General features: G+C 39.2%; 36 protein-coding genes and 1 other RNA gene (1 of these 37 only partly in view). 9 read left to right on the top strand and 28 right to left on the bottom strand.

Annotated features, from left to right (window positions below; translation table 11 throughout):
* From CLW00_RS09820 to CLW00_RS09775, 10 genes are all read right to left on the bottom strand, one after another.
* A protein-coding gene (locus CLW00_RS09820) for a fasciclin domain-containing protein (RefSeq protein ID WP_106133510.1) crosses the window boundary here: on the bottom strand, positions 1 to 492 show its 5' portion. Its footprint begins 51 nt before the window's first position; only the first 492 of its 543 coding nucleotides appear in the window; the start codon lies at positions 490 to 492; its stop codon lies off the left edge, out of view.
* Between the two features lie 248 nt (positions 493 to 740).
* Complete coding sequence (locus tag CLW00_RS09815) at positions 741 to 1,601, bottom strand: type IX secretion system membrane protein PorP/SprF (protein WP_106133509.1); 861 nt, start codon at positions 1,599 to 1,601, stop codon at positions 741 to 743.
* Between the two features lie 111 nt (positions 1,602 to 1,712).
* Positions 1,713 to 2,912, bottom strand: coding sequence for an alpha/beta hydrolase family protein (locus CLW00_RS09810; RefSeq protein WP_106133508.1), 1,200 nt, complete (start codon positions 2,910 to 2,912; stop codon positions 1,713 to 1,715).
* A gap of 401 nt (positions 2,913 to 3,313) precedes the next feature.
* Entirely contained in the window at positions 3,314 to 4,228 is a 915-nt protein-coding gene (locus tag CLW00_RS09805; protein WP_106133507.1) for a carbohydrate kinase family protein, read from the bottom strand.
* Positions 4,221 to 5,561, bottom strand: a complete 1,341-nt coding sequence (locus CLW00_RS09800) for a sugar porter family MFS transporter (RefSeq protein ID WP_106133506.1) — start codon at positions 5,559 to 5,561, stop codon at positions 4,221 to 4,223. The genes CLW00_RS09805 and CLW00_RS09800 overlap by 8 nt, the downstream gene beginning before the upstream one ends.
* Before the next feature lie 484 nt (positions 5,562 to 6,045).
* Entirely contained in the window at positions 6,046 to 7,530 is a 1,485-nt protein-coding gene (locus tag CLW00_RS09795) for a glycoside hydrolase family 32 protein (RefSeq protein ID WP_106133505.1), read from the bottom strand.
* A gap of 5 nt (positions 7,531 to 7,535) precedes the next feature.
* Positions 7,536 to 9,674 carry a glycoside hydrolase family 97 protein gene (locus CLW00_RS09790; RefSeq protein ID WP_106133504.1) on the bottom strand — a complete coding sequence of 713 codons (2,139 nt, stop codon included), beginning with the start codon at positions 9,672 to 9,674 and terminating at the stop codon, positions 7,536 to 7,538.
* Positions 9,675 to 9,773: 99 nt separating this feature from the next.
* Positions 9,774 to 12,032, bottom strand: a complete 2,259-nt coding sequence (locus CLW00_RS09785) for a hypothetical protein (RefSeq protein WP_106133503.1) — start codon at positions 12,030 to 12,032, stop codon at positions 9,774 to 9,776.
* Positions 12,033 to 12,108: 76 nt separating this feature from the next.
* Complete coding sequence (locus tag CLW00_RS09780) at positions 12,109 to 14,802, bottom strand: cation-translocating P-type ATPase (protein ID WP_106133502.1); 2,694 nt, start codon at positions 14,800 to 14,802, stop codon at positions 12,109 to 12,111.
* 12 nt (positions 14,803 to 14,814) lie between these two features.
* Positions 14,815 to 15,894 (bottom strand): site-2 protease family protein, encoded by a 1,080-nt coding sequence (locus CLW00_RS09775; protein ID WP_106133501.1) that lies wholly within the window; start codon positions 15,892 to 15,894, stop codon positions 14,815 to 14,817.
* A 1,034-nt stretch (positions 15,895 to 16,928) separates the two neighbouring features.
* On the opposite strand from CLW00_RS09775, the gene CLW00_RS09765 reads away from it, so the two are divergent.
* Together CLW00_RS09765 and CLW00_RS09760 are read left to right on the top strand one after the other, a co-directional pair.
* Entirely contained in the window at positions 16,929 to 20,309 is a 3,381-nt protein-coding gene (locus CLW00_RS09765; RefSeq protein WP_106133499.1) for a methylmalonyl-CoA mutase family protein, read from the top strand.
* Between the two features lie 377 nt (positions 20,310 to 20,686).
* Complete coding sequence (locus CLW00_RS09760; protein WP_106133498.1) at positions 20,687 to 20,920, top strand: (2Fe-2S) ferredoxin domain-containing protein; 234 nt, start codon at positions 20,687 to 20,689, stop codon at positions 20,918 to 20,920.
* A gap of 107 nt (positions 20,921 to 21,027) precedes the next feature.
* On the opposite strand, the gene ald is transcribed toward CLW00_RS09760, so the two are convergent.
* Positions 21,028 to 22,146 (bottom strand): alanine dehydrogenase, encoded by a 1,119-nt coding sequence (gene ald / locus CLW00_RS09755; RefSeq protein WP_106133497.1) that lies wholly within the window; start codon positions 22,144 to 22,146, stop codon positions 21,028 to 21,030.
* A gap of 442 nt (positions 22,147 to 22,588) precedes the next feature.
* Between ald and CLW00_RS09750 the strand changes: the two genes are divergently transcribed.
* The gene (locus tag CLW00_RS09750; RefSeq protein WP_106133496.1) at positions 22,589 to 25,003 is read left to right on the top strand and encodes an alpha-ketoacid dehydrogenase subunit alpha/beta; all 2,415 of its coding nucleotides are present in this window, start codon (positions 22,589 to 22,591) and stop codon (positions 25,001 to 25,003) included.
* 54 nt (positions 25,004 to 25,057) lie between these two features.
* Here the strand turns inward: CLW00_RS09750 and CLW00_RS09745 are convergent, their stop codons facing one another.
* Positions 25,058 to 25,738 carry a hypothetical protein gene (locus CLW00_RS09745; RefSeq protein WP_106133495.1) on the bottom strand — a complete coding sequence of 227 codons (681 nt, stop codon included), beginning with the start codon at positions 25,736 to 25,738 and terminating at the stop codon, positions 25,058 to 25,060.
* Between the two features lie 54 nt (positions 25,739 to 25,792).
* Between CLW00_RS09745 and CLW00_RS09740 the strand changes: the two genes are divergently transcribed.
* On the top strand, positions 25,793 to 26,806 hold the full coding sequence (locus tag CLW00_RS09740) for a LuxE/PaaK family acyltransferase (RefSeq protein ID WP_106133494.1): 1,014 nt from the start codon (positions 25,793 to 25,795) through the stop codon (positions 26,804 to 26,806).
* A gap of 189 nt (positions 26,807 to 26,995) precedes the next feature.
* On the opposite strand, the gene CLW00_RS09735 is transcribed toward CLW00_RS09740, so the two are convergent.
* Together CLW00_RS09735 and rnpB are read right to left on the bottom strand one after the other, a co-directional pair.
* A complete protein-coding gene (locus CLW00_RS09735; RefSeq protein WP_106133493.1) occupies positions 26,996 to 28,153 on the bottom strand; it encodes a sigma-54-dependent transcriptional regulator in 1,158 nt (385 codons plus the stop codon).
* 17 nt (positions 28,154 to 28,170) lie between these two features.
* Positions 28,171 to 28,580, bottom strand: an RNA gene (gene rnpB, locus CLW00_RS09730) — RNase P RNA component class A.
* A gap of 217 nt (positions 28,581 to 28,797) precedes the next feature.
* Between rnpB and CLW00_RS09725 the strand changes: the two genes are divergently transcribed.
* The 3 genes from CLW00_RS09725 (at position 28,798) to CLW00_RS09715 (ending at position 32,924) form a co-directional block, all read left to right on the top strand.
* The gene (locus tag CLW00_RS09725; RefSeq protein WP_106133492.1) at positions 28,798 to 31,239 is read left to right on the top strand and encodes a TonB-dependent receptor; all 2,442 of its coding nucleotides are present in this window, start codon (positions 28,798 to 28,800) and stop codon (positions 31,237 to 31,239) included.
* Positions 31,240 to 31,837: 598 nt separating this feature from the next.
* Positions 31,838 to 32,296 carry a PaaI family thioesterase gene (locus tag CLW00_RS09720; RefSeq protein WP_106133491.1) on the top strand — a complete coding sequence of 153 codons (459 nt, stop codon included), beginning with the start codon at positions 31,838 to 31,840 and terminating at the stop codon, positions 32,294 to 32,296.
* A gap of 64 nt (positions 32,297 to 32,360) precedes the next feature.
* Positions 32,361 to 32,924 (top strand): DUF3109 family protein, encoded by a 564-nt coding sequence (locus tag CLW00_RS09715; RefSeq protein WP_106133490.1) that lies wholly within the window; start codon positions 32,361 to 32,363, stop codon positions 32,922 to 32,924.
* 64 nt (positions 32,925 to 32,988) lie between these two features.
* Here CLW00_RS09715 and CLW00_RS09710 read toward each other — a convergent pair whose 3' ends face one another.
* Positions 32,989 to 34,134: an acyltransferase family protein gene (locus tag CLW00_RS09710; RefSeq protein ID WP_106133489.1), complete on the bottom strand. Its 1,146-nt coding sequence runs from the start codon at positions 34,132 to 34,134 to the stop codon at positions 32,989 to 32,991.
* A 360-nt stretch (positions 34,135 to 34,494) separates the two neighbouring features.
* Between CLW00_RS09710 and CLW00_RS09705 the strand changes: the two genes are divergently transcribed.
* The gene (locus CLW00_RS09705) at positions 34,495 to 37,086 is read left to right on the top strand and encodes a family 20 glycosylhydrolase (protein WP_106133488.1); all 2,592 of its coding nucleotides are present in this window, start codon (positions 34,495 to 34,497) and stop codon (positions 37,084 to 37,086) included.
* On the opposite strand, the gene CLW00_RS09700 is transcribed toward CLW00_RS09705, so the two are convergent.
* Positions 37,081 to 37,650 (bottom strand): hypothetical protein, encoded by a 570-nt coding sequence (locus tag CLW00_RS09700; RefSeq protein WP_106133487.1) that lies wholly within the window; start codon positions 37,648 to 37,650, stop codon positions 37,081 to 37,083. The two genes, CLW00_RS09705 and CLW00_RS09700, sit on opposite strands and share 6 nt — an antisense overlap.
* A gap of 101 nt (positions 37,651 to 37,751) precedes the next feature.
* On the opposite strand from CLW00_RS09700, the gene CLW00_RS09695 reads away from it, so the two are divergent.
* Entirely contained in the window at positions 37,752 to 38,480 is a 729-nt protein-coding gene (locus CLW00_RS09695; protein WP_245917218.1) for a hypothetical protein, read from the top strand.
* On the opposite strand, the gene CLW00_RS09690 is transcribed toward CLW00_RS09695, so the two are convergent.
* From CLW00_RS09690 to CLW00_RS09625, 12 genes are all read right to left on the bottom strand, one after another.
* Positions 38,481 to 39,218 carry a sugar isomerase domain-containing protein gene (locus CLW00_RS09690; RefSeq protein WP_106133485.1) on the bottom strand — a complete coding sequence of 246 codons (738 nt, stop codon included), beginning with the start codon at positions 39,216 to 39,218 and terminating at the stop codon, positions 38,481 to 38,483. It lies immediately after the preceding gene.
* Positions 39,219 to 39,220: 2 nt separating this feature from the next.
* Positions 39,221 to 41,356, bottom strand: a complete 2,136-nt coding sequence (locus CLW00_RS09685; RefSeq protein ID WP_106133484.1) for a c-type cytochrome domain-containing protein — start codon at positions 41,354 to 41,356, stop codon at positions 39,221 to 39,223.
* 15 nt (positions 41,357 to 41,371) lie between these two features.
* A complete protein-coding gene (locus CLW00_RS09680; protein ID WP_106133483.1) occupies positions 41,372 to 42,823 on the bottom strand; it encodes a DUF1501 domain-containing protein in 1,452 nt (483 codons plus the stop codon).
* Between the two features lies 1 nt (position 42,824).
* Positions 42,825 to 45,134, bottom strand: a complete 2,310-nt coding sequence (locus CLW00_RS09675) for a PSD1 and planctomycete cytochrome C domain-containing protein (protein ID WP_106133676.1) — start codon at positions 45,132 to 45,134, stop codon at positions 42,825 to 42,827.
* A gap of 156 nt (positions 45,135 to 45,290) precedes the next feature.
* Complete coding sequence (gene accC / locus CLW00_RS09670; RefSeq protein ID WP_106133482.1) at positions 45,291 to 46,640, bottom strand: acetyl-CoA carboxylase biotin carboxylase subunit; 1,350 nt, start codon at positions 46,638 to 46,640, stop codon at positions 45,291 to 45,293.
* 27 nt (positions 46,641 to 46,667) lie between these two features.
* On the bottom strand, positions 46,668 to 47,138 hold the full coding sequence (accB, locus tag CLW00_RS09665; protein ID WP_106133481.1) for an acetyl-CoA carboxylase biotin carboxyl carrier protein: 471 nt from the start codon (positions 47,136 to 47,138) through the stop codon (positions 46,668 to 46,670).
* A 105-nt stretch (positions 47,139 to 47,243) separates the two neighbouring features.
* Positions 47,244 to 47,807, bottom strand: coding sequence for an elongation factor P (efp, locus tag CLW00_RS09660; RefSeq protein ID WP_106133480.1), 564 nt, complete (start codon positions 47,805 to 47,807; stop codon positions 47,244 to 47,246).
* 21 nt (positions 47,808 to 47,828) lie between these two features.
* Positions 47,829 to 48,827 (bottom strand): beta-ketoacyl-ACP synthase III, encoded by a 999-nt coding sequence (locus CLW00_RS09655; protein ID WP_106133479.1) that lies wholly within the window; start codon positions 48,825 to 48,827, stop codon positions 47,829 to 47,831.
* Positions 48,828 to 49,102: 275 nt separating this feature from the next.
* Positions 49,103 to 49,294 carry a 50S ribosomal protein L32 gene (rpmF, locus tag CLW00_RS09650; RefSeq protein ID WP_106133478.1) on the bottom strand — a complete coding sequence of 64 codons (192 nt, stop codon included), beginning with the start codon at positions 49,292 to 49,294 and terminating at the stop codon, positions 49,103 to 49,105.
* Between the two features lie 17 nt (positions 49,295 to 49,311).
* On the bottom strand, positions 49,312 to 49,878 hold the full coding sequence (locus tag CLW00_RS09645) for a YceD family protein (protein WP_106133477.1): 567 nt from the start codon (positions 49,876 to 49,878) through the stop codon (positions 49,312 to 49,314).
* Positions 49,879 to 50,113: 235 nt separating this feature from the next.
* Entirely contained in the window at positions 50,114 to 51,226 is a 1,113-nt protein-coding gene (locus CLW00_RS09640; RefSeq protein WP_106133476.1) for a Fic family protein, read from the bottom strand.
* A gap of 439 nt (positions 51,227 to 51,665) precedes the next feature.
* Positions 51,666 to 57,464 (bottom strand): ATP-binding protein, encoded by a 5,799-nt coding sequence (locus tag CLW00_RS09625; RefSeq protein WP_146131399.1) that lies wholly within the window; start codon positions 57,462 to 57,464, stop codon positions 51,666 to 51,668.
* Positions 57,465 to 57,671 lie beyond the last annotated feature (207 nt).

Raw genomic sequence — 57,671 nt, 5'->3', positions numbered from 1 at the left:
TTCAATATCAGCACCTGTCACAACAGCATCATTGATATAGACTTTACCATCCTTAATGGATACAGTAAGTTCTTGACCCTGAAGCGTGGTGACTACTTGACCATCAGATAAATCAGCCGCCATTATATTCCCTGACACTACATGGTAGGTCAGTACAGAAGTCAATTGATCTTTGTTTTCCGGTTCTAACAAACTATCAACAGTACCCTCTGGCAAGGCAGCAAAAGCTTCGTTTGTAGGCGCGAATACAGTGAATGGACCGTCTCCATTCAATGTCTCAATAAGATCAGCTGCCGATACAGCTGCTACTAGTGTAGTGTGATCTGGGGAACCTCCTGCGATTTCAACAACCGTTGGTGCAGTTTCCTCTACTACTACCTTGTCCAATACCTCAGTTTCTGTTTCTGTTTCAGTTGTTTTGGTATTGCAGCTCATGGCCAACAATGTTGCGCTACATGCAAGGGCAAGGGATAAAATTTTTAAAGTTTTCATTATGTATCTCGTTTTATGGTTTAACAGATACCCAACATCATTTGACCTAATAAGTTTAAATCAATTAGAGAAAATTGATGAAGGGTAAACAGAGAATATACTAAATTTTTTCCTGAATTTATAATCGTGAACTGTTCCTTGTGGTCAACTAAAAAGATTTTGTGGCTCTCCTTACTTTTTAACTGTCTATTATTTTATCTGCTCCATTTGCTATAAGGGCTTATATTAATTTGCTTATGAAATTTTGATTAGAGAAAATATCTAAAGAAAATATCTAAGTTGTTGCTGGGAAGAAGTGGAGATTGGTCATAGGCTGCACCAATTGATAAACCACGGTAAAGTCTTCCTTCCAAGGTTAAAATACTCCTCAATTCATTTACCCTGAGTAAGTATGAGAAATTTACTTTTCTTTCAAAACTTAGAAAAAGTCCAGCATCTATTTCTGTCTTCAGTTCAGTATACAGTAGAACATATGGAGCCACCACAAACTTTTCATTGATTGTAAAATCATAAGATGTATTCACCACAAAAGCTCGCTGCGTGGTGATTATTCCTTCTTCATCTATTTCTTGGGAAATACCAATTGTATTCCTAACGGATGCACCAAGTTTAAATGCCTTCAATTGAAATTGAGCTCCTACATCAATGTCAGGCGAAAGTCGAAATGAACGTCCTGTTTCATTATTTGGTAATTGGTAATTTGACCAATTAATTAAATCCGAATGCAAGGTAAATCTACCACCTAATGTCAAGTTGCTATTTTCCCCAAGCTTAATAATTCTCCCATATCCTCCATGTAAAGAATTCCGGCTGAAAAACGAGTATTTGTCGTTCATATACCCTATGGTGAAGTATGAGTTCTTTGTATCATTCATGCTGAGGTAATCGGCATAAAATGTTGGGCTTTTTTCCCAAATACCTTCATTTTCAGGAATGAATTTAGTCCGGCTATAAAGCAAAAGCCTTTGACTATCATCTCCCATTTCAGGAAGAGATGCAGGGTTGTATAAGAGCATGTCCTGAAAGTATGCACTTGGCCGCATGTTGTACTGTGCCATAGAAAGAGCTGGTATTATGGCGAAAAAGGATAATATTAAAAGTTTTTTCATGTTTTTAATATTTTATGAGAATGTCTTGCTATGGATTTTGTAAGAAACTTAAATATGCTTTAATGGAGCTATCAAAGCATGTTTTTGTGTTCCGTGTGCACTGTGCAATAATTATTTTAGCAAGTTGAATTCGTTTGTGGTATTAAGGATGAAATTTCCTAACTCTGAAGTATGTCCTCCACCCGGATAAGTATAAAATTCTACTTCTCCACCAGCCTCTAGGATACCATTTCTAGCATCTTCGGAATTATAGTAAGGAACAATTTGATCATCATCTCCATGGTGCAAAATTACTTTGCCAACAGGTCTCCAGCCTTCATGATTGGAATTTCGCCTCAAAACGGTTTGGTAAGCGGAATCATTTCCGTTTAAGACATTGGTTCTAAAATGTGACTTAAAAACCAGGGCAGGATCTGAAGAAGGAGTGAGAATGGAGGACATCTGATCAAATACAGGGTAATTGTAAAGTTGATCAGTAGGCCGTTTTAGTTCCGAAAATTTATTGATAGAGTAAACAGCCCAAGAGAAAATGGGCATGATCAAAACTTCCTCCCCAGCTCTGCCCATCTTGTCATTATGAAATCGTTCAAAATTATGGGGCCCCGCCAAATGAGAGCTTCCCAAAACATTAAACTCTGCAGGGTATTGCTCTTGAACAAACCTATGTGTTGATAAACTTGCTGCCCCGCCTTGAGACCAGCCGGCAAGAAAGAGCCTATTGTCGTAAATCATATCTGTTTTGTTCAAAATAAACTCTTTCGCAGCTAACAGCCCGTCCATATTGGAAACAAACATTTCTTCCATATACATGTAAGGGTGATCGGTCCCAATGGTGATTCCATAACCAATATAGTCTGGCATAAAAACCACGAAACCGGCAGAAGCCCATCCAAGACCCATATTTCTTACATCCCTGTTTTTATCAATTTCTCCTTTATAATTGGAGGGAGAAATATCATTGGCTCCCAAAATTTCAGAAGGCAATTCGGTACCATGTGTATACATTAATAGATTTGCAATTTCGACTCCTTTAGGCACAATGATCAAACCTCTGCTATCGATTGGTTTTCCCATATATTGAGTTCTGTAGGTTAGTGCGAAAAAGTCAACATCGTATTTTGCAAGTGTGCTTCCATCCAGTTCATTCATTCTAGATACAACTTCATCTTTGTTTAGGCTTCCCCTCTCTAAAATCTCCACTATGCCCCCACGGTCTTCAGGAGCTAAGATAGCTTCTTCACTTGTGCAACTATATACAACTATTAATATTAATAATCCTATAAAACCTACTGGTATGCCTCGGAATAACATTTAACGTATTTTAGAATCAACATTAAATTAATTAATTCAAAAATATAATAAATAAATCATTGAATAACAAAAATATGAGTTGATAATCAGTGAGATCGGTGGAAAATACTGCTTGGTTTTTTGCAAAAAACCAAGCAGTAAACAATGTATTGATAAAATTAGGGACTATAATTTCTAGGCAATTGAACAGTTTTTTTTAAAAAGTTAAATGGATGTGCACGACACCTTTGATCTCATTCTAAGAATAGCTTGTCCGTGGCAGATGCAATTTCATAGAATAGATGAAATCGGTAAAATTGCCATTGAATACAGATGTAGTTTTGGATATGTATAAAAATAATCCGTTTTATCAGTTAAACAGCATTTCAGCAAACTTTAAATTCAACATATTTTTTTTCTCCCTAAGCCAAGCCTTTCATTACTTTTCCTACCTCCTCCACATCATACTTTGGCGTACCTCCTTTTTTGGTAGCTACAAAAGCACCAAGGGCACAGGCAAAGTCCAGGATTTCCTGGTTGTTTTTGCCATCCAAGTATGACTTGACAAATCCGCTGAGAAAGGCATCTCCGGCTCCTACAGTGTCCTCTACCTGTACTTTGTAGCCTGGATGTTTGAAAATTTTGCCATTTTTATAAATCATGGCTCCCTTACTTCCCAAAGTGACGCAGACCATCTGAATGGGGAAATGCAAGGAGAGGTAGCTGCTTACCGCCTCGGCAATCATAATCATATCCGAGCGGTCCTCTGGCAAAGCCATATGGAAATAATCCGCCACAAGCAGCAATTCGTCTTCGTTGATTTTTAGGATATCGGTATAGCCAAGGATGATCTCAATTTGCTCAAAATCAAAATAGGGGGCTCTTAAGTTGATGTCAAAGATCTTAAGTACAGGACTATGGATCAGGTGGTAGAGGGTGTCCCAACTCGCTTGATTCCGTACCCCCAAACTCCCAAAAATAAACGCATCCGCTTGATTGACTGTCAAAGAATTGGAATCCGTCAAGGCCACATAATCCCATGCCGCGGGGGAATTGATGGTGTACTTGATATTTTCAGGATCTTTATTGTCCACAGTCACCGTACCGGTAGGATGGGTTTCATCCAATTGGATTTCACTGGTATTGAGCCCATATCCTTTTACAAAGTCCAATAACTTATCTCCATATGTATCCTTCCCCAATCGGGAAATCATGTTGACATCCAAACCCAGTTGCATAAGGTGCAAGGCCACATTCATAGGTGCTCCTCCTGGTATTTCATGGTCTGGGAAACAATCCCAGAGCATTTCTCCAAAACATACGACTTTCTTAGACATGTTCTTTCTGTAGTTCTTTTTGAATTTCTTCCAAGGATTTTCCTTTGGTTTCCGGCATCTTGAATGCTACCCATAGCAATTGCAAAACCATCATCAGCGCAAAGAAGGCGAAGATATTTCCTGCACCAAAACTGTTGGCAAAGAAGGGAAACAAATTGGCGATCAAGGCAGCGAATATCCAATGGGTGAAAGAACCCAAGGATTGACCAAAAGCACGAAGTTCGTTGGGGAAAATTTCTGAAATAAACACCCAAATGACTGAGCCTTGGCCTATGGCATGCGAGGCAATAAAGACAAACACAAAATATGGCAACAGTGTATTGCTGACTGCACCGCCAAAATAGCTATAAGCCATCAGCGAAAGGGAAATGATATAGCCGATAGATCCGATATACATCAAAACCTTTCTGCCCAATTTGTCTATCAAATATAAACCGGACATGGTAAAAACGATATTGATAACGCCAATACCTATGGTAGAAAACAAGGCGTCTTCTGTAGCGATACCCGCTGCTTCGAATATCCTCGGCGCAAAATAGATGATGGCATTGATTCCCGACATTTGGTTGAAAAAGGCGATCAGAAAAGCGAAAAAGGTGACTTTTCTAAATCTCGGATGAAATAAGGCCGTCCAGACTACATTGCCCTTGATCTCTTTGCTTTCTTCAATTGCGAGATCAATGGCTTCATCTACCCCTTCCGGGTCTGTTTTGGTGAGGATTTCTCTGGCAGCTTCATAATCCTGTCGTTTGGCAATCAGCCAGCGTGGACTCTTTGGTACTTTAATAATGAGAATACTATAAATCAAGGCAGGGATCGCCTCTACACCCAACATCCATCTCCATGCCTCTGCCAAGTTGGCTGTACCGATCAGGTAGTTGGAAAAATAGGCAACCAAAATACCAAAGACGATATTGAATTGGTAAAGGGCGACTAACTGTCCCCTTCTTTTGGCCGGAGCGATTTCGGAAATGTACATGGGGGCCACAACAGATGAAGCGCCTACTCCAAGACCTCCTATAAACCTGAAAATCATAAAGGTGTTGACGTCATTGGCCAAGGCAGAACCCAATGCGGATACCAAGTAGAAAACGCCAATCCAAACCAAGGAAGCTTTTCTGCCAAATTTATCGGCAGGGATTCCCCCAAACAATGCCCCGATAACGGTACCGTATAAGGCCATGGCGACTGCAAGTCCATGTGTCCAATCACTTAAATTCCAAAGTTGTTGGATATCTCTTTCCGCACCAGAGATGACAGCGGTATCAAATCCAAATAGAAAACCACCCAAAGCGGCGGTGATGGAGAGGAATAAAACGTAGTTTTTGTTCATAGGTAGGGGAAGAAAGAATAATTAGAATCCTGAAATTTAGTAAACAATCTCAAAACTCCTGAAACAGACGTGGTCGATATTCATTGATATTGGATATTAGATAGATATTGAGTTTGAATTCAAATTGTGCTTAGGGAAGAATTGGGGAATGTTTACTGGAAATAAAATGACCAAATTCAAGTTTAATGAATTTGGTCAAGATTATGGAGTACTTTTATGATTTTTTCAGTATTACTGATTAAATGCAAATTTGCACTTTAACAGAATTTTCTAACCAGCTCCATAGGAGCGGTCGATATAATAACCATGGATTTCAATCCAATGACTTTAAGAAATAGTAAAGGTCCAAAGTCACGTAGTGACGAACGATTTAAAGAATTAAAACAAGGTTTGTCCCGCTTTCACTTAGGTTTATTGGCATTTGGTTCACGCGGCGATTGCGGCGGGTTCGCTGCGACCGCTGCGTGAAATATTTACCCTTCATTTACCAAATACTCTTCAAGTAATGCGCTTTTCCACTTCCCAAACCCTGCATTTGAATCTTGCTGTAAGGACTATTGGGGAAAATCAAAGCTGTAAGTGCCAATTCACCGTCATTGATAAAAACCTCAACAGAGGACCTGTCTAGGAATACTCGCAGGTTTTTCACCTGAATGTTTCCCAATGGTGCAGTCTGGGTATTGGTGAAATCAGCGTTGAAACTTGTGATACCTGACAAACCTCTGTCCAATACAACGAACTCACCTGTTTTCTCCAAAATCAGCCTTTCATTCTCCTCATTTTGAAACTCAATCCTGAAATCCTCATCTGTGACAGCAAATTCCAATTCTACCAATTCATGGTTTAAAGAGGCTTCTTGACCTGAAATGCTCTGTGTTTCTGACCTGAGTTTACCAAGTTCTTTGACTGGTTTGGACGCCACAGAATAACCTTCTCCATCTCTGAACAAATCTAAGCTTCTCGGAATTGTCATGGCCGAACGCCAAACCTCTGTAGGCACCTCTTGGGCATATTGCCAATTACTCATCCAACCGATAAACAAGCGTCTTCCATCAGATTCTGGCACATTTGACCAGGTAACACCGGCATAATTGTCTGCACCCCAATCCAGCCATTTGACCTCGGTGGTTTCGGTAGTAAAGTTTTTGCCATCAAAGTCGCCGATAAAATACTGTGTAGCCGAGCCGCCCTGCGGTCCTCCCGGATTGATGCTTACAAATAGTATCCATTTTTCTTCGCCTTCTGGAGTCTTAAGCGGAAACAAGTCAGGGCATTCCCAGACACCTCCATAAGCTGCCCAGTCCGGTGCGAAATCACTTTCGTGTTTCCAGTCAATCAGGTTGTCTGAAGAGTAGAAGCTGATCCTGTCCTTTACAGCCAGGGACATGATCCATTGACCATCGATCCAAGCTACTTTCGGGTCTCTGAAATCTTTGATGCCAGGGCTTTCCAGAACCGGATTGCCTTCGTATTTGGACCAAGTCCTGCCTTTATCTGTACTGAAAGCTATTCCTTGAGTCTGAAAATCGTCCCTTCCAGCTTTTTCTCCTTCTGCATCATGGTAGGTGAAAATGGCTACCAATGGTGGATTTTCAGTGGTCCCCAAACCAGAAGTGTTGTCGACATCCGCTACTGCCGAACCTGAGAAAATGGTCCCATGTTCGTCTGGAAATAAGGCAATAGGTTGGTGCTCCCAATGGACCAAGTCTTCTGAAATGGCATGGCCCCAATGCATTGGTCCCCAGGTATTCCCGTCAGGATGATATTGGTAAAAAAGGTGGTATTCTCCTTCCCAGTATACCATACCATTTGGGTCATTCATCCAGTTGCTGGGAGGAGTGAAATGGTATTGGGGGCGAAAGGGCTCATTGAACTCTGATTGAGTTGTTTCCAGTTCGGTAATTTTTTCTGAACAGGAAAATGATAACCCAAATAGGATTGCGAAAATGTAGGTCAGTGATGTTTTCATCTATTTTAAAGCTTTTTTATTCCTTTTGTTTCCTCTTTACTTGCCTCCATGATACTGATGGCATAGCCACCCGCTGAGGCCTTGTTTTGTTTCAGTTTGGACTTGGGGTTGACCAGTACTTTTCGGATGGTATAATCCTGAGGATTGTTGCGGTAATGTGCATTCTTACCATCTGCATAGATGGTGGCGATATAGGTTTTGTCAGGGTCAAGAAAGTCAAAGTTGATTTCTGAAGTTCTTGCTGCGACACCGTTGACACTTCCCACAAACCAGTTATTACTGCCTTTCTCTTTCCTAGCAACCGTTAAATAGTATCCCGGTTCGGCTTCTAGGTACAGACTTTTTTCCCAATCTACCGGCACATCTTTGATAAACTGGAATGCATCCAAAAAACGCTCGTAATTTTCAGGTAGGTCAGCAGCCATTTGTAGCGGGCTGTACATGGTGACATACAATGCGAGTTGATTGGTAAGGGTGCTGTTCACCCATGAATTATTGTCCGGATTGATTTTACTGATGTCCATTTCAAAAACACCCGGAGTATAATCCATCGGTCCTCCAATAAGTCTGGTGAAGGGTAGCACAGTCACATGATTGGGTTTGTTTCCTCCAAATGCTTGGAATTCTGTACCTCTGGCAGATTCATTGGCGATTAAGTTTGGCCAAGTTCGGGCGACACCTGTTGGACGGACCGCCTCATGGGCATTGACCATGATTTTATACTCTGCTGCTTTTTCTACAGCATATTGGTAATGATTGACTATCCATTGGCTGTAGTGGTTTTCTCCCCGGGGAAGGATGTCGCCTACATAGCCCGACTTGACGGAATTGTAACCATGGTCTTTCATAAACTGATAGGCCTTGTCCATGTGTCTTTCGTAATTTCTTACCGAGGAAGAAGTCTCATGGTGCATGACCATTTCTACACCTTTGCTTTTGGCATAGTCTCGGATTCCCTCTAGATCGAAATCCGGATAAGGGGTGACAAAATCAAATACATAATCCTTGGAGTTTCCAAACCAGTCTTCCCATCCTATATTCCAGCCTTCTACCAAAACTCCTCGAAATCCATGTTCGGCAGCAAAATCAATGTATCGCTTCACATTTTCCGTATTGGCACCGTGGATACCGTTGGGCTTGACTTCGCTATAATCAGTTTTGCCCAATTGAACGGCAGGCAATTCATCTGTATAAGCCCAAGAGCTTTTTCCAGTGATCATTTCCCACCACACACCAATATATTTCATGGGTTTGATCCAAGAAGTATCTTCAATTTTAGAGGGTTCGTTGAGGTTGTAGGTAATCCTTGAAGCCAAAATATCCCTAGCGTCATCAGATACAATGATAGTCCTCCATGGCGAGGTGGAAGGTGCCTGCAAATAACCTTTGTCACCAATAGCATCTGGATTGAGCCAGGATTGAAAGGTGAAATTTTCATCATCAAGGTTGAGGTGCATGGTCGCATAATCAATCAAGGCCGCCTCGTGAAGATTGATGTACAAACCATCATCAGTTTTGAGCATCAGGGATGTCTGTACCCCTGTTACAGAAAATGGTTCTTGTGAAAGGTTACCTGTGATGGCTTTTTCCATTAAGCCCCTGATTTCTGACAATTTGGATTCTGTATAATCGTATTCTTGGGTTTCGTAATCTCCCGGTATCCAAAAAGCTGTATGATCACCAGCCATGGCAAATTGAGTCAGCTCTTCTTTGATGACAAAATGAGCCATTTTCTCTTGGAGAGGAAATTCATACCTGAAACCCAAACCATCATCAAAAAGGCGGAACCTTACTTTCAATTGTCTTTCGGTGGAGTTTTGTTGTAAGGTGACCAGGAGTTCATTGTAGTGGTTACGGATTTCGGTCTCTTCTCCCCATACGGTGCTCCAAGTTTCATCTTTTTGGTCTTGTTCAGAGGCAACAATGGTAAAGTCTCCATCGAGCTTCTCTTGATTTTTGATTTCAAATCCAAGGCTACTGGGTTTGATAACAGCCTTATCTTTGTAATCAAGGCTGTAAATAGCTTTGCCTTCTACGATTTCAAAAGTCAGCGAAAGGTTGCCATTGGGAGATTGTATGGTTTGGGCTTGGACCATTAGGCCAAATGCCAAGAAGAGGATAAAAGATAAAAGCGGATTTTTCATTTGGGTATTGATTTAAAAGGAAAAGTTAAAAATACATGGAAAAGGGACAAATGCCTAAAGTGAATTATTAAAGTGATCCTTAGCTTTCCCTTAAAACAATCAATCTATTTCGGACTTCCAAAAAATAATATTTCCATCACTGTCAATACCAGAGTATTCAAGCTGACCATTGTTGGGTTTAGGGAAGTTAAAGCTCACAGTGTTTTTTTCTTCCGGACTGACCGGAAAAAATTTATTGAAATCTCCCATGGCAGCAGCTGAAATGTCTGGATTGTTTTGAAAACCATGCAAGGTCAGTTTCTTTTTACCTTCTTCCAAAGGTTCATAGAATGGCCTGCTGTAAAACAAAATGGCACCAGCCCTAAGCACCTCTACTTCTTCCACCTGTTTCGAGGTATAATTATCAATCAAGGTTGCAGGATTAAGGCGGACACCATCCCAATAAATTGAGGGACTCCTCCCGGCAACCAAAGCCCTATATCCACCTGTACCGTTAGGTATTACCGTTACCCCCATATTCTGAACCAGGATTAAGGGATGCGAGGGGTTTTCTTGTTTGGGGTCAACAATTTTGATTTTCCCTTTCCCGAAAATACGGCGCATCTTATACCTGTCATCATAATCTTGTTTGTCGATCGTAATGGTGAATTCCTCCAGTTCATAATCCACATTTTGATTTTTGGCAAGATTAGATTTTACTGCTTGAGTTAAAATTTCGGTAGTTTTTTCTTTTTGACCTGGGAAGTAAATCCATTCTGGCAATACTTCATTCCTTCTTTGCAGATTTTCTGAAATAAGCTCAATTTCAAATTCTTTGTATTTTCTCTCCAATTTTTGAAAGATAAAATCAGCACTGTCAAAAAAGTCTAAGCCCTGTAGATGGACTATTCCATTTTCGTCAGTAACTCCATCCTCTAGATAAAAAGGTAAAACATTGCTGTAGTAAGAAATTGGAGTGTTGGCAATGGGATCACCGGATTTTTGATCGGAAAATTTGATACTGTAGCTCAAACCGGGTTTTAGAATAGATTTTGGCTGAAATTCAGCGTAATTGTGATCCAAAATTGTACTGTCAAGTGTAATCATGATCCTATCCAAGGATTCAAGTTCTTCATCCGAATGAAGGTTCGGAGACTGGTCAAGGATGGTAATGTCTTTATTTAATATTGACCTGATAAAAAGGTGCTTTTCTAAACCGAGGTTAGTATTGCTGATACCTTGAGCAGTCAAACTCACCACACCATAGGGAATGTTACTTTTTGGCTCTTTTTCATTGATTTTAAGGTCTAGAAAATCCTGGTCTGAGGTGAGTTTTAGGTCTATTGGTTTTAATGTGGGTTTCACGTAAAATTTTCTCTTGGCGATCAAATTGTGATTCAAATCTATTACTTCAAGTTGATGAATACCTTGGTCCAAAAGTTCGTATGGAATAGAAACTGTCAGTTTATTTCCGGGGAAATGATGGGTATCAAAAACCTTTAGGGACTTTTCACTGAATACCGAAACAATAAGGCTGTCGTTTTCTGTCAGTGATGTAGAGGTTATTTCAAAAATCACTTTTTCACTTTTATATAGATTCAATAAATGTAAAGTTGTCCCAAAAGCCTGAGGTTTTGGAAGTGGAATAGCGCTGGTTTCGATTGACTCAGGCACCAACTGATAGGATATTCCCTTTTTCGGCACAAAAGGAATTTTTGCCAATCCAAAGGTGTCTGTTCGGAAGTAGCCAACATCCATACCTTTATCATCGGTGATTCTCCCGCTGATTTCTAAGCTGTTTCCATTTGTTTCATTGGCCACAATCACAAGTGTGTTCTTCAGGTCATTGACCAATTGGCCTCCTTCCGGGAAAACTTGTAGACTTATACCAGGCTTGCTTGGCTCTAGGTTTCCAGATTCGTCGACTACCGCAAGGCCTTTGAAAAATGCTTTCCGCAAATCCCGGGTTTGTTCGGTATATGCCATCAGAATATATCTTCCCGGTGTCAATGAGATAGGGAAAGTGCCATGAGCGATACCATTTACCAAACGAAAAATTCCGGAATCGACGATTTCTCCATCCAGAGTTAACAGTTCAATATTCAGGTTGATGCTCTGAGATACTATCCGCTTCGATTTATTGTCAACAGTTACTGCATGAAAACTTATTTCATCCTTTTCTAAAAGGATATTTCTATCAAGTGTCAAATAGGTTATTTCAAAGCCTGATGGTTCTAAAGCAGTATCGAATTTTTCAAGATAATTTTGATATTCCTGACCTTGAATTGCTAAAGGGAAAAGAAAAAGTTTGAGAAGAGTAAGACAAAGATTACTAAAGTTAATTGTAGGGTAAATATTAGATAATCTTAACTTTATCACATTTCTTGAATTTAGAACTAACTTAAAAAATTTAGCTTTTGAAAAAAAATATTTTGATATGGAACTTGTAACTATTCTATGTTCTATTGGAGGTTTTTACCAATTTGAATAACTCCATAACCAACAAAACAGGTAAAGCCAGACCTAATACCAACAACCATTCCTGAATGGAAATGGGTTGAATGCGTAAGATGTCCTGCATAAATGGGATATGCATGCTAAGAATGTGAATGCCTTGGGCAGCAAGAACAAACAAGACCAAAAGGTAATTTTTATAAATAGGGATTTTGAACGTTGATTTATACTCAGAACGACAGTTGAAAATATGTATATTTTGCATGCATACCATCAGGAGCAAAACCATGTTTCTTGCTGAATTTTCTTCAATGTCAGTATAATTTTGTAGGTATAGCCAGAATCCAAAGGCGATAAAACCTATCACCAGACCAGAAAGGATCAGTTGTTCGGACATGATGCGGTTGAAGATACCTTCTGAAGGTTTTCTTGGTCTTTTTTGCATGGTTTCCTTTTCCCCACTTTCAAATGCCAAAGCCTTGTCCTGAATGCCATTGGTCACTAAGTTGAGCCACAAAAGTTGTACAGCCAAAAGTGGCAAGGGTAAGCCAGCCAATATGGATAAAATAAACATCACCACCTCTGCTGCTCCCGTAGATACCAATAGGTAGATCACTTTTCGTACGTTGTCATAAGCAAAGCGACCTTCTTCCACACCTGCCACAATAGAGGAGAAATTATCATCTACCACGATCATTGCCCCAACTTCTTTGGCTACATCTGTACCTGAACCCATAGCCACGCCGATGTTGGCCCTTCTTAGTGCCGGGGCGTCATTGACTCCGTCACCTGTGACCGCTACAAATTCTCCTTTATTGATCAGGGCATCCACAATTTCAAGTTTTTGGGTAGGAGATACCCTGGCAAAAACACTTGTAGATGATACTAAATCAACATAGGCATCACTTTTTGTATCACCCACTTCAGCTAGCATCTTTCCGGTGACTACTTTTCTGGTTTTCTCCTTCAAGCCCAATTCTAATGCAATGTTTGAAGCAGTGGCAGGGTGATCTCCTGTAATCATCAAAACTTCTATTCCAGCAGCTTTGCATTTTTGCACAGCATCTTTTGCCTCTCCCCTTAGAGGATCAATAAAACAGATCAAACCCAAAAATTCCAGGCTTTGGATGGCATTGTCCGGGTAGTATTCTTTTTTGGTAAAACTATCCACTTGCCCTTCAGCAAAACCCAATACCCTATAACCGTTAAGTGCCAATTGATTGGCTTCAGAGGTCAGTTTCTCTTTTTCCTGGTCCGATAAATGGCAAAAATCAAGAATCGTTTCCACCGCCCCTTTTACACCAAGGAATATTTTTTTCTCTGTTTGATAAAAAGCTCCTGAGAACTTCCTTTCTGATTCGTAAGGAATCATATCAAGGACCTTGAATGGCGCTAACAAACTTGTCGTACCTCCTTTTAACTTGTAACCCATTCCCAATAAGGCCACATCCATTGCGTCTCCATGGTGGTCCCAAGTGTTTTCTGATTTTTTCAAAACAGCTTCATTGGCCAAGTGAGATACCCTGATGATTCTGTCAAGGTTTTCAGAGTCATTGGAACCTATCGGGATTGAAGTTCCTGGATTTGAGTGGATTTCTCCATCGCCATTATAACCTTCACCGGTCACATCAAAGGCTTGCCCATTTGAAAGCTGTATTTTTTTTACTGTCTGTTGATTCACTGTCAGGGTACCTGTTTTATCACTAGCAATCACCGTACAACTACCCAAACTCTCGACAGAGGTAAGCTTTCTAACGATCACATTTCTTTTGGCCATCCTGCGTGTGGCTACTGCCAAGGCTACAGTAAGCGATACAGGCAGACCTTCAGGTATAGCGGATACCGCCAAGGCTACCACAAAAAAGAAAATCGAACCAAAGTCCATCCCTTGAAAACGCAGCATAATGGCCAATACCACACTGAGCACTATGACAATATTGGCAATGTTTCTTGTGAATTTTTCCATTCGGAGAATCAAGGGAGGCTTTGCCGATTCACCTTCTTGGACATTGAGGGCGATTTTCCCAACCTCTGTCTCCAGTCCTGTAGCCACTACTAGTCCTGTAGCCCTTCCAGAGATAACTGTCGCACCAGCATAGGCCATATTTTTACGGTCCGGTACTTCTGTTACTTTAGGGATGGCATCTGTATGTTTTTTGACTGACTGAGATTCCCCTGTTAAAAGGCTTTCATCTAATTCAGATCCGGCTGTTTCTAAAAGTCTCAGGTCTGCAGGTACCTTATTTCCTGATTCTAAAAAGACAATGTCACCAGGAACCAACTCTTCGGCATCGATTTCCTTGGTAATTCCTTCTCTCTTGGTTCTGGCCTTGATTTTAAGGAGCTTCTGCAAGTTGGATGCGCTTTTCTCTGCATTATATTCTTGATAGGCTCCTATAGCCGTATTGATCAAAATCACCAAAAGGATGAAAATGGCATCCTTGGCTTCTCCGATTAGCACTGAAGCGATGCCTGCTGCAATCAGTATGAAGATTAAAGGGTTGAAAAGTTGACTCCAAATGATTTTTCTAAGACTGATGACCGTGCGGTCAGGTAGTTTGTTTTTACCGTATTTCTCAAGTCTTTGCGAAGCTTCTTCTTCTCCTAACCCATTGATGCCTGATCCCAAAATGGCTAATGCGGACTCCGTATCTTCCTGATACCATTTGGTACTGAATACTTCAATTTTAGGCATAAAAATCTATTTTTACTTGTTCAACGCAGACTTGACCATTACAAACTCAGAAATGTTTTCCTGGTCCAGAATCCCCAGAAAATGACCGTTTTCGATAACGAATGCCACTTTTTTGTTTTGTGTCATCATGACTTTCCAGGCTTCATCCAAGTCCTGTTCAGTTTCTATTTTCAAAGGAGAGAAATCGGCAACCTTTTCTACAGGCAGCTGCTCATTACTCTCTTTGAGTCCCTGAATGATTTGGTTTCTGCTAAGCGTACCTACTGCTACGTCATCATTGACGATGACAAAATGGGTTGCCTGAGAATTGAGTAATTTTTCTACAGCCTTGGATAGCGGTGCATCAAATGCCAAAATCGGGAAGCGCATCATGATGGCATCCTTCACTTTGTAGCCTTTGAGGAAACTTTCCTGACGTGTATGGCTCACTTCGGCCGAAGCTCCTAAGAAAATAAAGACCCCTATAAGTACCAAAATAGGATTGTTGAAAAGCCCAAAGAAAATAAAGAAGATGGCTAAGAACTGACCGATACCACCTGCTATTTGGGTGGCCTTTGCTCTTGGAAGTCTGATGGCTAAGAAAGCCCTCAAAATCCTACCACCATCCATAGGGAATGCAGGGATGAGGTTGAAAACAGCAAGAATTAGGTTGGCAGACGCCAGGTATAACAAGATAGTGGAGGGATTGATCTTTAATTCTTCCAGGTTTTCCAGGTTAAAACCTGTAAATGTAAGTACTACGGATAGCGCTATGAAAATAAATACATTGACCAATGGGCCAGCTATAGCTACCCAAAGTTCCTGTTTGGGGTCTTCTGGTATTTTTTCCAGTCTGGCTACGCCACCGATGGGGTAGAGGATAATATCTTTGGTTTGGATCCCATAGCGTTGAGCGGCTAAGGCATGGCCGAATTCATGCAATACGACACATCCAAAAAGCAATAAAACGAAGAAAATGGTCCAAACAATATCTTCTCCAGGAACCCCTTGTCTCCAATTGGAAATGATAATCCAAAGCAAAAGGAGCGAGAAAGTCCAATGGATAAAGACTTTGACATTTTTATAGCTGCCGAGGTAAAGAGAAAGTTTCATGTGTTTATAATTTGTTTTTTAAAGGCCACATGGAATCTCGCTATGATAATCATCCCACTATGTGAGGTTTTCCTCATGCCTGTCTGCTTCAGGCAGGCTCGATTTCATGTGTTTATAATTTGTTTTTCATGGTCATACTAAATGCCCTGAATAATTATCACATCATGTGTGAACTTGTTCTCATGGGCAATTAATGATGTTGAATTTTGCTCCAAATAAATCTAGTTGAAAATCCTTGTATTTAGACAAAGAAAGGGCTTTTTTCCTCTAAAAAGTATGATGAAAGTCATTGTGGAGGATTGTTTTTTGTATGTTTGGTTCTTAATTCAACACCTATCGGCGTTGAGATATTTTTGGAGTATGAGTATCGTGTTTGCCCTCCGAGTTTCACTCGGGGTAAATACCCTTCGGATTTTAACTCCTTTCGGGGTTGGTATTGAGTAAGGATTTTCAGCCTACCTTCTTCACGGAGTTCAGAAAAGATGATTTTAAAAGTTACTGAAAACATTGTTGTCAATTGTATCGGGACATGTCTGTCTGATATGTTTCTGAATTACTGATTTTAAAGATCTGAAACTGGGTACTCAAAATCCCGAAGGCTTGCCTGTCCGGTAGGCAGGGATTAAATACCAGAGGTTATTTACCCCGGATGCAATCCGGTGGTTTGACATGAAGTCATAACTGGTGTGCGCAACCCCGATAGGGGTTGAATTATTGATCGGTATTACCACATCAAAAGACTTTAATTTTTTTTCTAAGCCTTCCTAACTCAAAAAAAACCACATTATTTGGAAAACTTCAATCTGATAGTGTGAAGTTTTATTATTTTGACCAAACTATTCTATAATATTCTGAAATACAATAAAAAATCATTTTAATCGAAATATTATTCCGATTAATACTGAAAAGTCTCGGGAACACTTTAGCTTTTTCCTATATTCGCAAAGTATTCAATCAAAGCAAGATGACATTTGAAACATCTGTTTCAATTTTGCCTTTAATTAAAGAATTCCATTACAAACCCAAATACGTTCATGTCCAATACACAAGAAAGTTATAAACCCAAAAATCATATCAGGTTAGTTACTGCCGCTTCACTTTTTGACGGCCATGATGCTGCGATCAATATAATGAGGAGGATCATTCAGGCTACAGGCTGCGAGGTGATTCACTTAGGCCATAATCGTTCCGTGCAGGAGATCGTAGATTGCGCCATTCAGGAAGATGTACAGGCAATAGCAATTACTTCCTACCAAGGTGGTCATGTTGAATTTTTCAAATATATGTATGACCTTTTACATGAAAAAGGTTGTGGGCACATCAAGATTTTTGGAGGAGGTGGAGGAACCATCCTTCCTGAAGAAATCAAAGAACTTCATGATTATGGCATTACAAGGATTTACGCTCCGGATGATGGCAGGTCTATGGGTTTGCAGGGAATGATCAATGATTTGGTGCAAAAATCCGATTTCCCTGTTGGAGACAATGTGACAGCTGATGTGGCGTTGGACAAGTCGGACAAAAAAACCATCGCTAGAGTAGTGTCCGCTGCTGAAAATTATCCCGAGCAAAGTAAAGGCTTGTTGGAAGCGATCAGAAAGGCGTCCGCAGCCAATAAAACTCCTGTTTTGGGTATCACCGGTACAGGTGGAGCGGGAAAATCATCCTTGGTCGATGAGTTGGTCAGAAGGTTTTTGACGGATTTTGAAGATAAAGACATTGCCATTATTTCTGTGGATCCGTCCAAGAGAAAAACGGGTGGAGCACTTTTAGGAGACCGTATCAGAATGAACGCCATCCATCATCCACGGGTATACATGAGGTCTTTGGCTACAAGGCAATCCAACTTGGCACTTTCCAAATATGTGCAGGATGCAGTGGATGTGATGAAGGCTGCTGCTTTTGATTTGATTATCCTTGAAACTTCCGGTATAGGCCAGTCTGATACCGAAATCATAGAGCACTCTGACATGTCTTTGTATGTGATGACGCCTGAATATGGGGCAGCCACGCAGTTGGAAAAAATCGACATGTTGGATTTTGCTGACATCATTGCCCTCAATAAGTTTGACAAGCGTGGCGCACAAGACGCCATTCGTGATGTCAAAAAGCAATACAAGCGTAACCACAACCTGTGGGACATCAAAGATGAGGACATTCCTGTTTTCGGAACTATCGCTTCTCAGTTCAATGACCCTGGGATGAATAACCTTTACAGGGCCATCATCCATAAATTAGTAGAAAAAACCGGGACAGACCTGCAGTCTTCTTTTGAAGTGACCAAGGAAATGTCCGAGAAAATATACATCATCCCGCCAGCCAGGACGAGGTACCTATCTGAAATTTCAGAGAATAATAGAAGTTATGACAAATGGGTTGGGGATCAAAAGGAAGTTGCCCAAAAGCTATACAGCATCAAAAAGTCTATCGAAGCTATAGAAAGTACCAAAGTGGCTGATAAGGACCGCCTGACAAAGGAATTACAAGAGGTATATGCTGAGGTGGAATTAGAACTCGATCCTAAAAATAAAAAATGGCTGGAGGAATGGCCGGAAAAAGCCCAAAAGTATAAAGATGACTTCTACGTCTTTAAAGTCAGGGACAAAGAAATCAAAGTGCAGACATACACCACTTCACTTTCTCAATCAAAAATACCAAAAGTTTCCTTGCCGAGATTTGAAGCTTGGGGGGATTTATTGAAATGGGGTTTGACCGAAAATGTACCGGGTGAATTCCCCTATACCTCTGGCGTTTTTCCATTCAAGAGAGAAGGGGAAGACCCTACAAGGATGTTTGCCGGAGAAGGCGGGCCTGAGCGGACCAACAAAAGATTTCACTATGTGTCTAAAGGTATGCCTGCAAAGAGGCTTTCAACGGCTTTTGACTCAGTGACTTTGTATGGTGAAGACCCTGACTACAGACCGGATATTTATGGGAAAATCGGTAATTCCGGCGTGAATATCTGTTGCTTGGATGATGCCAAAAAACTCTATTCAGGTTTCAATCTGGCTGATCCAAAGACCTCTGTTTCCATGACTATCAATGGTCCTGCAGCTACAATGACAGCATTCTTCATGAATGCAGCGATTGACCAACAGTGCGAATTGTACATCAAGGAAAATGGTTTAGAAGAAGAAGTAAAATCGAAAATTGAGAAAATTTATAAGGAAAAAGGAAGCGAAACTCCTACCTATAATGCTGCCGTTCCTGAAGGGAATGATGGTTTGGGTTTGATGTTGTTAGGTGTATCAGGAGATCAAGTACTGGATGCTGAAGTCTATGCTAAAATAAAAGCGGACACCTTGACTAAAGTGCGAGGTACTGTTCAGGCTGACATTCTCAAAGAAGATCAAGCACAGAATACCTGTATTTTCTCAACAGAATTTTCACTTAGATTGATGGGTGATGTGCAACAGTATTTCATCAATAATGGCGTAAGGAATTTCTATTCTGTCTCTATCTCAGGATACCATATTGCAGAAGCAGGTGCCAACCCAATCACCCAATTGGCTTTGACACTTTCCAATGGTTTCACCTATGTGGAATACTACGTGTCCAGAGGTATGGATATCAATAAGTTTGCACCGAACTTATCCTTCTTTTTCTCCAATGGAATTGATCCGGAATATTCAGTGATAGGCAGGGTGGCAAGAAGGATATGGGCCAAAGCCATGAAATTGAAATACGGTGCTAACGAAAGGTCGCAAATGTTGAAGTACCACATACAGACATCTGGAAGGTCGCTTCATGCGCAGGAGATTGATTTCAACGATATCAGAACTACCTTGCAGGCACTTTACGCGATATATGACAACTGTAACTCTCTGCATACCAATGCTTATGATGAGGCTATCACTACTCCTACTGAGGCTTCTGTTCGTAGGGCAATGGCAATTCAGTTGATCATCAACAAAGAGTTGGGCTTGGCCAAAAATGAAAACCCGTTGCAAGGTTCATTTATCATTGAGGAATTGACCGACTTGGTAGAGGAAGCAGTGAACTTGGAATTTGATAGGATTACAGAAAGGGGAGGAGTGCTCGGTGCCATGGAGACCATGTACCAAAGGGGTAAAATTCAGGAAGAAAGCCTTCATTATGAAACTTTAAAACACACAGGAGAGTATCCAATCATAGGGGTAAATACTTTCCTTTCTTCTGAGGGTTCACCGACTGTGATACCGGGTGAAGTCATCAGAGCAACACAAGCAGAAAAAGAGGCACAGATTCAGACCCTTAATATCCTGAAAAAGAAAAATGAAGATGAGGCGATCAAGCACCTTGAAGAGTTAAAGGAAGTAGCCATCCAAAATGGCAACATCTTCGACACCCTGATGGAAGCCGCCAAATATTGTTCGCTGGGTCAGATTACCAATGCGCTTTATGAAGTAGGAGGGCAATATAGGAGGAATATGTAGGAGAGAAGCGATAGACGAGAAGCGAGACAAGGAGAGACGAGATACAAGAAACAAGAGTGGGTTGAGTGGCCTTTGAGTTCCGATAGCTCGGAATCAAAACCTCGAAGGTTTTTGAATGAGTCGAGAAGCTAGAGATATAAGAAAGGATGAAGGATGAAAGACATGCGCCAACCTTATGCCAAGAGACAAAGAGAAGTTTACAATTCCAGCACCAATATTGAACACTAGCTTTACCTTGTCATCTCGACGTAGGAGAGATCTAAGAAAGGGTGAAGGATGAGGGAGGAAAGAAAAAGCGACATGGTGTATGTCCCTGATTAGCTTCGATCGTTATAGCCAAGCCTTAATGAAAAACAATAAACCAATATAGAAAGCTGATGGCGACCTACCGGAGATTTATTTTCATTTGTAATGGATCTGACTGCAAAAAAGCAGGCTGCAAGAAACTGCAAGCCGAGGTCAAGGACTTGATCAAATCTGATGATCACAAGGGCAAATTCAAGATTGTGAAAACCAAATGCATGGATTTCTGTAAATCAGCCCCTTCCGTTGTCATCAACAATGAGCTGATCAAAAAAGCAGGTATTGAGGTAATAGAGAAAAAGCTATAATTCAGTTGATTGTGTGTTGTGAAATTCCCTTTGCCTGACTGGTTTTACATATTATAAAAAAAGCCCCTGAAGTGATCAGGGGCTTTTTTTATAATTGATAATTGCACTTAGTCAACCAAATATTTTTCTACAGGAACATAATCCATATCAAAAGCTTCAGCTACCGCCTTATAAACGATATCACCATGAATGATATTTAATCCAGGTACCAATTCAGGGTTTAGCTGTGCTGCTTTCTTCCAGCCTCTTTCCGCTATCTGGATCGCATATGGGAGGGTAGCATTGGTCAAAGCCAATGTGGAGGTATATGGAACCGCACCTGGCATATTGGCCACGCAATAATGAACCACATCATCAATGATGTAGGTTGGGTTTTCATGAGTAGTAGGCTTACATGTTTCGATACAACCGCCTTGATCAACAGCAACATCCACCAACACAACTCCCGGTCTCATATCCGCCAACATGTCACGCGTGATCAAGTGGGGAGCTTTTGCTCCTGGAATCAAAACAGCTCCAATGATAAGATCTGCAGACTTGATCAAATTCCTTACATTATATTCGTTGGACATCATGGTACGAACGTTGGCAGGCATCACATCAGCCAAATATCTCATTCGTTGAAGTGAAACATCCATGATCACTACATCAGCACCTAGGCCAGCAGCCATCCAAGCGGCTTGCGTACCTACGATACCACCACCAAGAATGAGTACTTTTGCAGGTAATACTCCCGGTACACCCCCGAGAAGGATTCCTCGTCCTTTCAACGGTTTTTCCAAATAATTAGCTCCTTTTTGAACGGCCATTCTTCCGGCCACTTCAGACATAGGTACCAATAATGGTAGGCTTCTATCCGCTTTTTCTACTGTTTCGTAAGCCAAGCAAACAGATTTGCTTTCAACCATTGCTTTGGTCAAAGGCTCGTAAGAAGCAAAGTGAAAATAGGTGAACAATAACTGTCCTTCTTTGATCAGCTTGTACTCAGGTTCGATAGGTTCCTTTACTTTGATGATCATTTCAGCTATGGCGTAGACATCTTCTATGGTAGGAAGAATGGCTGCACCTGCCGCAGTATATGCGTCGTCAGTAAACCCGCTTCCCTCACCAGCAGTGTGTTGAATAAATACCTGATGGCCTCTCTTTACAAGTTCTGTGGCACCTGCAGGGGTCAATGCTACCCTGTTTTCGTTATTTTTAATTTCCTTCGGAACACCTATTATCATGATGCTAATATTTGGATTTTTAAATCGATTGCGCAAATATAACAAGCACACTTAGATTCAATACAAAATCTATTCATTATTTTGATTCGAATACGAAAAATGACCTAAATCAAAATATACATCTGAATTAAACGTATATATTTAATTTAATTTTGATTAATGCTGTTTAAAAATGGAAAATTTTGAACATCCATAATTTTATGGATTTTACAGTAATTATATGGTATATACTCATGATTACTTTTTATAATTTATGGTTTATTCAATTTTGTGAAATAAAATTTTGCATATTTTAATTTAATGTTTCATAATCAAAATTTTTTATCGAAAAAATTAAAAATTATTCTCTTTTGGAATTTGTTAGAAAGTGAAAATTCTCTATTTTTGAAATACTTGCACTACAAGTGACATACACCCAAAATAGCTTAATTGATTAATTAAAATGACAAAAGTGGCTACATTCTCAAAGAATAAAAGGAAAAAAACTCAGGACAAACAGCAATTTTTAAATGACTTTCGGTTATTGTTAGAGAGTAGGCATGCCTCTCTAATGGGTCGGAAGGAAGTTTTTATGGGCAAGGCCAAATTCGGGATTTTCGGAGATGGTAAAGAACTTGCTCAAATTGCAATGGCGAGGCATTTTAAGGATGGAGATTTCCGTGCAGGCTATTACAGAGATCAGACATTCATGTTTGCTATCGGTCAGCTTTCCATAAGAGAATATTTTGCACAATTATATGCACATACATCTGTTGAGGCGGATCCAGCATCAGCAGGGAGATTGATGAATGGTCACTTTGCCACGCGTTCTCTACACGATGACGGTACTTGGAAGAATCTTTCGGAAATGAAAAATTCTTCTGCTGATATTTCTCCAACAGCAGGACAAATGCCAAAGCTTCTTGGTCTTGCGTATGCATCCAAACTGTACAGGGAAAATGAAAATCTTAAATCATTGACTCAATTCAGTAACAATGGTAATGAAGTCGCTTGGGGGACAATAGGAAATGCATCTACTTCTGAGGGGATGTTTTTTGAAGCAGTAAATGCTGCCGGTGTACTTCAGGTTCCTATGGTCATTTCTATTTGGGATGATGGATATGGAATATCTGTACCCAATGAATATCACACTACAAAAGGCAGTATTTCTGAAATCCTTAAAGGGCTACAAAGAAATGATGACGAAAAGGGTTATGAGATCCTTGTAGTCAAAGGTTGGGATTATGAGGCTTTGGACAAGGCCTATGAAAATGCAGCTAGAATAGCCAGAGAAGAACATGTCCCTGTAATGGTACATGTAGTAGAAGTAACCCAACCTCAAGGGCACTCTACCTCAGGATCACACGAAAGATATAAAAGCAAAGAGAGACTTGAATGGGAAAAGGAATTTGATTGCCTTGACCAATTCAGGAAATATTTAATAGAAAATGAGATTGCGACAGCAGAAGAGCTTGATGCAATTGATCAGGAAGCCAAAGCGTTTACCAAAAAAGAAAAAGATGCCGCTTGGCAGGCTTTTTCTAATGAAATTAAAAATGAGCTTAAGGAGGCAGTCTCTCTAATAAAGAATGCCGCTGGAAAGTCTCAACAGAAGCAAGCTGTCAGTAACATTGCAGACGAGCTTTCCAAAACGCTTAATCCCATAAGAAAGGATGTTATTTCTTCGGTAAGAAGGGCATTGTGGCTTATGAGAGCGGACAATGAGGAAGCAAAAGCTGATCTTAGGTCTTGGTATGAAATCCAACAAGAAATCAACGAGGACAGGTATAGCAGTCACTTGTATTCTCAGTCAGAATTCAGTAGTGCCAATGTTGAACCAGTGGCAGTTGAGTACGATGAGGAGGCACCTCTTGTAGATGGCAGAGAAGTATTACAGGCATGTTTTACCAATCTTCTAGAAACTGATCCAAGATTTTTGGCTTTTGGAGAAGATGTTGGTAAAATCGGTGATGTCAACCAGGCTTTTGCTGGATTGCAGGCCAAATATGGTGAGCATAGGGTCACTGATACCAGTATCCGTGAAGTAACTATCATTGGTCAAGGGATTGGAGCGGCTCTGAGAGGACTTCGCCCAATGGCCGAAATCCAGTATTTGGATTACATCCATTATGCTTTGATGACCTTGTCTGATGACCTTGCTTGTTTGCATTACAGAACCAAAGGAGGTCAGAAAGCACCGTTGATTGTAAGGACAAGAGGTCACAGACTAGAGGGAGTTTGGCATGCAGGTTCTCCGATTGGGATGTTATTGCATTCATTGAGAGGGATGCTTTTGTGTGTTCCAAGAAATATGACACAAGCTGCGGGTATGTACAATACTCTGATGCAATCAGACGAACCAGCTTTGGTGATCGAATGTCTGAATGGATACAGGCTGAAAGAAAAAATGCCTTCTAATATAGGTCAATATAAAGTTGCCTTAGGTAAGCCTGAAATCATTCGAAAAGGAAAGGATGTCACAGTGGTAACTTATGGTTCTATGTGCAGGATAATTGAAGAAGCTGCAAATGAGCTTTCTCAAATGGATATTGATATTGAAATCATAGATGTGCAGACTTTATTGCCATTTGATGTTGACCACAGTATTGTCGAATCTATCAAAAAAACCAATAGGGTATTGTTTGCGGACGAGGATGTGCCAGGAGGTGCTTCTGCTTATATGATGCAGCAAGTTGTTGAGGAGCAAAAAGCTTATTATCACTTAGATGCAGAACCAGCTACTTTAGCAGCAAAAGCCCACAGGCCTGCTTATTCATCTGATGGTGATTATTTTTCCAAACCTTCTGTGGAGGATGTGGTAGAGAAAATATATGGGATCATGCATGAAGCCAATCCAAGTAAGTTCCCAGCAATTTAAAAAGCGATATTCATTTCTTAAATAAAAAAAGGTCCTGTAAATACAGGGCCTTTTTTATCTTGGGGTTCTTCTGATTTGACTCAAGGTGACCTCAGGGCTGGAGACGATGTTGCTTCTGTTGAGCGCTCTGTCCTGAATCTGAACATCTATACGGATGGTATCATTTCTGAAGATTGACTCCCAACCAAAAGAAAGCATGGCATATTGCAAACTACCTTCTACTGGTTGACCTTGATTGTTGTTGAGGATTCTTGGGAAACGTCCATTAAAAGTGGTGAAGAATGGAGGATCCTGCCAGCGGTATTCCGTGAAATCCCCATTTCTTTTGATGAAAAATCTGATGAAAATATTATTGTGGTTTTCATTTTGTTCCACCCAAACAGTATCCCTTACTGTCTGATTATTAACAATAGGGTTGATGACCCAGTCTATCGGGTTATAACTTGGTGCTGTGGGTGGCCTTTGGGAATAACGAATCAATTCCCCTAAATTGGTTCTTTTAAAATTAACCGGTTGAAAGGGAGGGTCGATATCAGTAGGGTTGAGACCCAAATCTCCTTCAGCATCTCGAAACCCGATTCTGACTATCAGAGAGTCAGCACCAGATGCACTTGAAAAAGCCATATCTTCAAATGTGATCTCAGGAACAGATGGGAAATTTTCCGGTGGGGAAACACAGGAGGTCACTATATAAAGAATAAAGAATAAATAGATATAATTTTTTACACTGCTCATGCTGGCATAAATTTACAACCTTTCGGCTTGGGCGTAAAATTGATCAATTTTACAATGACAAATTATAAAACGACGAAGTATTTCAAAAGTTTTGAGCAGGATATACCTGCCATTAATGAAAATATTTTTGAAATGAAGGCTTTGGAGCTCTTTCGGTTCCAGGCAGAGCACAATAATATCTACAAGTCTTATATAAATGCCAGAAAAATCGAAGCAAAAAATGTGAAGTCTTTGGAACAGATTCCTTTTCTCCCAATAAGGTTTTTCAAAGACCATAAAGTGATCTGTGGCAGTGAACATGAGTTTCAGGATTTTTATTCTAGTAGTGGAACTACAGGTGTGATTACCAGCAGGCATTATTTCTGGTCAGAGAAATTCTACCTGGAGCATGCATTGCGTCTATTTGAAAAAGAATATGGATCAATAAGAGATTTTCATGTGCTAGCCTTACTGCCTGCATATCTTGAAAGAAAAGGAAGCTCTTTGGTAAGTATGGCACAATATTTTATAGAGCAATCCCGTTCCGATTATTCTGGCTTTTATCTATACAATCAACAAGAATTGTTGGATACGATAATAAGCTTGGGGAAGAAACCAGGTAAAATACTTCTTTTAGGCGTTACTTTTGCATTGTTGGATCTGGCTGAAAGTGGTCTGGAATTTCCAAAAACCCCTCAGTTGATAGTCATGGAGACAGGAGGGATGAAGGGTAGGAGAAAGGAAATGATAAGGGAGGAAGTTCATCAGGTTTTGAAAAAATACTTTCGGAAAGAGGAAATTCATTCGGAATATGGAATGACAGAATTGTTGTCTCAAGCCTACTCAAAAGGTGATGGAAAATATACACTTCCCAATAGCATGCATATTATGCTTAGGGATGTGAATGACCCTTTTACTTATTCAAACCGCAAACAAGGGGGGATCAATGTGATAGATCTTGCCAACTTCCACAGTTGTGCGTTTATTGAGACACAAGACTTGGGGAGATTTGATAAAAACGGAAACCTTGAAATCTTGGGTAGAATGGATAATTCTGAGATAAGAGGCTGTAATTTAATGGTTAATTAATTTTGTATTCCTTTTATAATTAAACATATTTGATCAAGTTTATAAAAAAATAGCATGAAAAAGATAGCGATAGTAGTAATGGCTTTGGGAGTTTTGGCTCTTAGTTCTTGTGCAGCAAGCAAGCCTTGTCCTGCCTATGCAAAGGCAATAGATAACTCTGAAATTAAAGGATAATAAATATGCTGACCATTAATAGTCAGCATATTTTTTTACATCATCCAAGCTGATGGTTTTTTCACCTAATATTACAAGTCTTTCCACAACATTTCTCAACTCTCTGATATTACCTGTCCAAGGAAACTTTTGAAGCTCTTTTAGGGCTTCTGAGGATATGTCTTTTTGTGCAGTACCATATTCTTTGGCGATATCATCAAGAAATTTTTCTACCAACAATGGAATATCTTCATTGCGATCCTTGAGTGCTGGTACCTGAATAAGAATAACACTTAACCTGTGGTATAGATCTTCCCTGAAATTGCCTTCCTCAATCTCTTTTTTAAGGTCTTTATTTGTAGCGGCAAGAACACGTACATCTACTTTGATGTCCTTGTCTCCACCTACTCTTGTGATTTTATGCTCTTGCAAAGCCCTCAGTACTTTGGACTGGGCAGATAAACTCATATCGCCAATTTCATCCAAAAACAAGGTTCCTCCGCTTGCTTGTTCAAATTTCCCAACCCTTTGCTTGACAGCTGAGGTGAAAGACCCTTTTTCGTGACCAAACAATTCACTTTCGATAAGTTCAGCAGGAATTGCGGCACAATTGACAGCTATAAATGGCTCAGTGGACCTGTTACTTTTCTTGTGTAGCCAGTGAGCTACCAGTTCTTTTCCAGTTCCATTGGGACCTGTGATCAATACCCTTGCGTCTGTAGGAGCTACTTTTTCAATGGTTTCCTTGACCTGAAGTATGGCTGCAGATTCACCTACCATATCAAGTTTTTTGGAAAGCTTTTTCTTTAATACCTTAGTTTCGGAGACGAGGTTCTTTTTGTCAAGTGCATTTCGGACGGTCAACAAAAGCCTATTCAAGTCCGGTGGCTTAGGTACAAAGTCAAATGCCCCCTTTTTGGTAGCTTCCACAGCCGTTTCTATGGATCCATGTGCCGAAATCATGATAAACTGAGGTTGTTTGTCCAATAGGGAGGCTTGTTCCAATACTTCCAAGCCATCCATTTTAGGCATTTTGATATCACAGAGAACCAAGTCAAATTCCTCTTCTTGGAGCATTTTTAAACCCTCTTCACCATCCTGTGCTTCAGAAATTTTATAATTTTCATACTCTAAGATTTCTTTGAGTGTGGCTCTGATGACTTTTTCGTCATCGATGATTAGGATTTTAGACATATCAGATTTTAGTTTAAAATAGGTGCAAGCCTATAAGCCGGGTTCTGTTCCTCATTCCTGATGAATGATTTACCTGTCATTTATCTAGCCTTGGCTTTGCAACCAAGGTCCATCGACCTACCCATCCCGCAGAAAGACGAGCCGCCTTTTCCGGAATTGAATCCGGTGCGGGACCTATTTGGTCTTTCAACCCATAAGGTTTACCCTGCTCCTGACATCACTGCCAGGACGGTGGGCTCTTACCCCACCATTTCACCCTTACCCTATCCCAATAGCTATCGGGATCAAGGCGGTATATTTTCTGTGGCACTATCTGTAATCAGACCGTCGCCAGCCTGATCCCTTCCCGTTAGGAAGTATGGCGCTCTATGTTGCCCGGACTTTCCTCCCTCCCGCAGAGCGGAACGACGACAGGTCGGCTTGCACCTTGCAAATTAAAGGAAATTCAAGCAATCCTCGTATGATTTTTTAGTTTGATGGATTTTATTGAGCAGTTGAAGTCGCTTTGATAGCTTTTTTCTATAGCACCTACATTTCTATAATAATTTAGTATTGAAACTTTTTAGCCTTATTTGGATTAAGTTTAAATAACAAATACATTTGCAGTGTTAATTTAAACCAAATCTAAATAGTACTCTTAATTGATGTCATACAAAGGTTTATCGAGAATTTTCGCAATTCTCTTTTTATTCGCTAGTCAGTCACCCGCGTTTTCCAATGAAAATTTCGACCCAAGATCAAGTGATAATACCTTGGTCATAGCTGGAAAGGTTTCCACAATAGAAGGAGAGACCATTCCATATGCGAATATTATGGTGGTAGGAACTGTGAAAGGCACCTATACCAATATTGATGGCTCGTTTGAAATATATGACTTGCCTGACGGTGATTACACGCTTAAGGTTTCTGCAGTTGGCTTCAAGTCTTTCACCAGAAATGTCACAATCATAGGTGGTAAAATGAGTGAAGTAAATCTTGTTTTTGAAGAAACTGGAGTAGAAATGCCCCAAATAGAAGTAATCGCAAACAAAGATCGGGTTTTCAGCAGAGTTCCAGGTTCAGTTACCTTTATTGATAAAAAAGAGATTAAAACCGTCAATCCATTAAGCGGAAATGAAGTGCTAAGAAGGTCTCCCGGTGTTCACGTAGTGGATGAAGAAGGTGTTGGGATGCGTGTGAATGTGGGTATCCGTGGGCTTGACCCAGATAGAAGCAGGAGTGTTTTGGTGATGGAGGATGGTGTGCCAGTAGCTTTGGCACCATACGGTGAACCGGAAATGTACTACACACCTGCAATGGACAGAATGGCGGGAGTAGAGATTCTCAAAGGTTCTGGACAGATACTTTTTGGTCCTCAGACGATAGGCGGGGTGATCAACTATATCACTGCCAACCCACCACAGGAAGAAGAAGGTTCTGTATATGTTCAAGGTGGACAGGGTGGATTTTTCTCAGGATTAGTCAATTATGGAAATACTTTCGGTAACACTGGAATTCAAGCCAATTTATTGAGAAAAACTGCCAATAACATAGGCCCAACTGAATTTGACATTACAGATTTCAACACCAAGTTCCTTTTCAAAGTAAATGAAAAGTCTGAGTTGGGAATGAAATTAGGCATATACAATGAGGTTTCAAATTCCACCTATGTCGGGATTAATCAAGTCATGTTTGACCAAGGTGGACAGGATTTTACAAGGGTTGCACCTGATGACCAATTGGATGTAAGCAGGTATTCTGTAAGCTTCAGTCATAAATACAGGTTCAATAAGAATGTCAGGTTAAGGACAATAGCTTATGGCTATAGAACTACAAGAAACTGGAATCGACAGGATTTCTCTATCAACAATGACAATACACCGCCTTCAAACTGGACTGGTGTGGTATGGGGTGACAGAGAAGTGCCAGGAGGAGCCATTTTCATGAGAGATGGTACCGGTAACAGGAATAGACAATTTGAAGTAGCTGGTGTGGAACCAAGGCTGGAAGTTGACCATAAGCTTTTTAATACTGAAAATGAGCTGATTGTGGGTACAAGGTTTTTGTACGAAAGAGCGAATGAACAAAGGGTGAATGGAACAAAAGCGGGAGTACAAAGCGGTAACCTCGTAGAGGATGAGGTAAGAACCGGTCATGCCATTGCTGCCTACATGCAAAATAAGATGAGAATTACTTCAAAGTTTGACTTCAATGCAGGTGTGAGGTTTGAGAGTTTTAATTACGAAAGAGATATCAGAAGAAGAAACTTCGCCAATATAGGGATAAGGGATACCGTACTTGTCGCAGCAAATGTGATCAATGAGATCATTCCGGGTGTCGGCTTTAACTACCGTCCTGTGAATGTATTCAATATCTTTGGAGGTGTGCACAAAGGCTATGCTCCTCCAAGAACAAAAGATGCCATCACTTCTTTAGGCGATGCCTTGGATCTTGAAGCGGAACAAAGCGTGAACTATGAACTTGGATTCAGGACAGAACCTACCAGGTGGTTGTTTGTAGAAGCTACTGGTTTTGTGATGAACTTTAGCAATCAGGTAATCCCAGTCTCAGAGTCAGCAGGTGGATTAGGTTTTGGATTGGTCAATGGTGGAGCGACACTCAATAGAGGTATAGAAACCGCCGTGGTTATGGACCTGAGTAATTTATTGAGCATGACAAGAGTGAGCTTGACTTACGATATTAATGCTACTTTCTTAAGGGCTACGTATTCTGAAGATAGATTCATCAATGGTACCAACATCAATGGCAATAGGACTCCTTATGCACCCAATTGGTTTGTAAACTCTGCCCTGACATTGAGGACTGAGTCCGGCTTTGGGCTTAGGTTAGTGGGGAATTTTGTAGGTGATCAGTTCGGCGATGAGTTAAATACAGTTGAGGCTTCTGCAGATGGAAGAATAGGCTGGATACCTGGTTATAATTTGTTTGATGCTGTTTTTAGCTATGACGTAGAAAAGTGGAATTCAAGGTTTAATTTTAGTATTAAAAACCTTACCAATGAAAGGTATATCGCTACCAGAAGACCTCAGGGAATCAGGGTAGGAATTCCAAGATTTATTACAGCTGGATATGAATTCAGGTTTTAAGAAAAAAAATATTTATTTTCATAAACATTACTTATCCGGCCATGTTATGTATTGGAAGGCTTTAATAAGCTTTTCTTCATAGTGCTGGGTTGAACCGTTCCGAGTCATCGGAACGGTTCTTTTTTTGCTTATATTCATTTTGATTTTATAGATAATCTTTAATTTGGCTACCAATGACGGATTTGTAGGGATCGTCATTCTGATCCCGATAGCTATACGGGAGAAGAATCTCCTACTCTCAAGGGAAGGAGATCCCCCGCAATGCTGCGGGACAGGCTTTCAACTCCGCAAGTCTGCCTACATGGGGTAGGCTCCGTTCAGCATGACGCGGACCATACTGTCATTCTCTTTGTGGAAATGACAAATTTTAAAATCTCAGAATGATGCGATGACGAGGTCATATCCTTTTTGTATGATTCCTAAATATTAAAATATGATTATCCGCAATCATGCCACTAATCAACTAAACTATGGTTTTTTGGCAAACGGATACTAATAGATACCTGATATTTATAGATATTGGTTCTAAATCACAAGTTAATTCTTGCTTATAGATTCCACTGGTATGAAAGCGGATATACATTTATTAAAATCTACAATGGACAGCAAAAGATTCAAAAAGTATAAGCGACTGATCAAGTTGATGAATATTTACCCTCCTTATTTTTTCTCGGGGATCAAGGTGATTGATTACAATGATGATTTTACTTTTTTCAAAGTCAGACTCAAATTGACATGGTATAACAAAAACCTTGTAGGTACAGCTTTTGGTGGGTCTTTGTATGCGATGTGTGATCCATTCTTTATGTTTATTTTATTGATCAATTTAGGGGAGCAATATATAGTATGGGACAAAGCGGCCAGTATAGATTTTCAAAGACCAGGAAAGGGGACTGTCTATGCAGAGTTCTCCATACCTGAGGAGAAAATAAAAATTGTCAAAGAGGAGGTAGATGAATTAGGGAAAAAGGTCTTCACATTTCCTTGTGAGATCAAAGACAAGGAAGGGAAGGTAATAGCAAAGTTGAGTAAAGATGTTTACGTGCGGCGAAAATGAGCATAAGAATCGTTTTTAGCCTTTAAGAATAAACTTACCTTTGCAATCTAATAATACAGATAATATGATTTTAGTCGGGAATGCGGTTTTAAGTGATGATATCAAGGAACAGTTTTTTGTCTGCGATCTTGAAAAATGCAAAGGGGCTTGTTGTGTCGAAGGAGATGCCGGTGCGCCTTTAGAAGATGAGGAGACCAAAATTATAGAGGAAATCTACCCAATTGTCAAGGATTACATTACTGAGGAAGGAAGGAAAGTCATAGAAAGAGAGGGCACTTGGGTCATTGACAAGGACGGAGATAAGGGCACTCCCACCATTGGAGAAAATAGAGAGTGTGCTTACGCCTTGTATGACAATAGGGGAATTTTGAAATGTGGGATCGAACAAGCTTACCTTGATGGAAAAATCTCCTTTAAAAAGCCGATTTCCTGTCATATGTACCCCATTCGGATTACCAAATACGACCAGTTTGAAGCCTTAAATTATGATCGTTGGCATATTTGCAGTCCAGCATGTAGTCTTGGAAGTAAATTGGGAGTTCCTGTTTACAAATTTCTAAAGGATGCTTTGGTAAGAAGATATGGAGAAGCTTGGTATGAAGAATTGGTAAATGAAATAGAAGGATAGAAAAAAGTCCCCAAGAAGATGCAGTTTTTTGGGGACTTTTTTTATACTCAATAACATAAAATTTCTATACTTTAATGTATACTTTTTTCTTGTCCATCCACAACCCTATCAGCCAGATCAAAAGCATGTAAGCTATGGAAAACAGTAACGAGGCATTTTTAGGTGATAACCAATTGGTGAACGCATTGGCATATATAAAACTTTTGAAGCTTTGATCTCCTACAGAGAAAATATACATCAAGCTGATTACAATACCAGAAAGTACATACAAAATAAGAGGGTTTCTCCCAAAGACTTGGAGAGGATATGTCCAATTCCTTTGTTGCCATACTTCAATGATCATGATTAAAGCTCCGATCAGTATTAAATCCAATCCGACTGTCATGAGTACATAAGGACTGGTCCATAATTTTTTGTTCATGGGAAAGAAAGTATCCCATGCCAAGCAGATAGCAATCAGTATTAAACCAGCCACAAGAAGAAATTTGACTGTTTTTGTAGTATTGCCCAGTTGCTGGATAAACTTACCTGCAAAAAAACCTGCTAGCACATTTACCACAGCTGGGAAAGTGCTGAGAAGACCTTCTGGGTCAAAAGGGATTCCTTCCCCTCCATATAAGTTTGTAGGTCCGATCAGCCAAAGGTCTAATTTCAATGCAGCATTACCGGTGAGCGAATAAGGGTCGCCCTGATCTCCGAAAAAATACATGATTGGCCAGTATGCAATTAAAATCAATATACTGACCAAGATAGCACCCTGTCTGCTCAGATAATAGAGAATCAAGGCGGCAAACATATAGCACAAGGCTATGCGCTGAAGTACACCAAGTAACCTGACTTCACCCCAATTGATCATGGAAATACCATTTTCTGTTTGTTCAAAAAATGGAAAAGCATTCAGCCCCCATCCGATTAAGAAAATTAAAAATGTCCTTTTGAATACTTTTTTCAAGAACATGCCTTGATCCATCCGCTCTAGTTTTTTCATACTGAAGCTCATTGCGTTTCCGACCACAAAAAGGAAAGTAGGAAATACAAGGTCTGTAATGGTGAATCCGTGCCAAGCGGCATGCATAAATGGGGCGTACATATGAGACCAGGATCCAGGAGTATTAACGACGATCATCAAGGCGATGGTCAGTCCTCTAAGTACATCCAAGGCAAGGTATCTTTCTTGTAAAAGAACTCCCGAAGGTTGTAAGGTTGCCATAGGTTAGATTGGTTGGGTAATAATTTTTACAATAAGCGCAAACTTCGTGTAAAATATAAAGAAAGTATGGATTTAAAAATTGTATTTGTAGAGAGTGGCCAATACTGATTTGAATTTTGGTTTGAATGTGTAATTGGTAGGTTCCTATTTATACAATATGATTATACGACTATTTTAATCAGTAATTAAATATCAATTAACCTAAATATTAAAAATAATATGATTCTGTCACTACTATTTCTGTGTTAATAAAACACTTTAAATGTTAATAAAAGGGGTATTTTATTGGTTGTTTGGTCAAAACATAGTTAAAATGTTTTATGCTTTTTTTCTCCATAGGGTTATTTGTTATATTCAAGAATGATAAGAAAACTTATTTACTCTGTCCTGACCCTTACAGCGGTATCATTGCTTCTTAGTTTTTGTTCTACTCGAAATGGCCACCCATCAGCTGAGGATATTCACATTGAATGGGAAATTCTTGAAAACTCTCCACACCCGAAAGCTTTTCATAGAGCTTCATTTAAGATCACCAATAATGGTAAACAAGACTTGAAACCTGATTGGGAAATATTTTTTAATACGATTTTTCTGTCGGTTGCGCCGGAAGTGATTTCAGGGGCAGTATCCATCAGTCATTTATCCGGTGATTATTTTGGTATTGCACCCAAGGAAGGCTTCCCCTCTTTGGCATCAGGTGAGTCTTACACCATTGAATACCGCTCTGATAATTTTCTCACCAAAAATACCCACGTTCCTGAGGCATTGTATATTGTTTTTGGTGATAAAGAAGAAGGCAATCCTTTGACTGGCTATGATGTGAAAGGAATAAAAATACCAACCATGGTAAGAGATACAGAAGGCCTAGGTCTTCCAATCCCTACAGGCAACTTTCTGTTTGAGAGAAATAAAAATCTGAAATTACTTCGGCAAACAGACTTCAGTCCAATTATTCCTACCCCGAAAACTTACGTGTTGAATGATGGACACTGGAATAGTGGGAGTAATATCAAGCTTTTTGTCGAGGAGGGTTTTGAGCATGAAGCCAAGCACTTGAAAAAATGGTTGGAGGCCCTTTATAGCGGAAGTGTTTCTGATTCAGGAAAAGAAGGTGCATCTATTTTACTATTAAAAAGTGATAAAGATCTTGGTACTGAGGGCTATGAATTGGATGTGGAGAGTGAGGTAATTACCCTCAAAGCAAGTCAAAATCAAGGCGTTTTTTATGGCATGCAAAGTTTGATGGCCCTGATGCCAATTTATGCTTTTGAGGATAAAGTATCGGACATTGAGGTTCCTCAAGTTAGCATACAGGATGAACCAAGGTTTGGATATAGGGGCTTGTTTTTGGATGTAGCAAGAAATTTTCAATCCAAGGAAGCGGTACTTAAGCTACTGGATTTGATGTCTTTTTATAAATTGAATGTATTTCATTTCAATCTGGCCAATGATGAGGGCTGGAGAATTGAAATTCCCGGACTTCCTGAATTGACTGAGATTGGAAGTAAAAGAGGGCATTCCAAAGAAGAAAAAGAATTTTTATGGCCTTATTATGGATCTGGACCTAATAAGGATGATTCACCCCAAGGGACAGGTTTTTATACTGTTTCCGATTTTCAGGATATCCTCAGATATGCCAAGGAAAGGCATATAGAGGTGATACCTGAAATTGGTGTTCCTGCACATTCCCGTGCAGCGATTATTGCGATGCGCTACCGGTATCACCAAAAAATGGAAAATGGTGATGAACAAGGAGCTAAAGAATTCCTCCTAGAAGATTTTGATGACCAATCAGAATACTTGTCTGCACAGAATTTCAGAGGAAACACCATTTGCATCTGTCAAGAATCTGCATTCCGCTTTTATGAGAAGGTTTTGGATGAAATCATCAGCATGTACAATGAGGCAAATGTTCCTTTACATACTTTTCATACCGGTGGGGATGAAGTGCCTCATGGTGCTTGGACTGCCTCTCCTGTTTGCGAAAAGTTCATCATGGAATCAGATTCAGTGAGTTCAGTAGAGGAGCTTAGAAATTATTTTTATACCAGGATCAATAGAATGTTTGGGGAAAAAGGGCTTCAGACTGCTGGTTGGGAAGAGATAGGTCAGATGGAAGTCGCTGAGAATGGCAGTAGTAAATCTGTGCCTAATCCTGAATTTGCAGACGCTGACTTCAGAGTATATGCGTGGAATGCAGTCGCAGGATGGGGAGGGGAGGATATGGCTTATCAACTTGCCAATGCGGGATATGAAGTTGTGGTCTGTAATTCTTCAAACCTTTATTTTGATTTGGCCTATGACCTTCACCCCGACGAACCGGGGCATGAATGGTCAGGCTATGTTGATTTAAAAACAGCTTGGCAAACAGTGCCATTGAATCACTTTATTTCTAACGATGTGGACATGTATGGGCGACCTTTGGATATTGATGTGCTTCTGCAGAGTAAAGAAAAACTTACAGCTGAGGGGAAGAAAAACATCAAGGGGATTTCGGGTCAATTGTGGACGGAGACTGTCAAAGGGCAGGATATGATGGAGTATTACCTGCTACCTAAGATATTTGGTCTGGCTGAAAGGGCTTGGTCCCAAGACCCTGATTGGGCAGGAATAGACGATCATGATGAAAGAAGATTTGCTAGGGAAGAGGATTGGAACAAATTCTCAAATGCGGTAGGACAAAGGGAACTGCCTAGACTGGATTTTATCTTTGGAGGATTCAATACCAGATTGCCGAAGCCAGGGACTTTTGTGAAAGATGGCCTTATGCATGCAAATGTAGAACACCCTGGTTTGATCATCAGGTTTACCAGAGATGGGACAGAGGTGACACCCAATTCACCTCAATATACCGCTCCGGTTCCCATAGATGGAAAGGTTAGTTTAAGGGTGTTTACTCCCTCTGGAAAAGGAGGGGGAATGACTACTTGTGACAAATGGGATGGGTCATAATTGTAGACCAATTCTCAAATGTAAGTTGACAAATACCTCACCCATAGCCACAGTCCTAGGTATAACTTTGTAGTATTCATAACCATACCCAACTCCAATACCTGCCTCATAGTTGAAATGTTGGGTTGGACTTCTCCTGATACCCCATGTGGGAATCAGACTCAGGGTTGGAATTACTCCCATGTTGGATTCATTTGAAATCACAAACCAGTCGGGTTGGTAGCTGGTAGAAAGTGCTAGGAAATTACCGGAATTTTGAGCTGTTTTTTTTCCTTTTGCCGCACGCTTTTGGAGGTTATAATAAAATCTGGGCTCTAGCCTTAAAAATGGCCACCAGGCAACAGTGGGCTGATTGACGGAAAAACCTTCCCTATATGAAAAATTAAAGCCGATTTCAGATCGGAGAGCCAAATCTCTTTTTAGTCTAGATTCATTGCTGAAATATTTGGTGACCAATAGACTCTGTACTTGCCAAATTGATTTTTCTACAGAAGGAATTTCTTGTGCTTGAGAAGACTTTATCAAGAAAATAGAAAATATAAAGGTTAAAATATAAAATTTCACTTAGGCCTATTTAAATTTTGGTCAAAAATAGATTTTTTGTAACAATTTAAAAATTTATTTGTTTTACATATATGCGTCATTCATATAGTAAATTTACCTTTTTGTTTTTTATCTTTTTTGGACTGGTATATCAAGCCCACTCACAGATCAGTTTGGATATTGAGAGTGGGCTTATTTTTCCGGGATATAATCAGGTAAGGATACCCAATCAAACCGGAACCTCATTTGATTTCAATAGAGATTTTGATATTCAGGGTCCGGTGATTCCCAATCGTATTAGACCTGGATATTCTTTTGGGAAAAATCACATTTTCGCCTTGTATGCACCCCTTACGGCTAATTATACTGGGATTCCTGGATTTGAAATTCAACTTGAAAATACCTTATTTGACGGTAGTCGGTCATTGGAAGGTCTTTATAAATTCAACAGTTACAGGTTAACTTATCGAAGGGATTTGATTCAGGATGAAAAATGGGTTCTAGGAGTTGGTTTTACTGCCAAAATCCGTGATGCCAGAGTATTGTTGTCAGATGAAACACAGACTGATTTTAAAGATGATATCGGATTTGTGCCACTTCTCCATTTGTTTGTGAGTTATGATGCAGGTATTTTGACAGCCTTGATAGAAGGGGATGGTCTGGCAGGTGGACCTGGAAGAGCATTTGATTTTTTTGGAGGTGTTAGGGTTCCTTTGTCCAACTATTTTGATCTCAAAGCAGGTTATAGAATTCTCGAAGGTGGGGCAGATGTTTCAGAAGTATATAATTTTGCGCTCTTCAATTTTGCTTCTGTTGGGATTGTCTGGGGAATCAGTGGAGGCAGGTATTGATTATAACCCTTTGATATATCCCTTATATTTATTGATCAGTGCATTATTGTGTTCTTCGCCCTCATCAGAATTGGAACTGCTGAATATCTCCGGTAAATAGCCTTTGGAGACTAAATTTTCTGTAGCCTGCACCATGATAGCCTGAAGTATACTGACCCCGATAACCGTAGATGTAGCACCGACCCTGAAGTCTAGCCCCTCTATTGAGGTAGCTGCATCACCGATTTCACCAATATTATCAAAAAAGAGGTCTGATACCTCGTAAAGCATTTTGCCCGAAACATGCCTGGAATCCACCGACTTGGTATGTTTAAGGTTTGTGATGACAATAACTTTAGCGCCTTTTTGCTTTGCAATCATCGCCATTTCTATACTCACGGTGTTTCGCCCTGAGTTGGAAGAAATGATAAACACATCGTTTTTTCCGATCGGATAGTTTTCAAAAAGTTTGGCAGCATAGCCTTCCTTTCTTTCAATTTCAGTACTCAATGAAGCGTCTTTGTGCAGCATAAGTGCATCATCAAAAATGGGGACAACTCTTGCAAAGCCACCTGCCCTGTAAAAAATCTCTTCTGCAAACATATGTGAATGACCTGTGCCACTCGTATAAATATACCCATTCTCCATCATGCATTGGCTGATCCAAGTGGCTGCAAGCTCTATTTTTTCCGATTGCTCAGATACTTTGTTCAGCTTAGCCTGGAGATGCTCCAGGTATCTTTGATAGGCCTTTTTCATTTTCAGTTGATTAAAATTTCATCCACGAATACCCAGCCTTTGCTTCCTCTTGAGGGGTGCCAAGAAGGTAAAGAAGCAACGGGGCTTAGTTTGATCTTAATGTTTTCACTGGGAATTTCCTGGTTCACCTTTATTTCTTCAAGGTGATACCTTTTCCCCATGTTTTGCTGAGGTTGTTCAGGTGTTCCTTCATAGATCTTTACCCAATTACCGTTTCGAGCTTTTTGCCATGCTTCAATTTTTGCAGGAAGAAAAATATGTGATCCCTCATCTGACAGGATGCTTAGGGAGATATCCTGAAGTGTGTCTTGGTTCTCAAACTCCATGGTGATCTCAAATGGATTTTCCTGGAACCCCAGCCATTTGCCTGAGGCAAAGTCTTCATCTCCTTTTATAAGATCAAATAAGCTGACAGCTCCATTTCCACTGTACTTTGCATTTGGTTCATAGGTCAGGTTAAATTTATTTGGCTGCCTGCCTGCTTTAAATAGAACCGCCTGACTGTTAGCACTCCCTATCCAACCTTTGGCAAATGCCTTTGCTTTGATAGTACTACTTTTTTCAAGCGTAAATGGCTCTTTGTATAGCAAGCTCTTGAGGCTGTCTGGCTCTGATCCATCTAAGGTGTAATAAATGTTTGTCGAGCCGATTGGGTGTTTGAGACGGATCAGTTGAGAATCTCTAAAAATAATGCTATCGTATTCTATAAAAGGCTGATTCAGGGTGATTGCCACACCGTCATCCTGAAAACCAACAATCAGTTTTAAGTTTGGGTTTTGATTCTGAAATTTTTTTATTATTTCATCGCTTAAACCAGTATTCCACAAGTAAACTGTTTGGAGTATAGGAATATCAGAAAGCATTTTGAATGACTCTTCTGAAAGCGGGTTGCCGCTCAGCGCGATCTGCTTCAAACTTTTCAATTCTTTCAACTCTCCAAAGTTTTCCCCATTAATATTTGTGAAGTTCAGATTGAGGTATTCTAAATTTTCGAATTTAGAAATTCTAATGAGGTCACCTTCCTGAAGGTTCATGTTGCTGAGGTTTAGCGATACAATCTGTTTTTGGATTTTACCCAATTCCTCGAGTTTTTTGGAGTCAAACTCATTTTTACCAAAGAATCTAACTTCAAGGGCCGGAGATGATGGTGTCAGCGACCTTATCAATCTGTAATCTGTGTTGAGTTCTTGGATCGTTTTGGCGGCCGCCGGTGGGAAGTCATACTGTAAGAAGCTGTTTTTTTCGATCCTGGTTTTTGCCAGATTGGCAAATACACTGCTTTGTTCGTATGCCAGGATTTTTTTATCAAAATGCGCGGACTCCATAATCCAAGCCGTAATCAATTCTATTTCCTCCTCATTCAATTGGGCCTTTTCTTTAGGAGGCATATGTTCCTCATCATCCAATGGCAGATGGATTCTTTTGATGAGCAGACTCTCTTCTGGCTGATCAGCTGAGATACTTAAACCCGTTTTTCCTCCAGCCAATATGTATTGGGCCTCATCGAGTCTGAGCTCACCTTTTTGTTTGGAGGCTTTGTGGCAACTGATACATTTTTGCTCTAATATGGGTTTGATCACATGGTCAAAAGCCAGGGCATCTTCCATACTGATTACTTCTGATTTTTTACTTGTCAAAGGTTCTAGTAAAAAATCCTTGCCATGTGTGATTGTCGCTCCCAGGTGACCGGTGATGATGACAAGTGCCAATATTGCTAAAGGGAGGAGTTTGTGTACAATGAGGCTGTTTTTCTGGTAAAACCAATACCAAACCGAGGATAACCAGAATAAAGCAACTGCTGTCCATTGATGCCATTTTATGTTTTCATAATTATAGCCCGATTCTGAGCTGAGTAAGAAACCTGCAATAACTGTCAAACCAGTCAGTAGCACTGAGGTCAATAAAAAATGATCTCTGATATTCGGATCAATTTTGTGTTTCCCTAACCAATGAATCAAGGCTGCGAGTATCAAGAGTACTATTGGAAAGTGTAGCAAAAGCGGATGCATTCTCCCCAGTATTTCCAAAATAGGCGGGAAAATCAAGCGATTTTGTCCTAAAATTAAGACAATTACCATGCTGTGCATGATGATCAGAAGGTATTCCAATGCGTAAAAAAAACGTGCTTGAATTGACATACAGCAAAAGGAAAATTAAACCAAGATATCTTTAACGATTTTCCCACTTACATCAGTCAGACGGTATCTTCTACCTAGGTGCTTGTAGGTAAGTTTTTCATGATTGATACCCATAAGGTGTAGAATAGTAGCTTGAAAATCATGGACATGAACGGGTTTGTCTACGATATTGTATCCAAATTCATCAGTCTCGCCATAGACCATTCCTGATTTGACTCCGCCGCCAGCCATCCATACTGAAAATGCACGTGGATGGTGGTCACGTCCGTAATTGTCAGCCTGGATTTTGCCTTGGCAGTAATTTGTCCTCCCAAACTCACCACCCCATACGACCAAAGTTTCATCTAAAAGGCCTCTTTGTTTGAGGTCTTGAATCAAAGCAGCAGAAGCTTGGTCTACGTCTTTGGCTTGTCCTTTCATCTCACTAGGAAGGTTGTCATGTTGGTCCCATCCTTGATGATAAAGCTGGACAAAACGGACTCCATTTTCAGAAAGTTTTCTAGCTAAGAGGCAATTGGCGGCATAGGTACCCGGTACAAGGCAATCAGGGCCGTACATTTTGATGATACTGTCGGGTTCTTTGGATATATCGGTTACTTCCGGTACAGCTGTCTGCATGCGAAAGGCCATTTCATATTGCTGTATTTTAGCCTGGATTTCGGGGTCACCATAAGACTCAAAGCTCATTTGATTGAGGGTGGCAAGCTTGTCGAGCATTTTACGCCTGTCAGCTCTGCTCATCCCGACAGGGTCTCCAAGGTAAAGCACAGGGTCTTCACTTGCTGAGAATTGAACGCCTTGATGTATGGAATCCAAAAAGCCATTTGTCCAGAGTTTGGAATATACACCCTGTCCATTTCCTTTGCCTCTGCTCAGCAAGACACAAAAAGCTGGGAGGTTGCTATTTTCACTGCCTAATCCATAACTCAGCCATGCTCCCATGCTGGGGCGATTGCCTACCTGGGCGCCTGTTTGGAAAAATGTAAGCGCCGGATCGTGGTTGATGGCTTCTGTATGCATGGATTTGATAATGCAGATGTCATCTACAATTTTGGAAGTATGGGGAAACAAATCGGATACCCAGGCCCTTGCTTCACCGTATTGCTGAAAGCCAAAATATGAGCCCACCAATGGAAAAGAGCTCTGACCGGAAGTCATTCCTGTCAGCCTTTGCCCCATCCGGATAGATTCAGGCAACTCTTGCCCCATTTGCTTATTGAGCAAGGGCTTGTAGTCAAAAGACTCCAATTGGGAAGGTGCTCCATTTTGAAACAAGTAGATGACTCTTTTAGCTTTAGGAGCAAAGTGGGGGAGAGCATCAAAAAGTTCTTCTTCTGCGCTTTTCCTGTTGAAGAGGTCAGGAATCAGCAAGCTACCCAATGCAAGGCTACCAATTCCGAGACTGAGTTTCCCTAAGAATTTCCTTCTGTTGTGGTTCAAACCATGTTCCAGCTGCTCTTTTTCCATCTCAAATCTTTGTTATTGTTTCCTCTAGGTTGTACAACATGGTGATGACTTGCATCATTGCCGCCACATCCGGATTGATTTCTTCTTTTTTGGGGGGATAATTGCCTACCTGCACAAGGCTGTAAGCCTGATCCATATTGCTGGTAAATCGCTCTTTCTCTTCTTTGAGATAGTGTTCCAATACTTTAAGCTCTTCATTTTTTGGGTTCCTACTGAGGATCCTGACAAATGCTTCCCTCAGCGCTTCACTTGGGTCTTCGTGTTTTTTTGAAATAGTCAATGCCAGGTTGCTTGCAGCTTCCAGCACCATTGGGTCATTGAGCATGACCAATGCCTGTAGGGGTGTATTTGTCCTTCCCCTGTTGACTTCACATTGATCTCTGTTTGAACCATCAAAAATAATGGGCATAGGAGGAGGAGAGGTGAGCTTGATAAATGTATAAAGGCCTCTACGGTAAAGCTTGTCTCCGGTATCCTGCACATAAGTTTTGAGTTCACCCCGACCGGATGTCGAAGCTTCCCATAGTCCCTTTGGTTGGTAAGGCTTGACACTAGGCCCACCTATTTCAGTTACAAGCAAGCCAGAACTTGCGAGCACAAGGTCTCTTACGTTTTCAGCAGGCAATCTCAATCTTGGATAGCGGGAAAGGAAAATATTTTCAGGGTCTTTTTCTAGCGCTTTACGGTCGACAAAGGAAGATTGCTTGTAGGTGGCTGAACTGAGAATCTGTTTCAACAGCCGCTTGATATCCCAGCCATTTCCCATAAAGTCGACGGCCAACCAATCGAGGAGCTCAGGATGAGAAGGGAGATCGCCCTGCATGCCAAAGTCTCCAGTAGACTTGACTATTCCCTGACCAAAGATTTCTTGCCAAATAAGGTTGACAAATACCCGTGCGGTGAGCGGATTTTCTTTGGAAACAGTCCATTGTGCAAGGCCTAGACGGTTTTTGGGATAGTTTGTACCAAATTCCAAAACGGACATCGGGGTTGATGGGAAAACCTGACTTGTAGGAGCGTCATAAAGCCCTCTATCCAAGATATATGTCGGCCTTAAGCTGTCAAGTTCCTCCATTACCGATACCATAAGCCTGCTGGAATCCCGCTGATTGATAAATTTTAAAAGCTCCGAAGTATCCTCTTTATCAATCCATAGGATAGGTGTTTTTGCCGGTTTGGATTGCATTACATCTCCCTCGTAACCTTTTTCGGGTGTGTTGTTGAAAAAGGCGAATAGTTCGAAATATTCTTTTTGGGAAATAGGGTCGTACTTGTGGTCATGACACTGTGCACATTCCATGGTGATCCCTATGATCCCTTTGCTAAAAGTGTTGGTTTTGTCCAATACATATTCCACCCGGTACTCTTCTTCAATGACCCCGCCTTCTTCGGTGTATTTATGGTTCCTATTGAATGCAGTAGCCAGAATATGTTCTTTGTTATTGGCGGGTAACAAGTCCCCTGCAAGCTGCCAAGTGATAAATTCATCATATGGAAGGTTGGTATTAAATGCATGAATAACCCAATCCCTATAAGGCCATTGTGTCCGTATATTGTCGTCTTGATAGCCATAAGAATCCGAATACCTGGAAATGTCCATCCACAAAGCACCTAATTTTTCCCCGAATGCTTCTTGTGCAAATAGTTTGTCCAGTGCTTTTAAGTAAGCATCTTCAGATTGGTCATTTTCGAAAGCGGCTATCCACTCAGGTTGTGGAGGAAGTCCCGTGAGGTCCAGACTTATTCTTTTGATAAGTGTGTTTTTGTCTGCTTCTGGATTGGGAGCCAAACCTTCAGCTTCCATTCTTTGGAGGACAAAGTAGTCTATGTCATTAATTGGCCAACTTTGATTTTGGACCTTTGGCAAAGGATGTTTTTGTGGTTTTACAAAAGCCCAATGGGGCTCATATTCGGCGCCTTGACTGATCCATTTCCTGATAATTTCAATTTCTTCATTGCTGAGAGAAAGGTTGGACTCTGGTGGGGGCATTTGTTCACCTGGATCTTCAGAGGTCAGCCTTATATATACCTCCGAGGCGTCCGGATCATTGGGGACAATGCCATGCCTGCCCGGGTTTTCTCTCAATGCTGCGTAGGCTGATTCTGCCATGTCCAATCTGAGGCCAGCTTCTCTTTTATTGGCATCAGGGCCATGACATGCAAAGCATTTATCAGAGAGAATAGGTCTTATATGGAAATTATAGCTTACCTGATCATTGCTGTCAAGTATATTGCTTTGGCTTTTTTTCTCATTACAAGAAAATAGCAATAGAAACAAAAACGGAGCATATAGGAAAGTTTGCGATTTCACGATTATTCTGGTAAGGGGCTTATTGTCAAAAGTAATTTCGTGAAAAAAAGTAGAGATGACAAAACCATCCAAATAAATATCAAAAGAGGCAAATAAAGTATTGAAAAAAAGAAAGCCGACCAAATTGGCCGGCTTTGTAAGCGTGTTGCTGATATATTATTTTTTGATTACCGAAAAATCGAAGGTTTCCAAGAATTTGGTAGTGAAATTGCCAGCTTTGAACTCTGGGTCTTCCAAAAGTGCTATGTGGAAAGGAATGGTAGTTTTGACACCGTCAATGACAAACTCCTCCAATGCCCTTTTCATTCTTACGATCACTTCTTCTCTGGATTGGCCACTTACGATAAGTTTGGCAATCATTGAGTCATAGTTGGGTGGGATAACATATCCTGCGTAGACGTGGCTGTCTACCCTTACACCACGGCCACCTGGCATATGCAGGTTGTGTATTTTTCCTGGACTTGGGCGGAAGCCATTGGCAGGATCTTCAGCATTGATCCTACATTCCATAGCATAAAGCTTAGGGAAATAGTTTTTCCCGGAAATAGGCTCACCAGCTGCTACTTTTATTTGTTCTTTGATGAGATCAAAATCAGTCACTTCCTCAGTAATGGGATGTTCTACCTGAATCCTGGTATTCATTTCCATAAAGAAGAAATTCCTATGTTTGTCTACCAAAAACTCTATGGTTCCGGCTCCTTCGTAGCCTATAGCTTCAGCACCTTTGATGGCTGCAGCTCCCATAGCCTCTCTTAATTCATCTGTCATGAAAGGAGATGGAGTTTCTTCTACGAGTTTTTGATGCCTTCTCTGAATAGAACAGTCTCTTTCTGAAAGATGACATGCTTTGCCTCGGCTATCGCCTACAATCTGAATTTCTATATGACGTGGTTCCTCTACAAATTTTTCAAGGTAAAGGCCATCATTTCCAAAAGCTGCACCCGATTCCTGACGGGCATCATCCCAGGCTTTTTTGAATTCACTTTCTTCACGTACTATCCTCATTCCTCGGCCACCACCGCCTGCGGTAGCTTTGAGGATTACGGGATATCCCATTTCAGTAGCTATTTTGATGCCTTCTTCTATTGATTCAAGCAATCCTTCAGATCCAGGTATGGTTGGGACACCGGCCTCTTTCATGGTAGCCTTAGCCGTAGCCTTATCTCCCATTCTATTGATCATGTCAGGACTCGCTCCTATGAATTTGATTCCATATTCTTCACAGATTCTAGAAAATTCTGCATTTTCGGAAAGGAAACCGTAGCCAGGATGGATAGCGTCAGCATTTGTTATTTCTGCAGCAGCAATTATCCTGGGAATGTTTAAGTAGGATTCCTTGCTAGGAGGTGCACCGATACATACCGCTTCATCTGCAAAGCGCACATGCAAACTGTCTTTGTCAGCGGTAGAGTAAACAGCCACAGTTTTGATACCCATCTCTTTGCAGGTCCTGATGACTCTTAGTGCAATTTCTCCACGGTTGGCAATTAATATTTTATTAAACACTGTAATTTGGGTTTGTTGAAACAAAAATTATCCTGCTGGATCTACTAAGAATAGTGGTTGATCATATTCTACCGGCTGGGAATTTTCAACCAATACCTTCACGATCTTTCCTGAAACTTCAGATTCGATCTCATTAAATAACTTCATTGCTTCAATAATGCAAACTGTCTGTCCTTTGCTTATCGTGTCGCCTACATTTACAAAAGCATCTGAGTCTGGATTCGGGGTCCTGTAGAATGTCCCGATCATTGGAGACTTTACTTCCACATATTTAGAGCTTTCATCTTTTGCTTCTGCAGGGGCCGCCGGTGCAGCTGGAGCTGGGTTTGAAGATGGGGTGGAGGCCTGCGGAGCCGGAGCTACTGAAGTCTCGACCCTTGCAGGTGCTTCAGAATGCTTTTTGATAGAAAGTTTGAACTCGTCAGTTTCGATTTTAACTTCGGCTAAACCGGAATTTGAAATAAAATCTATTAAATCCTGTATTTCTTTTGCTTTCATAATTTTGAATGAGTTAAAAATCACCCCATTGGGGGGATTAAAGTTTGGGTTAGATTCGAAATAGGAATACCATGTAATTTAATCAAATCACGTCAGGTATTAAAATTATTTTACTCTTTCGGAGTAAGAGCCGTCTCTTGTGTCCACCTTGATCAAGATGTCCTGCTCAACAAAAAGAGGCACCATCACAGTTGCGCCAGTCTCCAAAGTAGCAGGTTTCATTGCGTTAGTGGCAGTGTCCCCTTTGATTCCCGGTTCAGTGTAGGTAATCATAAGTTCCACAAAAGGAGGCAATTCCACAGATAAAGGTGTCTCTGTTTCAGCGTGTACAAGGATGTCTACTGTCTGACCTTCTTTGAGGAGATTTGCTCTTTCTATAAGCTTTTCCTGAATTGGTATCTGTTCAAAGTTATCCAAATCCATAAAATGGTAACCCATGTCGTCAGCATAAATAAATTGATGAGGTCTTTTTTCCACCCTCGCTGTGACGACTTTCTCACCTGCAGTGAATGTTCTGTCCAACACTTTACCAGTATTCAGACTTTTTAGCTTTGTTCTTACAAAAGCCGCCCCTTTGCCGGGCTTAACATGCTGGAATTCTACTATGGTATATATGTCATTGTTCATCTCAAGACATAAACCATTTTTGAAATCTGCGGTACTTGCCATATTTATCTGTTTAAATTAAGCTTATTTTGGGTCATATCCCCACTTGAGATAAATCGAACCCCAAGTAAATCCGCCACCAAATGCAGCGAGAATGATATTGTCTCCTTTTTTCAATTGTGATTCGTAATCCCACAGGCACAATGGAAGCGTACCTGCAGTAGTATTTCCGTATTTTTCAATATTGAGCATTACCCTCTCAGGCCCAACTCCCATTCTGTTGGCTGTTGCATCAATAATTCGCTTGTTAGCCTGATGAGGAACCAACCAGGCAATTTCATCCGAATTTAGGTTATTCTTTTCCATTATTCGTGCACTGACTTCTGCCATATTGGTAACTGCAAACTTAAATACAGTAGAACCTTCTTGAAAGGCATAGTGCTCACGGGCAGCAATTGTCTCAGGAGTCGCTGGTTTACGGCTACCTCCGGCTTTCATATGCAAAAATGGTGCACCTGAACCGTCGGCGTGAAGAAGAGAATCCATAACTCCTACTTCTTCCTCTGTAGGCTCCAGTAAGACCGCACCACCTCCATCGCCAAAAATGATACAGGTAGTCCTGTCTGTGTAATCGACGATAGAAGACATTTTATCTGCTCCTACTATGATTACTTTTTTGTGCGCTCCTGTTTCTATGAATTGGCTGCCCATTGTCAAGGCATACAGAAAGCCAGAGCAGGCAGCTGAAATATCAAAACTAAAACTATTTTTGGCTCCTACACCATCCGCGATGATATTGGCCGTAGCCGGAAATGGCATGTCAGGTGTGACAGTCGCACAGATGATCAAGTCAATATCTTCGGCTTTGGTATTCGTTTTTTCCAGTAATCCTTTGACGGCGTTGATTCCGATGACGGAGGTACCTTGGTTTTCTCCTTTTAGGATTCTTCTTTCTTTAATTCCTGTCCTAGTGGTAATCCATTCGTCATTGGTATCGACCATGGTTTCCAGTTCTCTGTTGGTCAAGACATACTCAGGTACCCAGCCATGTACACCCGTTATTACTGCTCTTGTTTTTTTCATTAATCAGTGGTTTGTTGCCAAACGGAAAGTGTAAGTCTAAATGTTTGGCATTTAGTGTTTTAAGGTTGGTCGGTCATGTAAACGCTTATTTCCAGACAAACCAAGGCGTCAAAATTATCTAAAATGTCCTTTTTCACCAAAGCTTTTTGGTATTTAAGGCAGATTGTCTCAGGTTGATAAAGCGTATATCAACTGCAATCTGAGGTTAATGAACAAAAAAATCCACCCTGAAACAAATCAGGGTGGATTTTATCAAAAGGCCTTTTGTGTAATAATTAAGCAAGAACTTCTTTTTCCATGATAACCTGTCCTTTGTAGTACAGTTTACCGTCCAACCAATATGCTCTATGTGGTAGGTGGAATTCACCGGTAGTTGGGCATTGTGCCAAGCCAGGAGCTGTCAACTTATAGTGAGTTCTTCTTTTGTCTCTTCTGGTTTTCGAAATTTTGCGTTTAGGATGTGCCATCTCTATGCTATTTTAGATTAATCTTTTTTCTTTAATTTATTTAATACTTCCCATCTCGGGTCTACAGGCTTTGTATTTTGAGCTTGATCTTCGTCGGCGATGTCTCTCTTGCTTTCATCAGACACATACACTACTTCTCCCTCGCTCTCATCAAATTCATCATCGTCATCATCATGGTAATCAGGATGAATTTTTTTGGCCGGGATAGCCAAAAGTATAAATTCATATATCAGTTGGGCGACATTGATGCTTGGGGTGTCCCTTGTGATCATCAATACATCCTCGCTGATTTCTTGTTCTATAGGTCCATACTTATAAAGTACAAACTCCTTATGATCAAACTCATAATCGAAGTCTTCTAAGCTTCGGTCACATGTCAATCCAAGAGTACCCACGATTTCAAAATTAGCTTCCATAAGTGATGCGGTCTTTAGAAGATGCACGCTTACTTTGAGATTGGCTCCGTTGACCCAATCGGTGGCATCGTAGAATTTAAAGAACTCATAACCTACACTAAACTCAAAAGTATGCTTACCTTCATTAAGTTTGATGATGTCGATATCATACGTTCTTAAGAATTTCATGATTCCTCCCTCTAATTCAAGACCGCAAATTTAGGCAAATGCATTAGAAAAATAAAATTTGGTCAGGATTTATTTTTAAAAAGGTTGAAGTAGGGGGGGCGGTTTGGGCAATGTAATATAATTTGATTGAGAAAACAGCATATAATTTTCATTCACCTCTTGTCCACGAATGTTTTTGCATACAGGCATGAGTGCGATAAAGAATATTATTTTTCCTAAGCTGTTTTTCAAAATGTTACTGCTTGGCATTTTTCAGTTCGTAATTTGTGCTTCTTCCACCGCTTGCTTCTTTTTGTAAAATATCCTTCTTCATTAAATCTTGAATATCTCGAAGAGCAGTATCCTGTGAGCACTTGTTAATTTTCGCCCATTTCGATGTCGTCAACTTCCCATCAAATCCATCAAGCAGTCTATTTATTATTTTTAGCTGTCTATCATTGAGAATCGTGGTAGAATGGTTTTTCCAAAATTCTGCTTTGTGAAGTATTTTCGATAAAATTTCTTCGGTGGAGTCAATAGCATTTATTAAACATTGCAAAAACCATAAAATCCATTCTGTAATGTCTGAATTTCCTTTTTGTGTTTTTTCAAGTTTTTCATAATACTGTTTCCTTTCAACTCTAATTTGTGCAGACATACTGTAGAATCGCCTGACACTTTTGTCAGAATGTGCCAGTGTCATATCTGTAATTGCTCTTGTAATTCTTCCGTTTCCGTCGTCGAATGGATGAATTGTCACGAACCACAAATGAGCAATAGCTGCCTTAAGAACTAAATCTATTTCATGCTCGTTTTCAAACCAGTCCAAGAATCTGTTCATTTCTGGTTCTATTCTGTCTGAACTTGGAGCTTGATAGTGATTTTTTTCTTTTCCCATAGGACCTGACACAACTTGCATCGGACCCCTCGTATCTTTTCTCCAGTCGGCAACTGTAATTTTATATAGATTGCTCCATCCTGAAGGGAACAGTGCTGCATGCCAACCAAATAATCTGTCTTTGCTCAAAGGCACATCATATCTTTGAGTAGCGTCAAGCATCATTTCAACTATCCCGTCAATGCGACGTTCCGACTCCACTGCTCCTGCAATGTCAATTCCCAACCGACGTGCAATTGAAGAACGCACTTGTTCAATATCTAAAAATTCACCTTCAATTTCTGAAGACTTAATAACATCCAAAGTAAGGGTGTTTAATACCGCTTCATTTTGTAAATCGAAACCAAGCGATTCCATTTTACCGAATAGTCTTCCTTGTAGATTTCTAACTTCACCAAGTTTTATCATCACTTTTTTATTGTCCCAAGTGAAGTCAGTCCAGTTTTCTTTTTCGTGTATATAAATATTCATTCTCCGCAATTTGTGCGACAAATATACTGCTTATTCTCCGCAAAAGAATCTTTCTCCGCAATTATTGCATAGATTAAGAAGGTTAATACCCGCACTATCGTTTTTTTGCTTGGGGCCAACGGTTTGGTATATGAAACGTTTGGCATTTCGTAGAGCAAACCTGTCAAACCGCTACAATTTTTATTAAATGTAACAGCCTTAAAATTAGCACTATTCGCCAAATGTTTTATATACCGTGTTGTATGCTGAGCTTTAATCATTATCAGCTAATTATCAGTACTTTACAATCATCAATCCGCTCAATCGAAGTACTGCTGTTCCCGAAAAAATTAGTTTTTAGGGTCGGCAAAAAAGCAATGGCAAACAAACAAGCTCTTTTGCAATTTTTGAATGCGTGTCGGCTTGTGCAATTGCAAATGTGCTTGGCTGTGTGGGATGTTTAAAATGTCCTTGATATAGAGTATTTTGGTTTTTCATTATAAATATCACATAGTTTTTTAAAGTAATCTTCTCTCATTACCAGTTCAGAACCATCAAGTTTTGGTATTTCTCCTTGAATATTTACAATAGAGCCAACAAATTCTGTCTGCCAAGTTTTTAATTTTAGAATTACTTCATCTTTAGAATTGTAAGCTATCAAGCCATCCCTAAAATCGCCTAAACGAAGTTCAAGAACTTCCATAATTGATGGATTTAACCACAGAATCTTAAAATACTCAAATTGAAATTGATTTTGAATAAACGAAAATATTGGAGTCTTCTCTGTTGGAAAATCAACATAGTTTTCATTCCACAATAAATCCATTTCTAATCTATATGCTGAATATGGGAAATCCATTGATTCTCCTTCATTAAAAACTACACCTCCAAAAATCTTTCTATCGGTTAGCTTATAATGTTCCTTTTTAATCAATTCATGTTCGAAGTGTGCAATTCTTACCCATCCGTTTTTATCAATATATATATCTTCATTGAATGCTGCATATTTCTCATAATTTGACGCACGTTTTAAACTATCAGGTCTAATATCTATGGAAAGCTGTTGAGCAATTATGGACTTAATATCAATTTTTAAACTTTCAAATACATCTTGTGTATTGGTATATGAATTAAGCTTTTCATAGCATTCAGTATTAAAAAGTTCGAGTAAATAGTCCGAGAAATATATATTACTAACCATTCTTTCGCTCATGCGATTGCCATAGATTTCTAAATACTCACTATACTTCCGTTGAAAAGTGGCTTTAAACTTTCCAAAAATATTTTCAGTATCAATCCCAGCTCTTTTTAGAGTATCATGTCTCTTATTCAGTCCTTCAAACCAATTGCATTCATCAGTAGAAATGGGGTATATTAAATCATCTTTGGCTTTTACTACAGACTTAGTCTTAAAATGAAATACATTTGAAATTAAACTATCAATTAGAAAATAATAAGTAGGATATATTGATTTTAATTCGGATTCAAAGTTTTTAAGGTATCCCTTAGTTGTCTCTTCAAAAAGAACTAATAATTGCAGTATAGCTAGAATTATAGATTTTTTAAAGTATTCATGATTTAAAAGAAACCATTTTATTGGTTTTATCAACTTTTGAGAATCTTCAAATAATAAAATCGAAATACTTGATAAAACAATATGGTACTTTTGAACTGTATAAGATTTAAACCGACAAAACAGCAAACAAATATGAATTTCATCAATATCCATATTTAAGTCATTAGTAAGGACCTTATCCCAATCATATGTTTCTCTTGAAGGCAATCTGTACTCAATTATTTCATACATTGAGAGCCAAGATTTCTCAAGAAGTGATGTATTATAACCAACACTTGTAAGAGCATTAAATAAATTTGCGGAAAAAACACGTTTATAGCCTAGATTTAAATTTGAAGCTAATAACTCAAATAAAAAATCAATGCTTTTATTGGGGTTAAGTTTATATGCTGTTTGGAAAGCACCTAAATTTGACAAACTTTTAAACCATCCATCTCTTTGATAAACAAACCGTGTTATCCAGAAAAACACAGATAGTTCAGAATTAGAATCAAAAATTGGAGTTATATTAATTTTTCTTTCGTCATGATAGTCTTCATTCTTCCTTACAAGATGCTCAATTAAATCTTTACTTTCTGGAGTAAGAACTTGATAACTATCAAACACATAAATTAATGATTGAACCTCTTTTTCAAGAATTGGATTATCATTTAAATAAATAGAAAGTTCAGAAAGAGACATGTCAGAAAATTCTTTTCTATTAACACATTCTCTTTTAATTTTCACAATTGGGTCAATGCTTATAGATTTCCTACTTGAAGCAATTGTATTTGAAGTAACAAAAGAATTTGGCAGCTTTAAATCATTCGCGTATTTTTTAATCTCATTTTGGAAATCCTTTGAACGTTCTGAGTTCTGCTTTATTGACAACCTTGCATTAATTGAAGCTGCTAAAGTATTTTTTGCTATTGGCAATTTTAACTTCTCAAACAATTTAATAGAATCCATCAGAAATACATCATCTGATTCAACTAGCATTGTTTGATTTAAAAAGCATTTAGTCAAATCATTAATCTGAACATCTGGATTTGTAATTAAATGTTTCAAGGAAGATTCTAACCGCCAATCACATCTTGTTCCTACTAATTCATGAAGTAAATAGAGAGAAGCATATTTAGGATTGATTTGATAAAATTTCTCAAACCATTCTACAGGAAAATGCTTTGTATCTTTTCCATCGGTATGCTGAACCACTGAATCAACTAATTCTTTCAGCTTTAAAATATATTCATTCCCTAAAGAATTGTTTATCGTACTTAAACCAACAATACTTTCGGTCAAATCTTCAAGAGTTAAATCCCTACGCCATGTATACCCTAGAACATATTCAACACCTTGATTGAAGTATAGGTCGATTTTCTCTGAGTCATTAACAAAAGCGTATGCTTTTACTAGTTGAAAGCAATATTCAGAAAGAAATGCGTGAAATTGCCCATCTTTATTTCGTTCATATTGTCCAACCAATAATTCAATAACAGAAGTGGAATTGTTTACATTTATATTATCAACGAGGAGTTTAAAGAAATTATTAGTTGCAATTGGCCCTCCTGGTGAGTTTTGAAGATATGTTGTTGTTTTAATACTAACTCTATCGAGTACCTTTAATATATAAACCCAATCTTCTTTTTCTTTTATAAAAGATAATCCTTCATTTAGTGATTCATAAATAAAATCATGCAAAGAATATAAATCACAAGTTCTAGGTTTACCTTGAAAAGGCTCTACATTATATGCAAGAAAATCAAAAGCACTTCTAAGTTCCAATGAATCAGCTGTTTTTGAAACCCTGAATTGTTTAATTTTTATGAAATAAATCAGCCAATTATAGAACCAATTATTTGATTTAAAAACATCAATCACAACTGCAATTGACTCACTATCATGAATTTGACTTTCTATTTGCTTAAAGAAGAATTTTATTTTAGGAACTTCATTATCGAAAATGCTTTCAAACTTTAAAATTTCTTCTCCTAATAGTTGAAGATTTTCTTTTTTTCTTTTTTTGTTACCAACAATAGCAGATACTTTTCTAATTATATCATGTTTATTTATTAATTCATCAACAAATGTTTTAGGTCTGAAAGAAGATAGCTCGTTAATAAATACAGCTTTAAAATCAGTGAATTTTCTCTTTTTAATCTTTTTGGCTATATCAATTAATTTCTCTGAATTATTTTGATATAAGAGAAGTCTTAAATAGTATTTAAAATCGTCTAATTTTATAGGCTTGCCAGATATAAAATAATCTGAATAGTATTCCCAAGGAGCAACAACACCTTTAGAGTCAATTAAATAACAAACTTGCAACCCTTGTCTTTTTGTTAAAGTAGGTTTACTCTCAAACAATAAATATTCTGAAACTGCTTTATATCCATTTTTATACCCAAATGCATCAATATAATACAAAAAGGCTTCCTCAAATGAATCTTCTGTACCTGCTAGCGTTTTATTTATTTCATTCAGGATTATTACTTTTTCTACATCTTTTGCCTCTACACAAGCTATTGAAAAGAAGTAATAATTATTTTTAATTATATCCCAAGGATGCCCCGAGCAAACACATTTTTTAATGAAGTCTTTTGAAACAAATTCTAACACTTTTTCATAATAACCTCCATCTGTTAACACTTGTAAATAATACCGATACGCTTTAGGATAACAGTAAAAATCCAACCTATCAAACCAATCTATTACAGGGCGGAATATTCTTTTTTCTACTACTTCATTTGATTTTAATTCTTCTAATATAAATCTTCTAAAACTCTCATGATAAATGATATAGCCTTTTGAAGATGTGTTTTGTTTCAAAACAGGTTTTAATAAATCTAATGTTTCATCTACATATACCCCTAATTCTGTTATTTCCTTCAACTCTTGTTTCGTAAGACTAAAATTTACCGCAGATAAAGCAAATGGGACATCATTATTTAGGTTTTGTTTTGCCAATATATAACTATAGTATTCTTTTAGATTGTAAGAATAATATGGAAGCGAATTAAAAACATCTACATTTATTTGAGGTAAGCATTTAATTTCTTCAATTAAGTAGGTTAAGTATAGGGGATTACTAGAGCTTTTTTCTAGCAATAGTTCTGATATATGTTTATCGTCAAATTCCTCATCATCAAGGTGGAGTTTGGACATTAAAGCTTTTACATCGTCTATATCCCAATTAGGTATTGATATCTGAGTATAGTTATGAATATCACCCAATTCTTTTATAGGCTGTGATGCTACAAGAATTGATAAATTGTCTGATATATTTATTTTATTAATCTCATTGATGATATCAATTTCACTTATGCTTAAATCATTATAAGGTCTGTAATTAAAAACTCTCTGAATATGGTCTAGTCCATCTATTATTAAAACCGTTGGTTCAGTTATATTTTCAATAAGTATATTTAATTCAGATAAACTACTTGCATATCTGTGCCGTTTTTTCTCCTTTAATTCTGGATAGAGATTAAGGATTTCAGAGATTATATTTCCGTAAAAGACATCGGTCTTTATTCGTTCTTTTTGAAATTTATCTTGGAGGTCTGTATAGCAATAATGCTTTACAGTATTAATATTGTTACTATTTAATTCACTTATTAAATTGTTTACAAACCATGACTTTCCACTTCCTGGCTCTCCCTTTAAAATTATTCTTTTATCTGAATTAACTAACCTAAGGATTGAAGTAACATTCTCTTTTGTTAGGATATTTTTACGTTCATCAATTGGGAAATTTTGCTCTATTGAACCAAAATCAGTAATAATTTCGAATTGCTTAAATATTTCTTTTGTTGTAATCGGAAGTCCCTTGCTACGAGATTTCCTAATAAGAGCAGAAAGTGAAAGAATAAATTCCTCTTTGCTTTTTTTATTATTTGGGAAAATACCAATACCTAAGCGGTCAACTTGGTCTAATATAATTTTTTCCAATTGACCAGGTTCATAAATACTTAAACTAAATTTAGGAAAATCTATTTCTATTGTAAAGGCTTCACAAAACTTTACGAATTCATCTCGCTGAATACCATTAGATTTGGTTCTAAATCTTCTCCACTTTTCAATCGGCTTATTGTTTTTTGGCCATAGTTTTTCTACGTTTACTCTGTATAGAGTAGTATCGTGGTTTATGAAAGTTTTTTGCTTATTCTGAATATCCAGAATATTTAACAATTCATCTTTAGGTTCATTCCATGCTAAACAAAGCCTAATGTCAAGGATACTCTTATCAGGATGGTTGTTCCATGAATTAAATAATTCATCAATAGCTAAATTGTATGAACCATCTGTTGATAAGTCCTCTTTTTTAAAAGAATGATTACTCTCTGAGCTACTATACTTTATCTGTCTTTTAAATAATCCTTTATTGTTTATAATTGTTAAATCATCAAATCTATCTGAATCAAATTCTTTTTTATCAATATAGAAAGTACTTTCTTCATCTTCAAGAATCCAACCTAGAATGAAGTAGGCAGTTAATAAATCTTGATATTCATATCCTTCGTGTGCAGTATTTAAGCCCATATAATCTTCATTTTGAGCGTTGGTAAAAATTGCACTCTTTTGCAAATTTTGGCTTGAGGGTCGGCTTGTGCGATTTGCAAATGTGTGCAATGTGCGTTGGCTTCCCAAACTGTCCCGAAGGGCAGAAGCGGGTTGGCAAAAACTAATTTTTTCTTGCTCCAACCTTTAATCAATGAGCCAATATATTCTATTCGTTTTTTCAAGTTTTATAATCAGGTTATTTCTGAGTAACTCGGTCTTTTAGCCTTGCATGCAACGTTTCGCTTTCTTCTATCATTGAGGAAATAACCCCTAAAGGGTATGCTTTCTTCTATAATTGGGGAAAGATTTACTATAAAACTAAAGATATTTTTTAAATATCCAGATTAT

The sequence above is a fragment of the Mongoliibacter ruber genome (assembly GCF_003003005.1).
Classification (GTDB): Bacteria; Bacteroidota; Bacteroidia; order Cytophagales; family Cyclobacteriaceae; genus Mongoliibacter; species Mongoliibacter ruber.
The sequence above is the reverse complement of the archived record's forward strand: the minus strand, read 5'-3'. Positions and strand labels throughout refer to the sequence as shown.

What these genes read in the sequence shown, in the direction of transcription:
- CLW00_RS09815 (WP_106133509.1), bottom strand. Translation starts at nt 1,601, where the DNA reads ATGAAAAAACTTTTAATATTATCCTTTTTCGCCATAATACCAGCTCTT.
- CLW00_RS09810 (WP_106133508.1), bottom strand. Translation starts at nt 2,912, where the DNA reads ATGTTATTCCGAGGCATACCAGTAGGTTTTATAGGATTATTAATATTA.
- CLW00_RS09805 (WP_106133507.1), bottom strand. Translation starts at nt 4,228, where the DNA reads ATGTCTAAGAAAGTCGTATGTTTTGGAGAAATGCTCTGGGATTGTTTC.
- CLW00_RS09800 (WP_106133506.1), bottom strand. Translation starts at nt 5,561, where the DNA reads ATGAACAAAAACTACGTTTTATTCCTCTCCATCACCGCCGCTTTGGGT.
- CLW00_RS09795 (WP_106133505.1), bottom strand. Translation starts at nt 7,530, where the DNA reads ATGAAAACATCACTGACCTACATTTTCGCAATCCTATTTGGGTTATCA.
- CLW00_RS09790 (WP_106133504.1), bottom strand. Translation starts at nt 9,674, where the DNA reads ATGAAAAATCCGCTTTTATCTTTTATCCTCTTCTTGGCATTTGGCCTA.
- CLW00_RS09780 (WP_106133502.1), bottom strand. Translation starts at nt 14,802, where the DNA reads ATGCCTAAAATTGAAGTATTCAGTACCAAATGGTATCAGGAAGATACG.
- CLW00_RS09775 (WP_106133501.1), bottom strand. Translation starts at nt 15,894, where the DNA reads ATGAAACTTTCTCTTTACCTCGGCAGCTATAAAAATGTCAAAGTCTTT.
- CLW00_RS09765 (WP_106133499.1), top strand. Translation starts at nt 16,929, where the DNA reads ATGTCCAATACACAAGAAAGTTATAAACCCAAAAATCATATCAGGTTA.
- CLW00_RS09760 (WP_106133498.1), top strand. Translation starts at nt 20,687, where the DNA reads ATGGCGACCTACCGGAGATTTATTTTCATTTGTAATGGATCTGACTGC.
- ald (WP_106133497.1), bottom strand. Translation starts at nt 22,146, where the DNA reads ATGATAATAGGTGTTCCGAAGGAAATTAAAAATAACGAAAACAGGGTA.
- CLW00_RS09750 (WP_106133496.1), top strand. Translation starts at nt 22,589, where the DNA reads ATGACAAAAGTGGCTACATTCTCAAAGAATAAAAGGAAAAAAACTCAG.
- CLW00_RS09745 (WP_106133495.1), bottom strand. Translation starts at nt 25,738, where the DNA reads ATGAGCAGTGTAAAAAATTATATCTATTTATTCTTTATTCTTTATATA.
- CLW00_RS09740 (WP_106133494.1), top strand. Translation starts at nt 25,793, where the DNA reads ATGACAAATTATAAAACGACGAAGTATTTCAAAAGTTTTGAGCAGGAT.
- CLW00_RS09735 (WP_106133493.1), bottom strand. Translation starts at nt 28,153, where the DNA reads ATGTCTAAAATCCTAATCATCGATGACGAAAAAGTCATCAGAGCCACA.
- CLW00_RS09725 (WP_106133492.1), top strand. Translation starts at nt 28,798, where the DNA reads ATGTCATACAAAGGTTTATCGAGAATTTTCGCAATTCTCTTTTTATTC.
- CLW00_RS09720 (WP_106133491.1), top strand. Translation starts at nt 31,838, where the DNA reads ATGGACAGCAAAAGATTCAAAAAGTATAAGCGACTGATCAAGTTGATG.
- CLW00_RS09715 (WP_106133490.1), top strand. Translation starts at nt 32,361, where the DNA reads ATGATTTTAGTCGGGAATGCGGTTTTAAGTGATGATATCAAGGAACAG.
- CLW00_RS09710 (WP_106133489.1), bottom strand. Translation starts at nt 34,134, where the DNA reads ATGGCAACCTTACAACCTTCGGGAGTTCTTTTACAAGAAAGATACCTT.
- CLW00_RS09705 (WP_106133488.1), top strand. Translation starts at nt 34,495, where the DNA reads ATGATAAGAAAACTTATTTACTCTGTCCTGACCCTTACAGCGGTATCA.
- CLW00_RS09690 (WP_106133485.1), bottom strand. Translation starts at nt 39,218, where the DNA reads ATGAAAAAGGCCTATCAAAGATACCTGGAGCATCTCCAGGCTAAGCTG.
- CLW00_RS09685 (WP_106133484.1), bottom strand. Translation starts at nt 41,356, where the DNA reads ATGTCAATTCAAGCACGTTTTTTTTACGCATTGGAATACCTTCTGATC.
- CLW00_RS09680 (WP_106133483.1), bottom strand. Translation starts at nt 42,823, where the DNA reads ATGGAAAAAGAGCAGCTGGAACATGGTTTGAACCACAACAGAAGGAAA.
- accB (WP_106133481.1), bottom strand. Translation starts at nt 47,138, where the DNA reads ATGAAAGCAAAAGAAATACAGGATTTAATAGATTTTATTTCAAATTCC.
- efp (WP_106133480.1), bottom strand. Translation starts at nt 47,807, where the DNA reads ATGGCAAGTACCGCAGATTTCAAAAATGGTTTATGTCTTGAGATGAAC.
- CLW00_RS09655 (WP_106133479.1), bottom strand. Translation starts at nt 48,827, where the DNA reads ATGAAAAAAACAAGAGCAGTAATAACGGGTGTACATGGCTGGGTACCT.
- rpmF (WP_106133478.1), bottom strand. Translation starts at nt 49,294, where the DNA reads ATGGCACATCCTAAACGCAAAATTTCGAAAACCAGAAGAGACAAAAGA.
- CLW00_RS09645 (WP_106133477.1), bottom strand. Translation starts at nt 49,878, where the DNA reads ATGAAATTCTTAAGAACGTATGATATCGACATCATCAAACTTAATGAA.
- CLW00_RS09640 (WP_106133476.1), bottom strand. Translation starts at nt 51,226, where the DNA reads ATGAATATTTATATACACGAAAAAGAAAACTGGACTGACTTCACTTGG.